This window comes from Flavobacterium sp. Root420 (assembly GCF_001427905.1).
Lineage (GTDB): Bacteria > Bacteroidota > Bacteroidia > Flavobacteriales > Flavobacteriaceae > Flavobacterium.
Genome location: NZ_LMEF01000030.1, coordinates 288,358 through 345,108, shown reverse-complemented (window position 1 = coordinate 345,108; position 56,751 = coordinate 288,358). Strand labels below are relative to the sequence as shown.

Sequence of the window (56,751 nt, the reverse complement as noted above, 5' to 3'; positions counted from 1 at the left end):
ACTTCAACCACCTTTACTCAGGTAATTACAATTCAGGATACAACAGCACCAACCTGGACAACTGCATCGACAGCTTTGAATGTTACTTTACAATGTAGCGATACCGCAGGGCTAAACACAGCTCAGTCACAAGCTCCGGTAGCAACTGATAATTGCGGAGGAACAATTACCTATATCAAAACAAGCGGAGTATTCGTAGCTTCACAATCCTGTATCAATACAGGAACATATACCAATACCTGGGTTGCCAAAGATCTTTGTACTAATACCTCAGCAATATTTTCTCAGGTAATTACGATTGAGGATACAACAGCGCCAACCTGGACAACTGCTGCAAATGATTTAAATATTACTTTACAGTGTAGCGATGCTGCCGGATTAGTAACTGCCCAAAATCAGGCACCTGTCGCCACTGATAATTGCGCAGGAACCGTAACCTATACTAAAACCAGCGGAGTATTTGTGGCCTCACAATCCTGTATCAATACAGGAACATATACCAATACCTGGGTAGCTAAAGATCTTTGTAACAATACTTCAACCACCTTTACTCAGGTAATTACAATTCAGGATACAACAGCGCCAACATGGACAACTGCAGCTACAGCTTTGAATGTTACTTTACAATGTAGCGATGCTGCCGGGTTAGCAACCGCCCAAAATCAGGCACCTGTCGCCACTGATAATTGTGCAGGAACGGTAACCTATACCAAAACCAGCGGAGTATTCGTAGCTTCACAATCCTGTATCAATACAGGAACATACACCAACACTTGGGTTGTCAAAGATATTTGTAACAATACTTCAACCACCTTTACTCAGGTAATTACAATTCAGGATACAACAGCACCAACCTGGACAACTGCTGCAAATGATTTAAATATTACTTTGCAATGTAGCGACGCTTCCGGGTTAGCAACTGCCCAAAATCAGGCACCTGTTGCAACTGATAATTGTGCAGGAACGGTAACCTATACCAAAACCAGCGGAGTATTTGTGGCTTCACAATCCTGTATCAATACAGGAATATACACCAACACCTGGGTAGCCAAAGATATTTGTAACAATACTTCAACCACCTTTACTCAGGTAATTACAATTCAGGATACAACTGCACCAACATGGACAACTGCATCGACAGCTCTGAATGTTACTTTACAGTGCAGCGATACTGCCGGGTTAGCAACTGCCCAAAATCAGGCACCTGTTGCAACTGATAATTGTGCAGGAACTGTAACCTATACCAAAACCAGCGGAGTATTTGTGGCTTTAGCAACTGCCCAAAATCAGGCACCTGTTGCAACTGATAATTGTGCAGGAACTGTAACCTATACCAAAACCAGCGGAGTATTTGTGGCTTCACAATCCTGTATCAATACAGGAATATACACCAACACCTGGGTAGCCAAAGATCTTTGTACTAATACCTCGGCAATATTTTCTCAGGTAATTACAATTCAGGATACAACAGCACCAACATGGACAACTGCTGCAAATGATTTAAATATTACTTTGCAATGTAGCGATACCGTAGGGCTAAGCACAGCTCAGTCACAAGCTCCGGTAGCAACTGATAATTGCGCAGGAACCGTAACCTATACCAAAACAAGCGGAGTATTTGTGGCTTCACAATCCTGTATCAATACAGGAACATATACCAATACCTGGGTAGCTAAAGATCTTTGTAATAATACCTCGGCAATATTTACTCAGGTAATTACAATTCAGGATACAACAGCACCAACCTGGACAACTGCTGCAAATGATTTAAATATTACTTTACAGTGTAGCGATGCTGCCGGATTAGTAACTGCCCAAAATCAGGCACCTGTCGCCACTGATAATTGCGGAGGAACGGTAACCTATACCAAAACGAGTGGAGTATTTGTGGCTTCACAATCCTGTATCAATACAGGAACATATACCAATACCTGGGTTGCCAAAGATCTTTGTACTAATACCTCAGCAATATTTTCTCAGGTAATTACGATTGAGGATACAACAGCGCCAACCTGGACAACTGCTGCAAATGATTTAAATATTACTTTACAGTGTAGCGATGCTGCCGGATTAGTAACTGCCCAAAATCAGGCNATTGAGGATACAACAGCGCCAACCTGGACAACTGCTGCAAATGATTTAAATATTACTTTACAGTGTAGCGATGCTGCCGGATTAGTAACTGCCCAAAATCAGGCGCCCGTTGCAACTGATAATTGTGCAGGAACGGTTACCTACACCAAAACAAGCGGAGTATTTGTGGCTTCACAATTCTGTATCAATACAGGAACATACACCAATACATGGGGAGCCAAAGATCTTTGTAACAATACTTCAACCACCTTTACTCAGGTAATTACGATTGAGGATACAACAGCGCCAACCTGGACAACTGCTGCAAATGATTTAAATATTACTTTACAATGTAGCGATGCTGCCGGATTAGCAACTGCCCAAAATCAGGCACCTGTTGCAACTGATAATTGTGCAGGAACTGTAACCTATACCAAAACCAGCGGAGTATTTGTGGCTTCACAATCCTGTATCAATACAGGAANTACTGCCGGGTTAGCAACTGCCCAAAATCAGGCACCTGTTGCAACTGATAATTGTGCAGGAACTGTAACCTATACCAAAACCAGCGGAGTATTTGTGGCTTCACAATCCTGTATCAATACAGGAATATACACCAACACCTGGGTAGCCAAAGATCTTTGTAACAATACTTCAACCACCTTTACTCAGGTAATTACAATTCAGGATACAACAGCACCAACCTGGACAACTGCATCGACAGCTTTGAATGTTACTTTACAATGTAGCGATGCTGCCGGATTAGTAACTGCCCAAAATCAGACCTACACCAAAACAAGCGGAGTATTTGTGGCTTCACAATTCTGTATCAATACAGGAACATACACCAATACATGGGGAGCCAAAGATCTTTGTAACAATACTTCAACCACCTTTACTCAGGTAATTACAATTCAGGATACAACAGCACCAACCTGGACAACTGCATCGACAGCTTTGAATGTTACTTTACAATGTAGCGATGCTGCCGGATTAGTAACTGCCCAAAATCAGGCACCTGTTGCTACTGATAATTGTGCAGGAACTGTAACCTATACTAAAACCAGCGGAGTATTCGTAGCTTCACAATCCTGTATCAATACAGGAACATACACCAACACCTGGATTGCCAAAGATCTTTGTAATAATACTTCAACCACATTTACTCAGGTAATTACTATTGAGGATACAACAGCTCCAACCTGGACAACTGCTGCAAATGATTTAAATATTACTTTACAGTGTAGCGATACCGCAGGGCTAAACACAGCTCAGTCACAAGCTCCGGTAGCAACTGATAATTGCGGAGGAACGATAACCTATACTAAAACAAGCGGAGTATTCGTAGCTTCACAATCCTGTATCAATACAGGAACATACACCAACACCTGGGTAGCTAAAGATCTTTGTAACAATACCTCAGCGTTATTTACTCAAATAATTACGATTGAGGATACAACAGCGCCAACCTGGACAACTGCTGCAAATGATTTAAATATTACTTTACAGTGTAGCGATACTGCAGGGCTAAACACAGCTCAGTCACAAGCTCCGGTAGCGACTGATAATTGCGGAGGAACGATAACCTATACTAAAACGAGTGGGCAGTTACAACGAGGAAGTTGCGGAAGTACGGGAACTTATACTAATACATGGATTGCAAAAGATCTATGTAGTAATCTCTCAACAATATTTACTCAGGTAATTACAATTCAGGATACCTCAGCTCCAACCTGGATTACACAGGCAGGAACACTAAATATAACTTTACAATGTAGTGATACAGTAGGTCTGCTAGCTGCTCAGGCCCAGGCTCCACAAGCAACTGCAAATTGTACGATTGTCACTTACATTAAAACAAGTGGTCAATTTGTGGCTTCTCAACAATGTGCGAATGAAGGAACTTATACTAATAGCTGGATTGCAAAAGATGATTGTGGTAATATTACAGATGCCTTCATACAAGTAATTACCATTGAAGACACCACTTCTCCAATATTTATTGGGGATCTTCCGCAAAACATTACAGTTTCATGTGATGCCGTTCCTGAACCTGCTACAGTAGAAGTTTCTGACAATTGCAATGGAAATTTACCAATTGTATTTTCTGAAATCAAAAGTGATATTCAAAATGAGTGCAATACCAACTATACTTTAACCCGTAAATGGACCACAAGTGATTGCGGTGGAAACACAGTATCCCATACTCAAATTATAAAAGTAGAAGATACAACTCCTCCAACAGGAACTGCTCCAACCGATGTTGCCAACTTACAAAGTATTGCTGATATTCCGGTTGGAAATCCAACTGATATAACAGACGAAGCAGACAATTGCAGCCAAAATATAAACATTACAGTAAGTGATTCTAATAATGGAGCAAGTGGTTGTGAAGGAAATGCTTATATTCTTACCAGAACATACACTTTAACAGATTGCGCCGGTAATAAAACAGAGTTGACACAAACCTTTACTGTAGAAAATAAAGTTGCTGTATCTGGTGTTGTTTCAAACGTAACTTGTTTTGGAGAAAAAGATGGTTCAATTTTAGTAACCAATAGTCCCGGATCAACAGTTGTTATTACAAATGACAAAAATGAAGTTGTTGGAAATACTAATTTGCCAGCCGGAACTTATACGCTTACAGCAACATCAGCTGTAAATAGTGGCAACCAAACTTGTACAGCTACTGCTACAGTGACGATAACGGAACCTAATTATAGAATTAAAATCTCTGGACAAATAATAAATATCGATACCAATACACCCATTGCAAACGTACCTGTAACACTGATTCCGCAAGGAACAACAACAGGCCCTGTTTTGTTCCGTTTAACGGGAGCAAACGGAATGTATACTTTCTCAGGTATGGCTGCTGGTAGTTATTTAGTTCAGGTTCAGGATGCCAATTTAAATAGTGTTTATCAATTATATCCTGTAGATAGTAATTTATTCTTTACAACTCTTGAAGATTGTAAATTTCAGGTACATAACTTTGAATATGGAAAATCAAATCTTCCAGTATTAGGAGATTATGTTTGGTATGATACAAATGCAAATGGAATTCAGGATGAATGGTTTGATGCCAATAATGATGGTGTTGTTACCAAAAACATTCCGGACAGCGAAGGTGCTATTGTATACAGCCTTTGGGAATGGATCGATTTTAATGGAGACGGAAGTTATGCAGGTCCGCAAAATGTCGGTGAATTAAATGCCGGTGGTTTCGGAAATGCAAAAGGACCAAATGTTATTGTTGATGGTCCAAATGGATATCATGCAGAAGCAATTATAGGAATTCAGGGCTATTGGAGAGACCGACCTGAGACTGCAAATCCTTATGGACAATATAAAGTTAAACTGGTTCGCGATACCAATTTAGAAGCAGTTGCTATTGCTTTAGGAGTTGGTGGTTTAGTAAAAGTATTGCCATCAGTTACTGCCAAAAAAGTACCGTCTAAAACCAATAAAGCACAATTGCATACGGTTTGTACAACAACACCAGATGCAGGATATATAGTAAATGTAACACCCGAAGATTTAGTGCATTTAGATATTGACTTTGGTGTAAATTGTAAAGAATACCAGGATATTGTTGCCAACGACGATAGCGCAGGTCCAATAGCCGGTGTTAATCATACTACAACAAACGTACTGAATGTGTTACCAAATGACACGATTGAAGGTGTGCCTGTAACGGCTTCAGCTATGATTGTAACTACTGTAACACCAAATGAATTTTTACAATTAAATCCTGATGGCTCCGTAGATGTTTTACCAAATGCACCAGTTGGTACATTAACAATGGTTTATCAAATTTGCGAAGCGGATCAAAGTTCAAATTGTGATACTGCAACCATTACTGTTACAATTGTAGCACCGGAAATGACTGTTACAGCAACCCCGATTTGTGTAAATGATGTTCCGTATCTAGATTATGTTGTAACACCTGGAAATTTCACACCGGTAGATGGTGTAACAATAACCTGGGCAGGTACTGGTAACAATGTTATTACTACCATGAACAATTTACCACTAAGTGGTCGCGTATTATGGCCAGGAGCTGTAGTTGATCAGGCTGGAAATGGTGTCGATTGGCCTGGATGGTTATTCCAAAACAATCAATGGGTTCAGGGTGCAGATGGTTTCGAAACCTTACGCCCAACAGCGACTTTAACAATAGCTGTTAATCCATCTCAAACTATAGTAGTAAATTATCCACCCGCTGATCCTTATTGTATTGCCAGACCAACATTTGCGATAGTAGCCAATGATGATACTGCCGGGCCAGTAAATGGCAACAATGGAGGCACAAACGTAATAAATGTTTACACAAATGATACTCTGAATGGTAATGCGCTAAATCCTGCTGATGTTACCTTGACAACTGTAACACCAGACCCAAAAGGAGCTTTGACACTAAATCCTGATGGATCAGTAAATGTAGCTGCTAATACGCCTACCGGCACTTATACATTAACCTATCAAATTTGCGAAAATGCCGACTTTGGAAATTGCGATACCGCTATAGTAAATGTAACTGTAAGCTTTATACCTCCTGTACTTACAGCATTGACTGATACTTATAGTGTTACTTGTAATGGATTTGGAGTTGTTGGAAATATTTTAAGCAATGACAAAATAGATATTGGGCCAGCGTCGATAGACTTATTAAATCTGACCATACTTCCAGGTACTCAAGGTAATCCAGGAATTACAGTTGATGCATTAGGAAATGTAAATGTTGCAAGTACAACACCTCCGGGAACGTACAGTTACGATTATCAAATCTGTCTTAAAAAATTCCCTGAGATTTGCGTTACAAAAAATATCGCTATAGCTGTTCTTCCTACTGTATCAAATCTTACCGGGGAGGCTTGTGCTGACGATTCTACTCTTATTAATTTACTTTCCATATTACCGGAAAATACGCCAACAAACGGAACATGGATCGATACAAATAATAGTAATGCTTTACAAGGAAGTTTTCTAAATGCATTTGGTCTTGCACTAGGTAACTATGTATTTGAATACAAAATAACGGATCAGAATTGTCCAAGAAGTATATTCCTTTCGATGGAAATAAACGATGACTGTAAAGTATTAGCTTGTACAAATGTTTTGATACACAATGCTTTCTCTCCAAATGGTGATGGAATAAATGATGTATTTAAAATTGATGGTATTGATGAGATAACCTGTTATCCTGAAAATACGGTTGAAATTTATAACCGTTGGGGAGTATTAGTTTTTGAAACTTCTAATTACAACAATACAACCAACGCATTCGACGGAACTTCAAGAGGAAGAACGACTATTAAAAAATCTGACGGTCTTCCAACCGGGACCTATTTCTACATTATTAATTATAAATCCTTAGACGGAAACAATGTAATACAATCTAACAAAAGGGATGGTTATCTTTATCTGTCAAAATAAAGACACTTATTATGTATTTCGCTGTAAACACCTACTTTATAGTGAAATACATAATAATTAACAAAAAAAACCTTAAATTTAAAAAAGCGAATGTACTGGTTTTTTTATTTAGAAGTTCCGTTAATAAATCAATAGTAATAATAAATAATAAATATCTACTATGAGAACAAAATTATTTTCCTTCGTCATACTGTTTGTTACAATTGTAGGTTTTGCACAGCAGGACGCACAATTTACACAATACATGTACAATACTATAAATATTAATCCTGCCTATGCAGGTTCTCGTGGAGCTTTAAGCGTTTTTGGCCTATACCGAACACAATGGGTCGGACTAGATGGAGCTCCTGAAACCAGTAGTTTTTCAGTCAATACACCAATTAATAATAGCAATATAGGAATTGGAGCTTCGCTGTTAAATGATAAGATCGGACCAACAAATGAGAATAATATCTCCGTTGATCTTTCTTACACCGTTCAGACATCAGCCAATTTCAAACTTTCTTTTGGTATTAAAGGAACTGCTAATATCTTCAATTTAGATGTAAGCAAACTAAATCCGGAAGATCAGGGAGATCCGCAGTTTCAGGATCTGGACAATAAATTCTCTCCAAATGTAGGAGCCGGGGTTTACTGGCATTCTGATAAGGCTTATATTGGTTTATCTGTTCCTAATTTTATTGAAACCAATCGATATGATGATAATGATGTTGCTATTTATAAAGATAAAATCAATTATTATTTGATGGCCGGTTATGTATTTGATTTGGATAAATACCAATACATAAAATTCAAACCTGCTGTACTTACCAAAATGGTAGAAGGCGCCCCCCTTCAGGTAGATGCATCAGCCAATTTTATGTTTTATGACAAATTTGTAGTCGGTATTGCTTATAGATGGAGCGCTTCACTTAGTGCTATGGTAGGATTTCAGATCACAGACGGACTTTATTTAGGGTATGGTTATGATCGTGAAACCACAAACTTAAATAATTATAATTCGGGATCGCATGAGATATTCCTTCGCTATGAATTCTTCAAAAACAATGGTAAAATGACAACTCCACGTTTCTTCTAAAAACTACGATTATGAAAAATTATATACTTCTTTTCCTAATAATTGTAAATGTTTTTTCATTTGACAGTTATGCACAGCAATCAAGAATAAATGCTGCCGATAAAAAGTACGCCACTTACGCTTATATTGATGCCATAAAGACTTACGAGAAGGTAGCAAACAAAGGATATAAGTCTGAAGACATGTTTAAGAAACTTGGGAATTCATACTACTTCAATTCAAATTTTGAAGGAGCTTCCAAATGGTATGGTGAACTATTTGCCATGAATACTTCTGTCGAACCTGAGTATTATTACAGATACGCACAATCATTAAAATCTACTGGAGAGATTGATAAGGCTAATAAACTTTTGGGGGAGTTTAATGCGAAAAACAAAACAGATAACAGAGGAAAACTTTATGAGGAAAATGTAAATTATCTTGATCAGATTAAAGCTAATTCAGGGAGATATGACATTGAAAATGCCGGAATCAATTCGAAATATTCAGACTACGGAACCTTTGTTCATGACAACAAAATATATTTTACCTCTGCACGCGATACCGGTAATTTCTCTCAACGAAAACATAAATGGACAGGAGAATATTTCACAAATCTGTATATTGTCGATGTAGATTCTTCAAAAGTCAAAAAATTCAAAACCGACCTGAATACTAAATTTCATGAAGCATCACCGGCTTTTACTAAAGATGGAAAAACAGTATATTTTACAAGAAACAATTATGTTGACGGAAAAAAAGGAAAAGATGAAGAAAAAACTACTTTAATTAAAATATACAAAGCTACCCTTGAAAATGGAAAATGGACCAATATTACCGCAGTATCATTTGCCAGCGATAATTACAGTACCGCACATCCGGCACTTAGTCCTGATGAAAAAACCTTATATTTCGCATCTGATATGCCTGGAACGTTAGGCCAATCTGATCTTTACCAAGTAAGTATTAACAGCGACGGTAGTTATGGTACACCTGTAAATATGGGCAAAACCATTAATACGGAAGGAAAGGAAACATTCCCGTTTGTAACCGATGAAAACGAAATCTATTTTGCTTCAGACGGACGTCCGGGACTCGGAGGATTGGATGTTTTTGCAGGAAAAATAGAAAAAGATGGAAGTATAAGTGACATTCAGAATCTTGGAGCCGATATTAATTCACCAAAAGACGATTTTGCTTATAGCATTGATCCTGTTTCCCGAAAAGGATATTTCAGCTCTAATAAAGATGGCGGACAAGGCTCTGATGATATTTATAAGTTTATAGAAAACAAAGCATTAAGATGTGTACAAGAATTAAGCGGTACGATAACCGATTCTGAAACAGCTGTTATTTTACCAGGGGCAAAAGTAAGCTTATATGATAATCAAACCGTATTGAATACCACAATTGCAGACGTTAACGGTCTTTATAAGTTCCCAGTTGATTGTGGCAAAACCTATAATGTGAGAGCTGAAAAAGAAGAATATGAAACTAAAGAAGTTAGCATAACAATTGGAAAACTGTCAGGAAAAACAAGTTTACCAATTGCTTTGACCAAAAATACCTGCAGAGTAACTATTGGAGACGATTTAGGAACCTGTTTCGGAATAAAAATGATTTATTTTGATTTGGATAAATCTAACATTAGAACAGAAGCAGCCATTGATTTAGAAAAAATACTGGTTGTCTTAAATGAAAACCCAGGCATGAAACTTGATATTCGTTCACATACAGATAGTCGCGCAACCTTTAAATACAACGAAGCACTATCTGACAGAAGAGCGAAATCTACCATAGAATGGCTGGTTAAAAATGGTGTCGCTGCCAAAAGATTAACCGGTAAAGGTTATGGCGAAACACAGCTTGTAAATAAATGCGCCGATGATGTACCGTGTACAGAAGCAGAACATCAGGAAAACAGACGAAGTGAATTTATCATTACTGCATTGTAGTTTTAGTTAATTCAGATTTTCATACATTTTAAAGCTGTCTTTTTAGGCAGTTTTTTTTATAAAAAAAACCGCTGTAACCCATAAAGGGCTACAACGATCACTAAAAAACCAACCAGTTTTAAATTATCTTAAATTCTAACAAATATATTAGTATAGTATTTTTTTCCTGTTGCAGGATCTGTCGTAACAGATAATCCGAAGTGGGTAAAGTTACCTTCGATATTTTCTTTGTGTCCGGGACTTTCTAACCAGGCTTTTAAAACAGCCTCAGAAGTTTTATAGTTATAAGCTACATTTTCGCCAACATTTTTAGCACCAAGTACTCCCATAATATTTTCAGATCGTGCCGTAAAATCATTATGATTTACAACGTTATTGGCAATCATGTAAGTATTATGTTCCTGACATTTAAAAGAGATATGATTTATTTTTTGCAATGCATTTAAACCAATTCGTACTCGATAATCGTTTATTAATTGCATGGTTTCCAGCTCCGAATCATTGTAAGTATAATTCGTTATCAGAGCTTCTGTTGTAGTACTACTTTCCGTTCCCTCGGCAGTGTCAGCAGAGCATGAGTTCATTGCAATAAAAATTGCAATGAACAGCATGGTGTGCATAATTTTCGTCTTCATAGTCATCAGCAGTTTACGCAAGCTTAAAGTAAATGTTGGGGCAAATCCTTTAAATTTTTATATTAAAATTAAATTGTTTTTTCTTACACCAAACATATTTAATTTACCGGTAAACTACAAAAATAATCGACGAACTACATGTTAATTTTTAATATAAATGTAATTTTCTTACATCTAAGAAGATAATCGTTCAATTTTCCATGAATAATCAGATTGACTTTGATATCTAATCCTGTCATGTAATCTATTTGGTCTTCCCTGCCAAAATTCTACTTCTAAAGGAGTAACTAAAAATCCTCCCCAGTTTTCAGGTCTCGGAATCTGTTTTCCTTCAAATTCTGCTTCCAGTTTCTTTAAGTTTTCTTCTAAAAAAGTTCGCGACGGAATCACTTCGCTTTGGTTCGAAACAATGGCGCCTAACTTGCTCCCATCCGGACGGGAATCAAAATAACCGTCAGATATGTTCTCAGAAGTTTTCTGTGCAATTCCTTTAATGATTACCTGACGCTCCATTTCGGGCCAAAAAAAAGACAAACAAACGTGCGGATTCGCTTCAATCGCTTTTCCTTTTTCCGAATTGTAATTGGTATAAAAAATAAAGCCTTCTTCAGAGAATTTCTTTAGTAAAACTACACGGGATTTCGGAAAACCATCCAACCCAATTGTTGAAACCGTCATGGCGTTTACTTCACCGCTTGCGCCAAAGTCTTCTACTTCATGAAACCATCGGTTAAAAAGATTAATTGGATCGTCCGGAATATTGCTTTCTAATAATTCGCTCTTCTCGTAAGATTTTCTATAATTGCTTAAATCGTTCATTTTTTTGTTTTTTTTGTTTTTTTTGTTTCAGGTTTCAAGTTTCAAGTTTCAAGTTTTCTAAACAGACTTTTATTTTGCATCTTGAAACATATAACCTCAGAATGTTAGTTTATTAATTTAAAACTCAAAAGAAACACCGTCATTGCCTAAAAGTACATTCGGGAAAATAGTTTCTGCTTCTTCTTTAAAACGTTCTATACCATCATATCTTGTTGAATAGTGTCCTAAAATAAGTTGTTTGGCATTTGCCTTGAGGGCAATTCTCGCGGCTTCTTTGGCTGTGGAATGCAAGGTTTTTTCTGCTAATGGCGCTTCTGATTCTAGAAAGGTAGATTCGTGATATAAGACATCTACATTTTCAATAATCGGAATTATGGCTTCACTATAAGCGGTATCAGAACAAAAAGCATAACTCATTGACGGAATTGGGTCAAAAGACAATTTTGCGTTTTCAATTACGGTTCCGTTATCCAATGTGACATCGCCGCCGCCTTTTATTTTTTGGTAATAGGCTGTATGAATATTATAATGCTGAACGGCTTCTACATTTAATTTTCTGTCTCCGGGTTTTTCCTGAAACAAAAATCCATTGGTGTATACACGATGTTTCAGCGGAATCGTTTTTACAATTACTTTCTGATCTTCAAAAATCACTTCGCTTACCTTAGACTCTAATTCGTGAAAAAACAAACTATAAGTAGTCCAGGATTCTGTCAGTTTTAATTGAAGAAGAATTAATTCTTTTATTCCTTTTGGTCCGTAAACATGTAAATCAGTCGTTCTTCCTAAAAGAGAAAAAGTCGATATTGTTCCAATTAATCCGTACAAATGATCTCCATGCAAATGCGAAATAAAAATGTGATTAATTTTAGAGAATTTAATCTTGTTTTTACGCAATTGAACCTGAGTTCCTTCGCCACAGTCAATCAAAAACAATCTGTTCTTAATTTCTAAAACCTGCGAAGTCGGATTCGTAATCGTTCTGGGAGTTGCGGCATAACAGCCAAGTATCGTAAGCTTCATTTTAATTTTAGATTTTAGATTGTTGATTTTAGATTGGATTGAAAATATTTTAGATTCAGCATTAATCTAAAATCTAAAATCAGAAATCTAAAATTAAAACCCGAGGTCTCTTTCAATTTCCTCCATTTCGATAATATCGTGTGCTTCCAAAAGAGAAGGAACAACCACTAATTTATCGGAAATCGAGTTGAAATCAAGATCAGAAACTACAATTACAAATGACTTTTTTGATTTCTTTTGTTGTTTTGAAAGCGGTAAAAAAAGTTTCAAATCGCTTTCAGACAAATTAGAATCTGCTGATAAATCGATTATAATATTTTGTTTTTCAAAGGTTTTAAACTGTTGCGTCACTTTCTCCAAAAAAGAATTAAAATCTCCCTGGGTGTCTTTAATCGTAACGGTATGTCCTTTTTGATCTACTTTCATTTTACTAAGGTACGAAGTTTTTTTATTTTTGTTTCAGGTTTCAAATTTCAGGTTTCAAGTTGTCAAACTGAACGTTCCAAAACTTGAAACCTGAAACTTGAAACAAATAAAACTTATTGAATTTTAGACGCCAGAAGATAAATAACCGCCATTCTTATCGCCACTCCGTTTTCTACCTGATTCAGGATTACAGAATGATCTGAGTCCGCTACTTCAGAAGTAATCTCTACTCCCCTGTTGATTGGTCCCGGGTGCATGATGACGATTTCTTTTCCAAGAGAATCTAGTAAAGGTTTGTCTACTCCGTATTGTTGGGCGTATTCTCTTGTTGAAGGGAAAAAGTTTACATCCATACGTTCGTTCTGTACACGAAGCATATTGGCAACATCACACCATTCTAATGCTTTTCGTAAATTGGGCTCGACCGTAACTCCAAGCGATTCAATATATCTCGGAATCAGCGTTTTTGGTCCGCAAACTTTTACTTCGGCGCCCTGCATTTTTAAGGCATATATGTTAGATAAGGCAACTCTTGAATGCAGAATATCACCTACAATAACCACTTTTTTTCCGGCAACATCACCCAATTTTTCTCTGATTGAATAACTGTCTAATAAAGCCTGCGTTGGATGTTCGTGCGCACCGTCGCCAGCGTTTACGATACTGGCTTTGACATTTTTAGATAAAAAATAAGCCGCTCCGGGATTGGAGTGGCGCATTACAACCATATCAACTTTCATCGAAAGGATATTGTTTACAGTATCAATAAGTGTTTCTCCTTTTTTAACCGAAGACTGAGCTGCAGAAAAACTAATCACATCTGCCGACAATCTTTTTTGGGCTAACTCGAACGAAAGTTTTGTCCTGGTACTGTTTTCGAAGAAAATGTTAGCAATGGTAATATCTCGTAATGAAGGAACTTTTTTAATTGGTCGGTTAATGACTTCTTTAAAATGATCTGCCGTTTCAAAAATTAGGTTAATATCATTCTCGTTGATGTATTTAATTCCTAATAAATGATTTACGCTTAATTCTTTCATTTTTTATTTCTTTAATTTTTATTTGTCAAATTCCTGAATTTCTGAAACCTTCAGTCTTTCAATGCTTTTTTAAAGAGCAGTTCCTTACTATTGGATCATTCGCTCTACAACCTCGCTGTAATCCTGCAAGTCTCTTCCGTCTTCATCAAAAATATGCTGCCATCTGAAACCCGGAATTTCTATTTTTGTTCTGGCTGATGGACTCCACTTTATTTGAAAGCCGTTGTTTCTTAAAACTTCGGCCACTTTTTTTCCCACTTCCATTGCAACTGCATCATCAGAATTATCTACTTTCTGAAAAGCGATAAACAAACCCGGATCTTTTACTGCAACAGCTCTCGCCAAATCTTGTTGGTGATAAAAACAATAACCGTCAGACCAGACTTCGTTTTCCTGCAATTCTCTTTCTACCTCAACTACTTCATATTCGCCCTCTGTTGTGGTGTAGCCTGCATTGTGGAGCGCAACGATATTTTCATCGCCTAACTCATCAAACGCTTTTATTAATCTTTCCGTATCTGTTGGACTTTTCCATTGTTTACTTTCGGCAAGCAATTTTTGGTATTCTTCTTTTATGGTATCAAAAGCCCACTCTTCTGAAATTTCATCTTCAAATTCGTTGTCTTCAATTTCTTCTATGATGTTCTCCTTGATCTCATCAATAGAAAGAAATCCCATTCTAACCTGATTAAAAATTGATTCGTAAATAAACGCTTTGTTTTCTGTCATTTTGTTGTTTAATCGTTTATTTGTTTTTATTGTTTATTTGTTTTTATTGTTTAACCGGTTAATTGTTAAATCGTTGATTTGTTAAATTGTTTAATCGTTTAGTTTTTGCGATTAAACAATTAACCGATTTACCTATTCAACTAATTAGTTATCAGGTAAACGGCATCTTCGCCTTCATTTTCTTTCCATCTTACTTTTACCTTTTCATCATTAATGGCATCTACCTGACGACCGCGATAATCAGGCTGAATAGGCAGGTTTCTGCTAAATCGTCTGTCGATTAACACTAACAATTCAATTTCTGACGGTCTCCCGAAAGACTGAATTGCGGTTAAAGCAGAACGAATGCTTCGTCCGGTAAACAAAACGTCATCGATAAAAATGACTTTTTTGTTTTCGACTATAAAATTTATTTGTGTTTTATTGGCTTCAAGCGGTTTATCAGTACGACGAAAATCATCTCTAAAAAAAGTGATGTCTAAATATCCCAAAGAAATTTCAGGAGTCTGGTATTCGTTTTCTAATATTTGTTTTAAACGTTCAGCTAAAAAAACGCCTCTTGGCTGAATCCCGACTAAAATAGTATCGGAGAAATCAAGATGTTTTTCGATTAACTGACAAGCCAAACGATGGAGTATGATAGTAACTTCTTTTGAATTAAGTAATACTTTTTGGCTCATAATTAAGTGTGATGTTTGGTTGGGCAAATATACGAAATCAGAATTTATTTGTTGGGGTGTTGAGTGGGGAAATATTTTTTTTGGTTTTGGTGGGAGATTTGGGGATTTAAAATTAAATGTTGTTTTTAGTTTTTCAAAAACAAAAAATTTTCCATAAGAATTTTATTTAATGTTTTACTTTAGTAGAAGTTTTCTAAAAAAACGGCTTATATTAAACACTTAAAGATTAAACTTATGAAGAAAAATTACTCAGAAGATTTTAATGGAGAAGAAAAAATACTAAAATATAAATATAAAATTCTAATAAAAAAAGATGGCTTAAAAGCAAATCAAATTAAGTCAGAATTAGTAAAGAGCCGTTTCTTTCCTCCTTACGAAGATCGTCGTTTAGAAAACCCAATCTATAATTTCATAAATTATTCCTTCGAAAAACATTTTAGTTTTTTAGGTAATTCAAAAGCGTATTTATCCAACTATAAAGAAAGAGAAGGTTCTTTAGAGATTTCTTTTATAATTCTAATTATCTGTAATTATGGAGGAATTAGAGAGACGATGGATTATTTTTCTGAAGATTTAGAAAATTTCTTCAATTCGGATAATCAATTTGATATTTCAATTAATTACGAAGATAGTTCCAAATCAATCACAAAAACTCCAAAAATGAATAACTCAAATATTCTAGTTCTTGAAAAGAAAATTCAAAATCTTAAAAGATTCATGTTTCTTTTGTTGTTTTTTATTGTTTTGATTGGTACATATATGCTAAACCTAAGTGATAAAATTACAGATAATAATGGTATCGAAAAAATTATAGATAAAAAACTGGATGATAACAATTTGAAAATTAAGATTGATTACTTATATACAAATGAAGTTTCAAAAAACAATCAATCTCGTAGATAACAAAACAAGTAAATAATTCCTCTTTATTTAACATAAGAAATTTATGAGTAATATCATATTGTGAAAAATTGCAATTTAAAATAAATTAAGAATTAATGAATCCTGATTTTAGTAAAAATACAATTGACACTTTAGCAAAAAGAGCTGCTTTTATGTGCTCTAATCCTGATTGCAGAGTACTTACTGTTGGTCCAAATTCTGATCCAGAGAAATCTACGAAAATAGGAGAAGCAGCCCACATTTATGGAGCAAGAATTGGTTCTAAACGATATATCGATACAATGACAGATCCAGCAAGAGCAGAAATTGCCATAAACTTATTGATACGGATGAATATAAATATTCTGCTAACATTTTATTTGCTTGGAGAGAACAACATGAAAAATTCATATCTTCTACTTTAGGAAATAGTACAGATCAAATATTGTATAAGGAACAAATTTCTATTCTTAAAGATTTTGATAATTATACTCCCTTAATAAAACGAATTATTATTGACAAACCTGACGGATGGGAACACAGACTTACTGCCGAACTTATGAGGTTTCTAAACGATCCACTTTTCAGAAAACTTAATGATTTAAAAAATGGATTATATTTAAAACCATCTGAAAATGTTGAGCAAGAAAAAGCATTAAATTGGATCCAAGATCGATTAAAAGAACTATCAAGAATTGTTGCTCCTTTGGTTGGCTTATTGGATCGTCTAACAAAAAGTTTGGGGAAACCAGGAGAACCGGGAGATATAAATAAAATTCATCATGTTACTAAATTGATTAAAGAATATCTTGAACATGTTATAGAATTTGAAGAGAGAATTCGATTTGTAAACATTCCTCAAGATTATCAAAAAACAGTAAATTTACTTAAAAATCTAATTGGCTCACAAATATCAAAACTATCTACTATCCCTTCAGATCTTGATGAAATCCTCTCGCTTGCAAATAATCAACAAATAGAAAATGAAATTCCAAAAGAAATAAGAAAAGAATTTGTGATTGAAATATCTGAATATTCACAAAAAGAATTAAATAAAGAATTAAACGGATTGCAAAATAAACAAGATTATGGCTCTAGTAATTCGTCTGGATGTGTTACCACTTTGATAATTGTAATAGGAATAATATTATTTTTATTATTCTAATCTTTAACGCGATAATCTCATAACAACACACAAAACCAATATATTACTTTAAAAAACATTTCTAATTTCCTTATCTTTGATTAAACAGTAAAAACACCAAACATCATGAGAAAAATAATCGTCATAACTATGATTACAATCGATGGCGTAATGCAAGCACCTGGTGGTCCTGGAGAAGATACTTCGGGCGGTTTTGAATATGGAGGCTGGGTGGCGCCTTTTGGAGATGAAGAATATGGCAATGTCATGCAAGAACAAATGAAACCTGCCGATATTCTTTTAGGCAGAAAAACATTTGATATTTTTGAAGATTATTGGCCAAAACATGCAGAAGGATGGCCGGGAATAAATGAAGTTACCAAATATGTTTTGTCGTCAACCAGAAAAAATTCCGATTGGGAAAATACCGAATTTCTTTCCTCTATAGAAGATATCAAAAAACTCAAAAGTTCAGAAGGTGGAGATATTAAAGTTTGGGGAAGCGCAACTCTTGTTCAGCTTTTGCTTCAACATGATTTAGTTGATGAACTTGGACTCCTAATTTATCCTATAATTTTGGGCAAAGGAAAAAAATTGTTTGATGATAGTTCAACTCCGGCAGGATTTACCTTAATGGAAAGTACGACTACGCCAAACGGTGTAATTGCGGTTAGTTATAAACGAGCTGGAGAGGTTAAGACTGGAACAATTGGAGAGTAAAATTTTCCGAAACTATAACTCTATTAATCGTTTTAAGTAAATCTAAGCCATTCAATTATTATGAAGAAAAAAACATTTCTCATCTTTTCTATTTTAACTACAATATTTTTTAGTTCTTGCAAATCAACACCAGATTTGACAGAAAACGAAGTTTACACTATCATAAATGAAATTATAGTCGACGACAGTTTACCAATTTATCAGGCATGCTGGAAATTCAAAAATGTTAAGTTTACTGAGAATTATAAAAAAGAGTTTACTGAAGAAGACTTGGAATTTATTAGTGAACAAAATGAAATTTTCAAGGATTTAAAAATAAAATCGAATAAATTGAAGTGGTACAAAAAAAGGCAAAAGGCATTTGAATTCACCTCAATTGATACAATTTGCGATCAGGGAATTTTATATCACATTTCGTTTCCTCTCATTTCAGCTGATAGAAAGAAAGTAATTATTGAATTTCAAGAAGATTGCAATTGTTTATTAGGTGGACAAGGAGGAAAAGATTTATACGAGAAAAAGAACGGACATTGGATTAGAACAAAAAGTTTTGATCACTGGATAAGTCAAAATAAAAATTCAAAAATTAATTCTAATAGATCTTAAGTCTTAACTTATAATAAATTTAAGATAGTAAATCTCCAAATCATAGAACTTTTCAACCAAATTATATAAAACATTTTTTTGCTGATTGAAGTAATTTTATTCTAACGATAATTAGAATATTAAATTCTATTTAAAACAATTAAAACAGCAAAATCATGCAAAAGAACATTACACGTTTGTTAATGGTATTCGTAATACTATTTTCATTTACAAGTTGCGAAGTTATTGGAGACATTTTTAAAGCCGGAATGGGATTCGGGATATTTATCGTAATCTTTATTGTTGCGATCATTATCTGGATTCTCGCCAAGGTTTTCAGAAAATAAAAAACATAAAAAAAATCCCGATCTTTTTGCGATCGGGATTTCTTTTTATATGCTGGTTGTAATTAATCTAAACACATAGAAAATATAGATTGCTGTACTTAAAAAAGGTGTTTCACTAATTTAAAAAACACAAAACTAATCGCTGTGCAGAACTTATTACAAATTGTACATTTTCTTTCTTAATTCCTGAATTTTTTCATCATCAAGATATTCGTCAAACGTCATGTATCGGTCGATTGCTCCGTTTGGCGTTAACTCCACTACTCTATTACCAACTGTTTGTGCAAACTCGTGGTCATGCGTTGTGAAAATTACAGAACCTTTAAAGTTTTTCAATGAGTTGTTGAAAGCGGTAATTGACTCCAAATCTAAGTGATTCGTTGGTTCGTCCAACATTAAGATGTTAGCGCGCTCCATCATCATTCTCGACAACATACAACGTACTTTTTCTCCTCCTGATAATACACGGCTCGTTTTTAAAGCTTCTTCTCCAGAGAAAATCATTTTCCCTAAGAAACCTCTAATGAAAACCTCATCACGTTCTTCTTCTGTTTTTGCGTATTGACGTAACCAGTCTACCAAAGTCAAATCATTTTCAAAGAAAGAATGATTTTCAGCTGGCAAATAAGCCTGATTTGTTGTGATTCCCCAATCAAAAGTTCCCGCATCAGCTTTTTGGTTTCCGTTTAATATTTCATAGAAAGCGGTTGTAGCACGTGAATCTTTAGAGAAAAGTACGATTTTATCGCCTTTCGCCATATTCAAATGAACACCTTTAAACAAAAGATCGCCTTCGACAGAAGCTTCTAAATTTTCAACATTCAAAATCTGGTCTCCTGCTTCACGATCCTGATCAAAAATAATCGCAGGATAACGACGGCTAGAAGGTTTGATGTCCGAAATATTCAATTTAGAAATCATTTTTTTACGAGAAGTTGCTTGTTTTGACTTTGCAACGTTCGCACTAAAACGACGAATAAATTCTTCAAGTTCTTGTTTCTTTTCTTCTGCTTTTTTGTTTTGCTGTGCACGTTGTTTTGCCGCTAATTGGCTAGACTCGTACCAGAACGTATAGTTTCCTGAATAGTGATTGATTTTTCCGAAATCAATATCAGAAATATGTGTACAAACCGAATCTAAAAAGTGACGGTCGTGAGATACTACAATTACGGTATTTTCATAATTTGCCAGGAAATTCTCTAACCAGGCGATGGTCTCGAAATCCAAGTCGTTGGTAGGCTCATCCATAATAAGCAAATCCGGGTTTCCAAAAAGTGCCTGCGCTAAAAGGACACGAACTTTAATTTTTCCCTCTAAATCGCCCATTAAAGTATAATGGTGTTCCTCGTTGATTCCTAAGTTAGACAACATTGATGCAGCATCAGAATCGGCATTCCAACCGTTCATTTCTTCAAACTGAACCTGAAGCTCTCCAATTCGGTCAGCGTTTTTGTCGTTGTAGTCTAAATAAAGTTCATCCATTTCTTTTTTAACAGCATACAGAACTTTATTTCCCATCAAAACGGTTTCCAAAACGGTATGTTCGTCGAACATATTGTGATTTTGGTTTAAAACCGACATACGTTTTCCCGGTTCTAAATGAATGTGGCCAGAAGTTGGGTCAATGTCGCCCGAAATGATTTTTAGAAAAGTAGATTTTCCAGCACCATTGGCTCCAATAACGCCGTAAATATTTCCGTGAGTGAAAGTAGTATTTACTTCGTCAAACAAAATTCGTTTGCCAAATTGAACTGATAAATTATTGACTGTTAACATGAATGTCTTTTTAATTAATTTTGTGCAAAAGTACGGAAAAAGGTTCTAAGTTGCAAAGGTGCTAAGGTTCTAAGTTTTTTTATTGTGCGCGTATATTTTTTTCACCATATAAGTGATATAAGTTCATTTAAACTAGACTATAATAGTATTGGAGACATCAAGATCATATAAGTTTTATGATTATTTTTAAGCCGGGTTTAATTTTAGAAATAAGAAAAACTTTGCGCCTCTGCGCCTCTGCGAGATCAATTCAACACAAAGCCTTTATAATCCTTATATTACTTATATGGTTTAAAAAAACTACAGTTTGCTCTCTTTCGCCAACGCGACTTCCAGGCTTTCGAAATTAGGCAGCACTTTTGCGATTAAACCTTCTTTGTTGAGAATAAAATGTGTCGGAAAAGCATTCAAATCCAATGTTTCATTCATGTAAATTTTCATATCCGGAATGACAGTATAGGACAATGGTTTTCTGGCTAAAAATACCTTTAATTGTTCCGGAGTATCTTCGGCTAAACTGATAAAAAGAATATCTTTTCTGTCTTTGTATTCTACTGCTAAACGATTTACCTGCGGAAATTCTCTTATACATGGTGTGCAGTGAATGTACCAGCATTTGATTACGATAATTTTCCCTTTCATGGTTTCGTTTGAAACTTCGTTTCCGTTTAAATCTTTAAATGAAAATTTAGGAAAAGCTGTTCCTTCCATTTTGAAGTTTTTATAAGCATCAAATGCTAATTGATTGATCGTGGCTTTTATACTTGAATCAGAATTTTGGTCAATTTTAAACAGTTTATAGTAATAAATTGAATCATCTGATTTTAATCGAATTGGAATAAAATTTCCATTTGCCAATTCATTAAGAAATGATTCTTTTGAAATTTCTTTTGACTGAAGATCAAGTGCCACAAAATCTCTGGAAAGCATAATATTTTTGCTTTGATACGCTGACCATTCGCTGAAGTTTTTCTGAATTTGCATGGGATCGACTTCAGGATTTCCGAATTTAGTTTGGCTGAAACCAAAATTAAAAAATAGAAAAGTGATTATAAAAGAGATCGGTGTCTTCATGAAATTTGAGGCAATAATTTGGAATTCAAAAGTACTCAAAATATAGAAACTTTATGATTACATTTGATTTCGCTTCTACTCTTAAAATCTTTTTTGATGAAAAAAATGTTTTTGCTGCTTTTAATTTTAAATCACTTTTCTGTTTTTTCTCAAACTGAAAAGCTCTCTTATTATATTGAAAAAGATAGTCTTTTAGGCGTAAAAAATCAAGATGGTAAAATTATTATTCCAGCTTCAAATACTATTGTGCCTTCTATTTACGATGGAATTTTACAAGAAGAATTAAAGGAAAATATATTATTTTTTTGGGTTGCCAAAGAAGATTTTAAAGGATATGACCGAAACGGGAATTACCTTTTTGAACCTTATCTTTTTGATGCCGGTGTAGATGATTTTTCTGAAAGTTTAATGAGATTTACGGAAAACAAAAAGTTAGGCTTCGCAGATCGAAACGGAAATAAAATAATTTCGGCTAAATATGATTGGGCTTCCAGTATGGATTTTGGTTTTGCCCAATATTGTCAAGGCTGTTATTTTGACCGATCGAAAGATGATGAACATCCTCCGTTGGTTGGAGGAACCTGGGGCTATATAGATAAAAAGGGATTGGAAATAGTACCGACAGAAAAACGAAATCATCCCAAGGATTTTGAAACCGAAAATCATCAATTTATTCCGTATCAATTTCAATATAATAATCAGGAAAAGCAAATTTTAGATTTTTTTGAAAAACGAAAAGATCAAATTATCAAAATCTACAAAATAGATTGTATTGTAAAAGATTTATATTTTGAGATTGTACAGCAACCTTCAAAATTGGAACCTTACTATACAGTCAAAACTTTTGAAGTTTGTGATCACTATTTTCATGGAGCAAATGAAACTTATGATGACTATAAAATTTTTAAAGTTTCTCAAGATGGAAAAGAATTCTATGTATCTTATATTGATTTAGTAAATCGTAAAAAATATTCTGAATATGTAGAGCGAAAAATTCAGGTTGATAAATGGATTAAGAAAAATTCGAAGAGAACTAAACATTAATCTTTACTTTACTACATATAAAACATTATGGATTATTTCATTAAAGAAAGAGTAAATAACAAAGGAGAATTATGTACAATAGGAATTGATTTCGAACCTGAAAACAACGTTTTATCAGCTTTATTTTCGTCTATTAGAATAGAACAATTTCCTGATTTCATTACTGATATCAGCAATTCAAAAAGTACAGGATATGAACCTTTAAGTTTGCGAATGTACAACGATATTGACTGGGAAGATCAGGCTTGGATAAAAAGTGTTATGCATAGAAACCTGCAAAAAGGAGAAGTTTTTGTTTCTGTTTACAAGATTGGTGAAACAATAATTCCAGAATCTGTTTTGGATAAAATATTGTACAATTATGGTTCTAATATCTTAGATGTATTTCATAAAAACAGTCAGGTACAAGAAAAATACATTGAGTATTATAACCATTATGATAAAGAAAATCATATTTTTAAAGAAAACCTCTTTTGGGTTAAAGCAATGAAAGATTCACTTTTAAAACTCTCGCAAAAAATGATTAACCCTGAATACTGAAATGGAAGAAAGAAAAAACTGGTTGGATGCTGCAGAAAAATTCAGATCTAATAGCAATGCTGTACTTTTATGCCCAAGCTGTAATGAAGGTTATTTACAAATCAGGGACGTCCCATTTGATGAAAACAATATAAGTAAAGGCGGAGAGCGATTTATCGAATGTCCAGTATGTAAGAAATTTGAAATTATTCTATACCGAACAATTCCAGAGAACTGGTTTTATAATAATAAACAAAATTAGAATAAAATGCGTTTACAATCTTCAATTGATATAACATATAATTCTGATATTATTTAAATAAAACTATGATTAAAAACTGGAAAAAGACTAATGAAAACGGGATTTCAATTCCAATTGACATACTTTCCCCTCACCTATCTTATTTTGATAAAATTGAGAAAAGTCTAAAAGAAGAATTTTTAAAAGGAAAAAAGTTTGGAATTGCTTGGGAATACAATGGATTAGAAATATCAATTTTTGATAAAGAAGCAAGCGTTGAAGGTTTTCCAACGGCTAACTTAGAATATGTGATCGCAATATTCAGAAATAGTAAATTATATCCAAGTCCAAACAATGCTGTAATTTTTAACTTAGACGGAAGTTTAAATAAGATTTTACAAATTCCTAAATTTAAATCTGCTATTATCTTAGAGGAAATAGAAAAAAATAACCAAAAAAATCCTCCTCTGGATGACAAACATCTGAGTTTTTACAAGTATACCCGTGATACAAATGACCTGGGTATTGAACTGGATATTCTAGAAATTAATTATGCTTTGGAGTATAGCGAATCGCAAATTTTAGATCCTCGTTCCTTAGAATTAACGAATCTTTTCAAGAGTCGCTTTGACCGCGATTATTATTGAGAAGAAAAATTTCCTTCTGAAAGCGAGTGCCCTAGAGCCCTGATAGGAGCGGTATCCTTTTATGGCAGTCCCGAGGCTTCGGGAGCCATAAAAGATACAAGCGGATAGCAGGAAACAGCTCCTAAAAAAAATTAAAATCCTAACTCTTCTAACTAATTACATTTCATATTTAAAAATAAAAAAACCCGGCAATAAATTGCCGGGCTTATAATGCTCTACCCTAAGTGAAAACCAAATAACAAATCACTTAAATTCGATGCATTTATTCGAAATAAAAACCAGATTAAAAAATAAATAACCAAACTCAATTTTAACTGTCCCAATTTTTTATTTCTAAATTTTCCATTCTTTATAACTAGTTTAAAAAGTTCATTACTTTGAATGATTTTCTATTTCCTGCTTTGTCTGTTACGACAACTATAAACAATTGTTTAGTTGTGAAACTTTGGTTTTGAAGCAGGACTTCTTTATTGTTTTGAGTATTTTTATAACTTACCAATGATTGTCCGATTGTATTAAATACATCAACCTGAGCAATATCTTCGGTTTCATTTGTAACCGATAAAGCATCATTTCTAAAATAAGCTATCGTACTACCTTTTAACTCAATTTTATCAACAGCTAATGTTTTTGCTGTTAACTGCGAAGCAAAATAAGCGGCATACGCTTTAGATAATTCAGATGAATTACCACAAGAAGATGCATCCCAGTTTACAGACCAAGTCATTAAACCTCTTAAAGAAGGATATGGTCCGCCTGGCTGCATAGTGTATGTTCTTCCTGAAAAAGTGGTTCCGGTTCTTAAATAATTCATAGCACTAATTCCTTCTGCCGGAGTTAAATAACCGCTACCTGCTGCACTTGGACAAGCTGGTAATGCAATAAGAACTTTTGAGGCCGGTAAACCATCAAAATGCATTCCTGTTGTACCAATGTTATACCCTTTTATCACCATATCAGTTAGGGCTGTTACCATGTTTGCTTTCTTAGCTGAACCATAATATTGACCATCTAATCCGTTTTCTCCTCCTGTATTATACAATTGTACAGCTAACAAATCCAATTCATTACGCAAGTTTTGAATGATTGGCAGGAAGGAACCAAAAGTATCAGTATAGGTAGAATATCCTCCTTGTACGTATTGTGTTTCCGGAGCTGCAGTTAATAAAAATCCAGGACCATAGTACGCTTTTAATTCTTTGCAGGCATCTACTATGTTTTTTAATCTTGGATAAGCAGAAATACCCACATAAGAAATATCTCTTAAACCACCTGCATTAAAATTCATCGATCCGCCTTCAAAATCCAAATCAACTCCATCAAATTGATACTCATCAATAATTGCTTTTAGACCATTAACAAAAATATTTTTTTGAGTTACATTGTCTAAAACAACATGACCATTTTGACCTCCAATAGAGACAATAACAGGAACGCCGCTATCTCTTAAGGATTTTATATCATTTTTCAACAATTGCTTATTGAAAACACCATTGGTCAAATATCTAGTGTCATTTGTAGTTAATACTGGTGTATAACCATCACGGTTAACTGTTTCTACGAAAGAATAATCAACTACGTTAAACTTACTTCCTACCATTTGAGAAAAATATAAAAACGGAGCAGAAGTATTTTCCCAAGAATGCGCATATCCTAAAATAACTTTAGATGGAAGCGCAATGAATCTATTAGTGCTCACTGGAGCAATTTTAATTGTATTGTTTAATGTAGTTACAGCAGATTTATTATCTGTTGCTTTGATTATAACTGGATAATCCTGATAAGCAGATGGTGTAAAATTATACGTATAGGTATTATTTGCACCTGCTGCCATGTTAAATGTACCCCCATTTATTGTAATACTAACGCCTGAAACTGATCCGTCACTATCAACAGCTGTAACCGAAATTGGCACAACCTGGAAAGAACTTTGGTTTACAGTAGTATTCGATGGTGAATTCCAAGTAATTACAGGCAATGAATTTGGGCAGTTTGCACCTGAACAACTTAATGTAAAACTATATGTTTTTGAATCTGTTGTTCCGTTTGATGCAGTAGCCGTAACAATTAATGTATGACTAAGCGAAAACTGATTTGCTGCCGGTGTCCAAATCGAGGTATAAGTTCCCGAAGAATTGGTAGCACTCAGGCTTTGTCCATCTAAACTAAATACAACAGATGAGATTGTAGTGGCGTCAGTAGCACTTAATCCAACACTTGCAACAAAATTAATTGCTGATCCTAAATTTATAGCAATCGCCGAAGCTGTTGGCGCGGTAATGGTAACCACTGGCTTAGTCACAATCGCCGTTTGTGTATTAAAATTATAAACCGTTGGAGTTGTAGGAACTGCAAAGTTGGTTAAGTTATTTGGATAATAAGTCACTTCACCATTTTCCCATGAATTTAATTTTAAACTTGTGATAGTTGAATATCCTGCTAAAGCTGAATTGTTGTAGCTAAAATTTCCTGAAGCATCTGTGGTTGCAATAATACTTACATAATCGTGAGTATTATCCGTCCAAGGTAAAATTAGTTCAACCTTAGCACCAGAAACCGGAGTTGACCCATTTTTAACTGTTCCGCTAATTAGATTTCCGCTTACTACATTTTGAGTAAAGTTTAATGTTTTATTTGCATTGATGGCAGAATAAACTGTAGTAGCCGGACTGAAACTTAAACCTGTTTTAGCCGCTGTTACAACATAATCTGAACCTGCAACTAAATTAGCAACGCTGTAGTTTCCTGAAGTATCTGAAGTAGCTGTTAGAGTAGTTGTTCCTGAAGTAGCAGAAACCGTTACGCCTGAAACAGCTGTCGTTCCGTTTAAAACTGTTCCACTAACGGTATAATAAACTGGCGTAACTACTTGTGTAAAATTCAGTGTTTTACTAGAAGAAATTGCATTGTAAACCGTTGATGCCGGTGTGAATGTCAATCCTGTTTTAGCAATTGTAACTGTATAATTTGATCCTGAAACCAAATTACCAACACTATAATTTCCTGAAGCATCAGAAGTTGCTGTTAGAGTAGTTGTTCCCGTAACTGCTGAAATCGTCGCGCCAGAAACTGGAGCTGTTCCGTTTAAAACTGTTCCACTAACGGTGTAATAAACAGGACTTACTACTTGTGTAAAATTCAGCGTTTTATTTGAATTGATTGCATTGTAAACTGTTGAAGCTGGTGTAAATGTCAATCCTGTTTTAGCAATAGTTACTGTATAATCTGATCCTGAAACCAAATTAGCAATACTATAATTACCAGAAGCATCTGAAGTAGCTGTTAAAGTTGTTGTTCCTGTTACTGCTGAAATTGTAGCGTCAGAAACTGGAGTTGCTCCGTTTAAAACTGTTCCGCTAACAGTATAAGTTGTCGTAACTGCACCTGTATTAAAATCATAAACAGTTGGATTTGCTGGAACAGCAAAGTTCGTTAGATTGTTTGGTAAATAAACAACATCTCCGTTTTCCCAAGTGTTTAACTTTAAGCTTGTAATTGTTGTATATCCTGCTAAAATAGCATTGTCAAAACTGTATTTTCCCTGTGCATCTGTAATTGCAATTTTACTTTGATACTGATGTGTACTATCTGTCCAGGGCAAAATCAATTCTACTTTTGCACCAGATACTGGAATTGTTCCGTTTTTAACTGTTCCACTAATTTTACTTGCACCAACTATAATAATATCTTGTGTAAAATTTAATGTTTTATTGGCTGTTAAATTCGTATAAACTGTCGAGGCCGGAGTATACGTTTGTCCTGCTAAGGCAGCAGTAACCGTATAATTTCCGCCTGATGGCAAATTAGCAATTGTATAAACGCCACTTGCGTTTGTAGTTGCCGTAAACGTTCCTCCTGTTGAAGTTGCTGTAACTGTAACTCCTGAAACCGGAGTAGTATTACTCAAAATAGTTCCGCTTACTGTATAATATACAATTGGCGCACCCTGAACAAAATTCAGTGTTTTATTCGCATCAATTGCACTATAAACGGTAGAAGTTGGTGTATAGGAGAATCCAGATTTTGCCGCTGTAACTGTGAAGTTAAGTCCGGCAGTTAATCCTGCAACACTATAAACCCCACTTGCATTTGAAACTGCAGTTAAAACAGTTGATCCGGAAGTAGCAGAAACCGTAACTCCTGATACTGGCGTTGTTCCGTCTAATACTGTTCCACTTACAGTATAGGTTGGCTGAGTTCCGTTAATTACAACAGCAGTTTGGTTAACTGTAACATTCGTTAAAGTTACCGGTGTAAAGGTATACGTTGCTTTCAGCGCTGTTAATTTATAAGTTTGCCCAGAAGGTAAATTATTGAATGTAAAATTTCCTGCTGTAGAAACCACTGTTTGCAATACCGCATTGCTTGCATCTCTTAATTCAACCGTAACATCCGGAACTAAAGCTGATCCGTTTTTTACAGAACCTGCAATACTTACCGTTCCCGGAACAACGCTTCCAAAAGAAGTATCAATCTGGTTTAATAATGCATTTGAAACAGAACCTCTGGTATCCTGAGATAATTCCCAAACCATACCACCGGCAAGATTTCTCGATTTAATATATTGTACTTTTAAATCCATTGATTGTTTATCTTCATAACTGATAAACTGTTTTAAAGTCGCATTGTATAGATAAGGAACTTTAGTTGTATTATCAAAATAGCGTACCCATCCCGCAGCTGCTGCAGTTGGCGTAACTAACATGGTATTTGGATCTAAATAAGGATGAGAATTGGTAACCGGATTCCCAACTAAATCACAAATTTCAATACTTCCTGATTTTTCGCAGGCAGCAGGTCCATCCCATGTTCCAACAGGGTTTTGTGGATTTGTACATCCTGAAACGATATCTCTTGGTGCTGAAACAAATAATCCTGGTAAATTAGGATTGGTTCCGTTATTGGCAACGTGATCAAATTTTTTCCCGTAGAAAGGCAATCCCATGATTAATTTATTGGCAGGAAAACCAACAACATTTAAATATTGATTTGTTAATTCGTCTAATGATTCTGATTGAGTTGCTCCGTATAACGGATCATTTGGATTTCCACTTGAATATAAAGGAGCATTAAGGCAGGTTTTATCATACCAGTTTCCACCAAAATCATATCCAAAATAAGTGATATAATCACAATAAGTCGAAATATCTTCTGTCATTCCGTATTGCGCTCTTGTGTTTGGCCCTAAATATTGTTGGGCAACATTTCGTACATTATTTCCGGCAGCTATAGTGACTAATTTATTTGGCATTGCCTGACGCATTGCTTTTAATAAATACACTAAATTTTTGTTGTCATCCGGACTATACTTCTGTGGAGGAATTGGTGCTCCATTAATTACCTCAGTACCGTCTGTACCTCCAGAAAGAGGATATTCCCAATCAATGTCAAATCCATCAATAAATGGGTATTTTATAATAAAATTTGCCATGTCTGCAGCCAAAGCGGCTCTTGCAATGGGACTTGCTGCAATAGGAGAAAGATCCTGACCTTTAGTCCATCCTCCAACAGAAATTAAAATTTTTAAGTGTGGATACTTTTCCTTGAGTTTCATCAAATCATAAAAGTTCCCTTTTACAGGGGCATCCCATGGGATTCCCCCCTCCATATGCTCAAAATCAGCATACGAATCTAAACATAATAACTTTGTATTCTCCGGATGGGCAGGATCAAAAGTTGTCCCATAAAAAGAATAATTCAAATGCGTCAATTTACTTCCATCTATTTTCGGGACATTGAAATCCCGTGCATAGATAGCCCATTGCGCATAATACCCTACTACTTTTTTACCGTGAGCTGGTTGGGCTAACGCAAGTAAGGGAAACAGTAACAAAAAAAGCAATCTGTAATAATGTTTCATAGTTAATTAATATTGGTTAATAGAAAAATAAATATTCCGGTTACCATATGATACATGCCAAAACGTAGCATATAAAAAACAATAACTGGGTTTCAGCCAACTGCAAAGTGGAATTGCAGCCAATTGGAAATTAATTCATATTACTTCTATAAATAAATATTACTATTACCGATTCTACCATAATCACTAGCTAATAGTATTGATTGATATTTATATATAATTTTTAAAAAATTAGTATTAAATACAAGAAGATAAACTTGGGGATTCATCAATCTAAAATTCTATTTTTTGTCATGTTTTGTTTTTATTCTCTTTATTTGGTTTTAAATGTTACTACTCCTTTAATGGTTATTTTTTAAAGCTTTCTATTTTTATGTTGTTTTGAAAAAGATTGAAATTATTCTGACTACCAGATAAATATCTCTACCAGAAATTCCGGTAGAGATAGATAACTACTAAATAATCATGCTAACTAGAACATACTAATTCAAACCAAACTTCAAATTAATTTTTTAAGACTTTCGTATACTGATAATTCAACATCTGCGTGATCTTTGCTATTACATTGCTCTATTAAATTTTTTAAATCATCATTTTTTAATGTTGATTTATTCTCTAAAACAAGTAACAATTCCTGCGATGCATCGGTTAACTTTTTAGACAAAGGCAAAATTGGCTGTACTAAAGGTGCAGTAGCACTCAGTTCAATTAATCCTTTATTCATAGCAATCCATTTGTTGAAAAATGCAATCACTTTTGCTTTATTTTCAGGCGATTTGTTTGCTAAATATTGTGTAACTGCCGCATCAAAAGCTAAAGAGTCTTTCGCATCAGGTGTGCAGGCATCTGCAAACAATGTGAATGGAGAATACATTTGGTATTCTGTTCCGCCTTTATTACGTTTATATCCTTTTAATGGTTCGCAAACATTTGTAAATTCATTTAATGCTTGTGTATTTTGATTGTTTGCAACGTTTCTTAAGATTACTTCTTTATTACGAATATGTGTCAGTCCTAATTCTTCCAGTCTAAATGAAATTGCATCAAGACGTTTACGCATATTTGCGACATCTGTAATATTTTCTGCCGACCAAAGTCGTTCTGCAATTGCAGCTGTTCTTGGCCAGACTCTTGAATCTATTGTTGTCGGTGTTGCAAGCTCTGTCCACATAGTGGCTTCACCTCCTAAGATTCTGGCTCTTTCTTCTGTTGATAAGTCAGCGCCTTTTGGCATTGGGTCATTTAAATAATGACTCTCAACCGGATACATCAAATCAATATAAAATCCATTTGACAATACTGTTTTGTATCCTTTTTTTACGGCATCAACTAATGATTGACCAGCCACAACACCTTCATTCGGTCCTCTCCACGAATGAATAATAGCCTCTTTTGACATGTTTTTTGTCAAAATTTCTTCCCAGCCCATCAATTGTTTACCATGCTTTTTAAGCATCGGCACTAATTGCATGGTAAAATAAGTTTGCAATTCGTGGTTAGTAGCTAAGTTGTTTTTCTTTTTGAACGCCTGGATTTTCGGATTTGCATCCCAGTCTTTCCCTTCATTTTCATCTCCCCCGATATGAAAATAAGCTCCTGGAAATAACGGACAAACTTCATCAAAAAGCTCACTTAATAATTGGTATGTTTTAGGATTTGAAGGATCTAATGTTGGCGAAAAAATACCAGCATTTCTTTCAATTCCATAGGTAGCGATTGCTGTACCTTGTATGTTTTTTTCTGAAGTTCCACCAGTCAGCGTAATCACTTTGCTACCAATTTCCGGGTAAGCCGTAAGTATTGCAGATCCGTGACCCGGAACATCTATTTCCGGAACTATCAAAATACCGCGCTCATCAGCATATTTTACGATATTTTTAATTTCCTCTTGTGTGTAATACATTCCATCCGAAGCTAATTCAATTAGTTTTGGATGTTTTTTCATCTCAATTCTCCAACCCTGATCGTCTACTAAATGCCAGTGAAAAACATTCATTTTCATTGCAGCCAATCCATCAATATTTCTTTTGATAACGTCTACCGGCTGAAAATGTCTTGAAGCATCTATCATCAAACCTCTCCAGGTAAATCTTGGAAAATCTGAAATTTGTGCGTTTGGAAAATAAAATGAGTTATTATTATTTTGCAACAGCTGCAATAACGTTTCAAGACCATGTAACGCTCCTAAATCGCTTGTTGCATTAATTGTAATATTATTTTGTTTGATGTCTAAATGATAACTTTCATCCTCGTACAAACCAATTTTTCCGCTTTTAGTACAGTTAATCTGAAGTTCTGCTGTTGGAACTTCATTTAGCTTTGTAATAAAACCCTGTTCGAAAAAAATACCTGCTCTACCATCTAATCGTCGTAAAAAACGGGTCACACCACCAAAAATTCTTGGATTGGGATTTCCGGTAATATTTACTTTAAAATTTTTGGTTAAAGTAAAATTTCCTTCGCTTAAAGCAACACTTTGAGGCCAGGGCATAAGATTTAATTGCTCTTTTTGAATTTGAGCACTAGAAGTTAAACCCGCTAATAGTAGGACTAATAAATATTTCATTTTATTGTGTTTGAAAGATGCTATCCAGGGATAACAAAAAGATAAAAGAAACAAAACTCAGAATGACTTCTATTGAACCTCACTTTCATTATAAAATCAAACTGAATTTTGAAATTTGATTCGCTAATCGAATCTTAAACTAGTTTTAGTAATCAAAGCGTTTAAAGGCTTCAATCGCTTCGTATTCTGCCAGACCTAATTCATCATATAATATGGCTGTATTTTTATTACGGTCTTCTGCCCTAACCCAAAATTCTCTTGAATCGTTTCCTTGAAACATAACCCTGTCTTTTTGAGACTGGTGATATAAAATAGCATGACGTTTCAATAATACTTCTGATGGAGAAAGCGGAACGGCCATGTCAATTTCGTGAATATCCCATTCGTGCCAGGCTCCTCGGTATAACCATAACCAGCAATCGTCCATGTATTTTTCCGGTTTTAGCTCTTTCATCGCAGCAAAAATGGCATTCAGACAAACTTCATGTGTTCCGTGTGGATCGGCAAGATCTCCGGCAGCAAATACCTGGTGTGGTTTTATTTTGGCGATAATGTCTTTTACAATTGCAATGTCTTCGGGACCTAGCGGATTTTTCTTCACCTGTCCGGTTTCATAAAATGGAAGATCCAGGAAATGGGTATTTTCATCTTTTAGACCGATGTATCTTGTCGCAGCATAAGATTCTCTTCTTCGGATCAGTCCTTTTAATTTTCGAACTTCCAAAGAATCAATCTGGTTTTCTGATTTTTTATTCAAAAATTCAATAACCGATTTGAAATTTATTCCACTGCCTGCTTCGCCGATAAAATCTTTGGCAACTTCAGCAAATTTTAAAGCCTCGTCATCAGTAACCGCTATATTTCCGGAGGTTTGATATACAACATGTACATCGTGACCTTGTTTTATCAATTTTGAAAAAGTTCCTCCCATAGAAATCACATCATCATCAGGATGTGGACTAAAAAGAATCACTCTTTTTTTTGCAGGATTGGCTCTTTCCGGACGATGAGAATCGTCTGTGTTTGGTTTTCCGCCTGGCCATCCTGTGATGGTATGCTGCAACACATTAAACATATTAATGTTCAAATCGTAAGCAGAACCTTCCTGTGCCAAAAGATCAGACATTCCGTTATTGTTATAATCTCTGTCTGTTAATTTTAAAATAGATTGTTTTGTTTTTTGGCATAACCAAACAATCGCTTTGCTTTTTAGTTCTTGTGTCCAGATGCATTCTCCAACTAACCAAGGTGTTTTAAAACGTGTTAATTCTACCGCTGCAGACTGGTCCAAAACGAAAGTTGCATTGGGATGGTTTTGTAAAAATGTAGCAGGAACTTCTGAACTGATATCACCCTGAATAGTTCTTTTGATGATATCGGCTTTGTTTTGTCCCCACGCCATTAATACGATCCTTTTAGATCTCATGATCGTAGAAACTCCCATGGTAATTGCTCTTTTAGGAACGTTATCAATACCATTAAAGTCAGATGAAGCATCTACTCTTGTAATGTGATCCAGTGTAATAATTCTTGTACCAGAGTTAATGTGAGATCCAGGTTCGTTGAAACCTACGTGACCTGTACGTCCGATACCTAATAATTGAAAATCAAGGCCGCCGGCTTGCTTAATATTCATTTCGTAATCGATACAGTATTGATTTAATTCATCAATCGTCACAGTACCATCAGGAATATTTACATTTTCAGGCTTGATATCAATGTGATTAAAAAGATGCTGATGCATGAAATAGTGATAGCTCTGATTGTTCTCTTTTGTCATCGGATAATATTCATCCAGATTAAAAGTGATCACGTTGCTAAAACTTAGTCCTTCTTCTTTGTGCATTCTAACTAATTCCTCATATACTTTTATAGGAGAAGAACCTGTTGCTAAACCTAATACACAAGCTTTGTTTTTTTCTTGTTTAGATCTAATTAACTGAGCGATTTCCTGCGCTACAATTACAGAAGCCTCGGCAGAACTTTTGAAGATCTCATTATGGATTTTTTCAAATCGCGTTTCTTCAAATTTTCCTGCACTTTTATAGCTAATATCAGGTTTTATTTCTAAAGCACTTTTCATTTTTTTCTTTTTTGGTAATTATTAAGTTGGTTTTAAAATGGCATAAGCAACTAATGTTACTTATACCATTTACTAAACCAAACTAAAATTCTTTTAATCTTTATGTTTTCTTAGAAGTTTGCTTTGTTAACATCCCACCAAACTCTGGTTCCTCCATTATCAGGACCACCCAATTTTGAAACTCCGGTAGCAACACCACCAGAATTTCCAGCTTTTTCAGATTGAACAAAATTGATTCTACGTGCACCAAATTCAGTAGTAATTGTACCACCACTATAGTTTTTAAGTACAGGGAAAAGTTTAGGATAACCTGTTCTTCTATAGTCAGACCAAGCTTCTTGTCCTTCCGGGAAACCAGCAATCCATTTTTGAGTAATAATCTTTTGCAATTTAACTTCATTAGTTGCAGCAGCATCCCACGCAACAGTAACATTATTTACAGCAGGCGAATTATTCACAGGGAAATTAGGATCTACATACGCTTTTGCCATTTTTGTATTATCAGCGATATAAGCAGCAGCTCCTGAAGCACCTCTTTGCTCAAATGAAGCTTTTATTCCGGCTTCATATAAATCCTGAGCAGTACCATTCATGTTCCAGCCTCTTAAAGCTCCTTCAGCTCGTAAAAAATAAGCTTCGGCAGTAGTCATTAAAACAATTTCTTTAGATCTGACAACAGCTCCAATTCCTGAAAAATCCTGATGATCTGATTTTGCTGCAATATCAATACCTGTACGAACGCCTTTGTACTGTCCTGGAAATTGAGCTGATGGATCAAAATACGTAGCCATTCTAGGATCCTGATATCCTCCTAAAATTGATTCCATGTCAGCAGACATACGGATATCTAACCATGCACCACTAATTGTAGCAATTGGATTAGTATAAACTGGAGAAACAACTTTAAATAAATCAGCATTTGTCATAAATACACCAAACTTGTGAGCAACTGCTTTTTCAGCTTCTGTTTTTGCCAATGTTGGATTAACTTTAACAACACGCATTGCTAATCTTAGACGCAAAGTATTTGCAAATTTTACCCACGCTTTGTAATCTCCACCGTAAGCAGACATATCAGTTGTTGCAAAAGAAGAAGCTTCTCCTGCATCTACTCTTTTTGTTAATTCTGCAACTGCCAGATCTAATTCAGCAAACATCTGAGTGTAAACTTCCTGCTGTGAATCATATTCAATAGTTGAAGCGGTAGTTCCAAATTTTGAATAAATAATAGGCCCAAAAGTATCTGTAAGTCTATGCATACCTTCTACTTTTAAAATTAAAGACAGGGCATAGAATTGATCGTATTTACCTTTAGATTTTTGGGCAATATCGTAGGCATTAAACATCACATTACTGTATGCGTAATCCCAGATAAATCCATTCCAACCATCAACTAACGAATAAGTTGTATTATTGATACCTCCGGCAAAACCTGTTGGTGTAGCCATATATCCTGACCAGATATCAGAATTTAAGCCTTGTTGTAATTGATAAACCCATTCTGGTGTTAAAACCTGGATATTATTAAACATAGGAGCAAAACCTCCTTTGATATGATTAAAATCCTGCTCAAATAATTCAGGAGTAATACCATTTGGATTGGTATTAATATCTTCAAAATCACCTGTACAACCTACTGCTGCGAGTAATGATATACAGATAGCTGTTTTTTTTATTGTATTTAATTTCATGTTTTTAAAATTAGAATGTTACATTTAAATTAAGACCGATACTTCTTGTAGATGGTAATCCATAAATATCAACACCTTGTAAACCTTCGCCTGTACTTAATGCAATATTTGGGTCAAATGGTGCATCTTTGTAGATAAAGAATAAGTTTCTTGCAATTAAAGAAATGCTTGCATTCTGAATAAATGGTAATTTTTTAGTGCTGAAATTATATCCAATAGAAAGTTCTCTTACACTAACATTAGTTGCGCTGTAAACATACTCTCCCGTGATTCCAGCTCTACCACCTACCTGAGTATAGTAAAGTTGAGCATCCATAGTCGAAACTGCTGTTCCGTCACTAGCTCTAACTGCATTTACACTAACACCACCAGCATTTCTGGCATCACCTGTAGCTTTAGACACTCCAAAAGAATCATTTTGCGCTTGTGTCAAACTCATTACTTCACCTCCAAAACGTCCATCAATTAATACATTAGCGAAGAAAGATCCAAATTTAAAAGAGTTAGAGAAACCTAACATAAAATCAGGATTAGCATTTCCAACCTCTTCAAAATCAGTTTTTTGAATTGTTCCGTCATCATTCAGCAACATTCTTCCCTGAGCATCTTTCTTAAAGTTTATACCTTCAATAACTCCAAATGGTTTTCCTTCAATTAAAGCATATCTGTAGCTATTTACACCTGCTTCAGTTAAATTAACTCTACCTCCCAACTCAATAGGGATTTCTTTAACTTTATTCTTGTTTTGTGAAAAGTTAATGCTTGAATCCCATGAGAATTTGTCTCCTCTAATAATTCCTGCAGTTACCACTGCTTCAAAACCTTTATTTTCGATACTACCTGCATTGATACCGTAAAAATCAACTCCTTGAGAATTTCCTTTTGGCGCAACAACTTGTAAATATTGATTTTTAGTTTCTGAATTGTAGTAAGATAATTCGAATGTAAATCTATTATTAAACATTCTCCATTCCGTACCAAGTTCATATTCTGATTTCAATTCCGGTTTCAGTGATGTTCCTTCTTTTGGAGCAACTTTTGGCTTTGGATCTGTAACACCCGGAGTATAGTAATAAGTTGGAGTAGTAACAAATGGATATACGTCATTACCAACTTCTGCGTAAGTAGCACGAACTTTTCCAAAATTAATCCATTCTGGTAACGTTGTCATTTCACTAATAATAGCAGTTAAACCTACAGATGGATAAAAATAACTTGGGCTAGATGTATTTGCTAATGTTGATGACCAGTCATTTCGAGCGGCAACATCTAAGTATAACATTTCTTTATATCCAAAAGTAGTAGCTGCAAATACAGATTGTACTTCTTTTCTGGAATCGATCGTTTGATAATTTCCTGAATTATTATTGAAGTTTTGTAATGTAAACCAGTTCGCATATTTTAATCCACCACCAATTCCTGAATCCAAAATAGTTTTTTGGTTACCTAATGTATTAGTAACACTCGTACCAATGTTAGCATTGAAAGTAAAATCATCGCTAAACTTTGTATTAATGGTAGCAATTAAATCAGCATAACGTTGTGTGCTTATTGCATTTTCTACATAATATCTACCATTTATGTGAGATATTGTACCTTGAGTTGTTGCGTATATTTTTTTATCAAAAGCACTCTCTGCTCTATTATAGCTATATCTTCCTGCAATACTTAACCAATTATTAGCTTTATAAGTCAAAGACAATGCTCCATTAAAGAAATTATTTTTATCTACAGATTTATTTCTGTTTATACCCCAATATGGGTTTTGCATAATATCTCTGTTTGTCATCCAGTTTTGAGCCATTAAGTTTCTATTTGGATCAAAAACTTCATAATTATCTTTATAATAGTTAAAATCATTTCCTCTTGGCATCAAATAAACTCCTGTCAAAGGATTGAAGTAAAATCCGTTTACTGGTTTGTTTACGATATCCTGAGTTGTATAATTTGCGTTTGCAGCAAAAAGAAGTTTATCATCAAAGAATTTAGCTGTTTGACGAATACCATAATTATTTTTCTTAATACTGTTTCCTGGCATGATACCTGTTCCGGAAGTATTAGAATAAGTAAACGAAGTAGAAGAATTTTCAGCTGCAGTTGAATATCCTAAAGAAGTTATTTGTGTCGTTCCAACATTAAAAAAGTCTTTTACATGATCTTTAGATTTTCCAGCAGGCCCCCATGATTCGTCAGCGCCTGGAGCAGCAATATAATCGCTTTGAAATTTAGGTAAATAAGCTGCTGATTCAAATGTTGTTACAGACGAAGCTGTAAGAGCTGGTTTACCTGATTTTGCTTTTTTTGAAGATAATAAAATTACCCCATTAGCACCTTGGCTACCATATAATACAGAAGCTGCTGCACCTTTTAATACAGTCATTCCTTCATAATCATCTGGATTAATAAGAGAAACAACATCTCCACCATCACGGTTTCCTGTAGCTGTACTACCAAAACTATCATTTGGTTGGCTTGAAGAACCATTATACAACGGAATACCATCAATAACATATAAAGGCTGGTTGTTTGACACAGATGAATTTCCTCTAATTACAACTTTTGTAGACCCTCCGGTACCACTTGAACTTTTAGTTACAGCAACACCTGCAATTTTACCTGCAATAGTATTAATAAGGTTGGCATCTCTTACTCTTGTTAACTCTTCTCCTTTAAGTTCCTGAGCTGCATAAGTCAAAGATTTTCTTGTTTTCTTAATACCTAAAGAAGTTACTACAACTTCATTCAATGCATTAGTAGATGCAGTATTCATTTTCACATTAATTGTAGCAGCATCACCTACAACTATACTTTGAGTTTCAAGACCTACATAGCTAAAAACCAATGTCTGTCCTTTTTGTACTTCAATTGAGTACAAACCATCAAAATCGGTAGTAGCACCTTTTTGACCTCCCTGTACTGCAACAGATGCCCCTGGTAACGGCATCCCGTCAGAATCTGTAATCACACCCTTGACACTTTTTACCTGAGCAAGTGAAACTTGCGCAGTAAAAACAATCATAAAGATTAAGAAAATTTTTTTCATGTTTATTTTTATTTGTTAGTTATGAGGTAAAATTATTCTTAAGGTATTGTTAAAAAAAATAAATTATACAAACAGCTTTATTTTTTAAACAAACGACACAAAACAATCAATAATGCGTTTTTCGAAAACGTTTTCACTTAAAAATATTAAGCTATTTTAAGTTTTTCTTGCTTTTTTCTTTAAAAGAATTGCGTTTTACCAACTAATTGTTTAAAGTTGCATTATATTAAACAATAGTTAAAAAGCTAATCCTATCATTAAGTTGAACGAAATTCAAAAATTAAACTTTGACATAAAACTTCAAAATCACTTTTGGTTTTGGGGCAGTTACTTCACTTTAAACTTTTTACGTTGGGGTGCGTACTTCAATGACTATCCGTACTCTTTTAAATCAAATTTAGTTGAGTTTTCGCTGCACATTCCTTTGGTATATTTTAATCTCTTTGTTTTAGTTCCGCGTTATGTATTGAAACAGAAATACATCACCTACACCTTTTCGTTACTATTAAGTTTATTTGCGATCTATCTACTCAAAACAGCCCTTACCTATTATATTATATCTGAAAATATCTGGCCAGAAGCAAATCGTGAATACCATCCTTTCGAGATCAATCACATTGTGGCCGTTTGTATTGGGGAATTATATGTTTTAGCAATGGCTTCCTCAGTTTATCTGACTTTAACATGGTTGCGGGAGAGGGAAAGAAACAGGTCGTTAAGAGAAAATCAATTCAAAATCAAATTAAAGTATCTTGAAAACCAGATTCAGCCACATTTCTTTTTCAATACTTTAAATAATTTATATGCTTTATCGTTAGAGTCTTCAAACAAGGTTCCTGATGTTATCATTAAATTATCAAATTTGATGGAATATGTTTTATATGATGTAAAAGGAACCAAATTTGTTCCTTTAATAAAAGAAATAGATTATATTCAGAATTATATTGAAATTGAAAAGTTACGCTTTGAAAATGTAGAAGTTACGATCAATTTAGAATCTAATATTGAAGACATTGTTGTACCTCCTTTAATATTTATTTCATTGGTCGAGAACGCTTTTAAACATGGCGGTTTAAACAATCGAAACTTAAAAATTAAGATCAATTGTAAAGTTATCGACAATAAAATGTTAGATTTTGAAATCCTAAATAATTTTGTAATTTCACAAAATCTTAATTCAAAAGGTGGAATTGGATTAACTAATACCAAGAAAAGGTTAAAGTTAATTTATAAAAACAATTTCAGCCTAAAACAAAAAACAAAATTGAACTACTATATAATCCGCTTGCAAATACCTATTTATAATGAAGATTAAATGCGTGTTGGTTGATGATGAGCCATTAGCTATCAAAGTCTTACAAAATTATTTCAATAATTTTACTGATTTTGAGGTTATAGGCACATTTAATAATTCTTTAGAGGCGCTTGATTTTATAAACAGTACCACTGTCGATGCTGTATTTTTGGATATTAATATGCCAATGATGACCGGATTTGAACTCATTAGCCTGATCGAAAACAAAACCAAAGTAATAATTACAACTGCTTTTAGGGAATTTGCTGCCGAAAGTTACGATCTGGACGTTTTAGATTATTTGGTAAAACCTATTCCGCTTCCAAGATTTATAAAGTGTATCAATAAAATTACGACCGAATACAATTTAAAAAACAATATTAAAGTTGAAACCACAAAAGGTGATTCTCATATTTTTATTAAAGTTGATAAAAAAATGATGAAAATTAATATTGAAGAAATTTTATTTGTTGAAGGAATGAAGGAATACATCAAAGTTGTTACTCCTGATAAAACCTATATTACGCATAAATCTTTAACTTCATTATCTGAAGAATTACCCGCAGATCGCTTCCTTCGCATCCATAAATCGTATGTAATCGCCTTAAATAAAGTAAAATCTATTGAAGGAAATCGTGTTCAAATACAATCTTACACTATTCCTATTGGCAGAAACTACAGTAAAGATGTAAAAACCAAAATTCTGGAGTAAAATAGCATTTCATTTTTCATTTTCTAACTAGGTAAAAATTAACACATTGTTGAAAAAATGATGTTGTTGGTTTAAATTTAACATTATTTGTGCCTTTTTATTTTTTTTTAATATACTTAACAAATATATTTACGGTCTTCAAAAAACAATAAATTAAAAAATTAACCTTATTTCAATTATGAGTTCAGAAAATGTGCAAACCAAGTGGGGGCAATTTATCTCATTGATAATCGTCTTCTTCTTTTGGGGTTTTGTTGGATCTGCCAATGATATCTTAATTCCAGTATTCAAAAAAGTATTTACCTTATCTCAGGTACAATCACAGTTAGTTGCATGGGCATTTTATGCTGCTTATTTTGTGGGAGCATTAATCTTTTTTTTAGTTTCACTAAAATCAGATGTTTTACAAAAATTCGGATATAAAAAAACACTATCTGCGGGATTAATTGTCTCTGCATTAGGTTCATTTTTGTTTATTCCGGCAGCTTCTTTTGGAAGTTTCCCTTTCTTTTTATCTGCATTATTTATTGTGGGACTAGGGTTTTCAATTCAACAAATTGTAGCCAATCCATTAGCGATCAAAATGGGAAATCCTTCTACAGGGGCGCATCGCCTAACTTTGGCAGGAGGTATTAATTCATTTGGAACTACAATTGGAGCTATTTTACTGGGAATTGCTTTATTTGGAATGGGTGACAGTCAAGACAAAAAAAGAGAATTTCAGCCAATTGAAATTGTACAAAATGATTTCATAAAATTAAAAAAAGAATTAACTGAAAATATAAAAGAAATTGCAAATGACAATGTAGATTCAAAAACTATCACTGAATCAGCAACAGCAGCATTGACAGAACAAGTTAATAAAATTGATGCCCAATTACTTGCAATTTCACAAAACTCAAACGCTTCAGTAAAGCCGTTTGTAAAACAATACGAAACGATTGAAAAGGATGTTGCAAAAATTCAGTTACCTCTTGAAGTCGTTAAAACAAAATTAAAATTAGTAAAATTCCCTTTTACTATCTTAGGATTTGCGTTCATTATTGTAGCTATTTTTATGAACTTCTCTAAAATTGAAGATCCGGTAAAAGAGGAAGAAGAAGTTATTAAAGTTGCGCACGAAAAATTCAATATTTTAGACTACCCACAACTATATCTGGGAATGCTGGGTATTTTTATTTATGTTGGAACGGAAGTTACAATCATCAGTAATTTACCTGCGTTATTAAAAACTGCCGAATTCGGAAATGTATTAGAAGATGCTATTGCGCCATTTATTGCGCTTTATTGGGGAAGTTTAATGATTGGACGCTGGAATGGTGGTGTAAACGTTTTCAATACTTCAAACTTAGTAAATACTGCATTAAAATTTATTGTACCAGCTATAGCATTTGGAGTAATCATTGGAGCTAACATTTTTGCTGCCCATGATGTTTCTTCATTCTACATTTATCCAATTTGGATTTTATTATTTATTGCTGTGAGTTTTGTTGGCGGTAAAAATGCCGGTAAAACGTTAATGCTTTTCGGAGCATCAGGTTTATTAATGATGTTAGCTGGATTAGTTTGTCCAGATCCACAAATTGCTAAATTCTTTTTTATCTCTGGAGGTTTATTCTTATCTATCATGTGGCCTTCTATCTTCGATTTAGCGATTGCAGGTTTAGGAAAAAATACAGGAAAAGCATCTTCATTCTTAATTATGATGATTCTTGGTGGAGGAGTTATTCCTTTGGTTCAGGGAAGTATTTGTGATTTAGACCTAACAAGTCCAGGCGGAATTTTCGGAATCACATGGACGCATTTCTCTTATATCGTTCCATTAATTGGATTTGCATACTTAGGATTCTATGGTTTCTATTGCCCTAAAATACTAAAAAGACAAGGAATTAATCACGTTGAAGGCGGTGGCGGAGGTCACTAAACTATAAAATAACAATAAAAAAAAATCCCAAATTCCAATTTTCATCAATTGGATTTGGGATTTTTTAGTTTAATACTTTAAAATTAATTCTGCCTTATTTTGCAGTAATAATATTATTGAGATTCTTTTTAAAAATAGCTTTATTTTGTTCTGATAATGTATAAACAACTTCTTTATCGGCATGAACAATAACTTTCTCTATATTGGCTTTTAAAAGCGCTTTAGGGTCTTTAATCTTTAATGTGCAGGCACCATCAAAAAAACCATCATCTTCAATTATCTTTCTGGCTTCAATCACAGTTCCATCACTCAAAACAGCCGAGACAGTCATTTCCTTATTTAATGTTTTAGAATAAAATCCATCCATTACCAAAAGTAATCGATAAGAGTTTTTCATTTCCGGACCTTTAAACTCATGACGGGTAATGTTATATCGCAACCCTTTGGCGAGTGTCTGAAATTTTACTGTACAATCTAATTCAAAAGTAGCGACATCGCCTGCTTCATTTACTGATTTCAAAACTTTAGCCTGTGCATTTATCTGCAAACCAGACAATAACAACACGAATAATACTATTATTTTTTTCATATGTGGGTTATTTGATGAATAAAAACAATAAAAAAAACGCCACCTTTTACAAGAAAAGATAGCGTTTTATAGAACGTTTAAATCGTATTATTTATTTCCTTTTTCGAAATCAGCAACAAATTGAGCTAATCCTATATCAGTTAATGGGTGTTTCAATAATCCATAAATTGCAGAAAGAGGACCTGTCATAACATCTGCGCCAATTTTAGCACAGTTTACAATGTGCATGGTATGACGCACAGAAGCTGCTAAAATTTGAGTTTCATATCCGTAATTATCATATATCAATCTAATCTCTTCGATTAAATTTAGACCGTCTGTAGAAATGTCATCTAAACGACCAATAAAAGGAGAAACATAAGTTGCTCCCGCTTTCGCAGCTAATAAAGCTTGTCCAGCTGAAAACACAAGTGTTACGTTTGTTTTAATTCCTTTATCTGAAAAATATTTTGCAGCCATTACACCTTCTTTAGTCATAGGTAATTTCACTACGATTTGATCATGTAATTCAGCTAGTTCTTCACCTTCTTTGATCATTCCATCATAATCCAACGCATTTACTTCAGCACTTACATCACCTTCTACAAGGTTACAGATCTCAACATAATGCTTTAAAATGTTGTTTTTTCCGGTAATACCCTCTTTTGCCATCAATGACGGATTCGTTGTTACACCATCTAAAACACCTAATGCTTGTGCTTCTTTAATTTGCGCTAAATTAGCTGTATCAATAAAAAATTTCATATCTATTTTATATTTAATTGTGTGTTTAAAAATTCGGTGCAAAATTACAAAATCAATAGCAATAATAATTTTAAAATCAATTTTAAATTAAACTTGAAAAATGAAAACAGTATTTAAGCCTACAATTTGTAATGATTCATTAACATTTTTTCATAAACTTTATCTGGAAGAGCACGCTTTAATACAATCGAAAATTTCTGCATAAAAACACCAACTTTATAATGCACTTTCGGGCTTTTCTGCTGCATAATTTTAAAAATCGCATCAGCCATTTCATTCGGATTACTTCCTGCATCAACATGTTCGTTCATTGTTGCAAGAGTATCACCATACACTTTTTCATAAGCAGAACCCTGTATAACCGGTGCATGATAACGTCCAGAAGCGATATTGGTAGCAAAATCGCCTGGTGCCACATTTGTAATTTCAATTCCAAAAGACTTCACTTCCATTCGTAAAGCCTCAGTAATCAATTCCAAAGCTCCTTTTGATGCCGAATAAACGCTTCTGTAAGGCAATCCCATATAAGCGGCAATAGAAGTAATATTAATAATCAAACCCGATTTTTGCTCACGCATTTGTGGCAAAACAGCTTTCATCACTTCAATTGGCCCGAAAAAATTGGTTTCAAAATTATTTTTGATTTCTTCCATTGGAATTTCTTCTAATGGACCTGTAATACCAACTCCGGCATTATTTATCACAACATCTAAACGCCCCGAAATCTCGATAACTTTTGCAACAGCTGATTTAATCGATTCTGCATTACGAACATCTAAAGCTATTAACGGAAAAATAGAATTAAGAACCTTTTCAGGATTACGGCTCGTTCCGTAAACAACGAAACCTTTTATATGCAAAAATTCTCCAATAGATTTTCCAATCCCTGAGGATCCTCCGGTAATTAAAACGACTTTACTCATTTTTTAGTTAGATGTTATATGTTAAACATGATTGTCTGTGATTAGAGTTCGATAGGAGATAAACTTTTAACCTCTCACATATAACTTCTAACTTCCGACAGGTCCAAAAATAAAAAAATCCTCCCGAAGGAAGACTACTTTTGTATTAAATCTAAAAAATAAAAAAAATGGCAAGCGACCTACATCGCACCGCTCAACCACGTACCCTTGCTATGTTCCCATCCTGGGGGAGTCTGCAGGAGCTGGTCGTGTAGGACTTGCCGGTGCAAATATACAATCTTTTTATATTTTTGCAAGAGCTTTGTTGCTATAAAAATATCGTCGTATATTGGCTTATTCAAATTTTTAACTATGAAAAAATATAACTTCCTAACTGTCATTTTATTAGGAATCACATTAATTGGATGTGGAGATAAAAATAAAGGTGAAAATTCTTTTTTTACTATTGATGATTCTGCTTTTCCTGCTCATTTTCTGCCACAAGAAGCCGTTTCGATTGCAATTTTAAATCCAAATGCAAAAGAAATTGATAGTGTTGCATACTTCGTTAATGACAAAAAAGTTGGGAGCACAAAAGGTGCTGAGAAATTCAAATTTGAATTAAAAGGTCAAAAACTAGGCTATCAATATTTAAAAGCAACTGTTTATTTTGGATCTGATTCTTCAGATGCAACTAAACGAATTGAGGTAGTTTCTAATGTTGAACCGAAATTATTGAATTTTAAAATCGTCAATACTTATCCTCACGACAAAAAATCTTTTACTGAAGGCTTAGAATTCTACAAAGACACTTTATATGAAAGTACTGGAGAAAAAGGAAATTCATTTTTAAGAAAATACGATTATAAAACTGGGAAAACTTTTAAACAAATAAACCTTGATCCAAAATATTTCGGAGAAGGAATTACTTTCATTAATGGTGAATTGTTTCAATTAACCTGGCAGGAAAAAACAGGTTTTATTTATGACGCCAATACTTTAAAACTTAAAAAAACCTTTACTTACGAAAAAGAGATCGAAGGATGGGGAATGACAAATGACGGTAAATACATTTATCAATCAGACGGCACAGAAAAAATTTGGAAAATGGATCCTGCAACCCAAAAAATGGTCGATTATATTAATGTTTATTCGGGAACTTCAAAAATAAAAGCGGTAAATGAATTAGAATTAATTAACGGAAAATTTTATGTGAATGTATTTCAAAAAGATGCTATTGCAGTAGTAAATCCAGCTTCTGGAGCAGTTGAAGGAATTTTAAATATGTCAAGTTTACGTAAATTAATGAAAGATATTGATTCTGGAGATGTTGTTAATGGAATTGCATACAATCCTAAAACTAAGACCATTTTTGTAACGGGCAAAAATTGGAGCAAAATGTTTGAAATAACAGTTTCAGAATAAATTTCACAATAAATTCCAATAGCTAAAATTCCAAATTCCAACCTAAACACAAATTTCACAGATTTCACGAATTGATTCATGATAATTTGTGAAATTTGTGTTTATAGTATTACTTAAAACACTACGAATGATCACTCTAATTAAAAATATAAAAGAACTCCTTCAGGTTCGGGAAACTTCCATCACAAAAGTTTCAGGAGCTGAAATGGCAATTCTTCCAACTATCAAAAATGCTTTTCTTATTTTAAAAGATAATTTAATTGAAGATTACGGATCAATGGAAAACCTTCCTGAAATCAAAGCCGATAAAATTATTGATGCAACGGGCAGAATCGTTTTGCCAACTTGGTGCGATAGTCACACACACATCGTTTATGCAGGAAATCGTGAACAGGAATTCGTAGACAGAATCAACGGATTTACCTATGAGGAAATCGCTAATCGAGGAGGTGGGATTTTAAATTCGGCTAAAAAACTCAACGAAACTTCTGAAGAAGAAATTTATGAGCAATCCAAACTTCGCTTGGAAGAAGTCATGCATTTAGGAACCGGAGCTGTCGAAATAAAATCAGGCTACGGACTTACCGTTGAAGGAGAATTAAAGATGTTGCGTGTTATTAAAAAACTGGCAGAAAATTATCCAATTGCCATTAAAGCCACTTTTTTAGGCGCACATGCTTTTCCATTACATTACAAAGAAAACAAGCAAGGCTATATTGATGAAATTATCACTAAAATGCTTCCGGAAATTGCTCAAAACAAATTAGCCGATTATATTGATGTATTCTGTGAAACCGGTTATTTTTCTGTAGAAGAAACCGAAAAAATAATGGAAGCCGGAATTCAATTCGGCTTAAAGCCAAAAATTCACGTGAATCAATTCAACTCTATAGGAGGAATTCAGTCCGGAATTAAATTTAAAGCCCTTTCTGTCGATCATCTCGAAATTATGAACCCACAAGATATTGAAGCTTTAAAAGACACCGAAACGATGCCTGTGGCATTGCCTTCGTGTTCTTACTTTTTAAGTATTCCATATACACCTGCACGCGAAATGATAAAAGCAGGTTTACCTCTTGCTTTGGCAACAGATTTCAATCCCGGCTCTACTCCATCCGGAAATATGAATTTTGTGGTTGCAACGGCTTGTATTAAAATGAAAATGACTCCAGAAGAAGCGATAAATGCTGCGACAATAAATGGCGCTTATGCAATGGGACTTTCAGAAACCCACGGAAGTATTACAAAAGGAAAAAAAGCAAATTTAATACTAACCAAACCAATTTCGTCTTATTATCAGATTCCATATGCTTTTGGTAGTAATTTAATTGAAAGTATTTTTCTGGAAGGAGAAATTTTGAACTAATTTTTAAAAATTATTTTTAATAAAAAAAGGTCTGTGAAAAACTTCACAGACCTTTAATGTTTTAGTGGTATTGTTATCCCGCTGGGTAAATTATCTCAAAGTAAAACTAGTTTTAGAAACTAATTCATCATTATCAAAAACATTGATAAAATAAGTTCCTTTTTCGAAATCTTTACCAATTAAATCTTCAGAAACATTTACAGATTTATTTTCATACTGAACAGTAGTTTTAAAACTATAAGTCAAAGTATTGTCTCCAAAAGTTTCTGTTTTTTTATCGCCTAAAACATTGTTTTTACTGTCAATAACCTGTACATAATAGGTTTTATCTCCAGATTTTGCGATTTGATTCTCAGCAATTGTAAAACTAACTTTTAAAACATCAGCACGGCTTGCTTTATCTGTTTCAACTTGTTTACCAGAACCTTTTACTTTGTAAGCAATTGTTTTAGTATTTAAAACTGATAATTTAGAACCTTTTTCAACCGTTTTAGCCAATTCTTCGTTTTGACCAACTAATACTTCATTGTATTTTTTCGACTCTCCTAAAACCACAATTGTACTGTCTCTTTGAACTGTAAGAACACCATTTTGTTTTTTCAATTCATCGTTTTCAGCAACTAAAGTTTTCATTTTACCTTGCATTGCCTGAACCTGAGATCTGTATTTAGATACATCTCCTTTAGATTTATTCAAATCGTCCATCAAAGCGACCACTTTGTCTCTTTCCTGAATTAACTCATCAGACATTGATGTGTTTTCAGCGATAGCAGCATCATAAGTTGATTTCAATTCTTGTAAATCTTTCATAACAGATTCTTTTTCTGTCATGGTTGTTGTAAGCTCTGTTTTAACTACTTCTGTATCAGAAGATAATTTAAAAATATACACTAAGCTACCGATCAATAGGACTGCTAAAACTGCGATTACCGCTTTTAGACTTGAGTTGTTGTTCTTTGGGTTTTCCATATTTAATAATTTTCTTTAAAAACAAATTTAAGAATTAATATATCCTAATAACGTAAGTTAATACAATTATATTATTTTTGAGCAATATTTTTTTTTATGGAGAAATTAATTCCTTTTACTGTTAATGATTTAGCAAAAGTCACAAACCACCGAAGTGGTGAAATAAAGTTTGGAGAGAAGATGATTGTCATTCCGAAAGGTGCTGACAAAATTACTTTTCTAAAAGAAAGTGAGGCTAAATATGTGCTTTTGGGAATTCCTGAAGATATTGGCGTGCGTGCAAATTACGGCAGACCCGGAGCAGCATCGGCATGGCAATGTGCTATAAAAAGTATCGCTAATATTCAGCATAATCGTTTTTGCAAAGGCAGTCAGATTATTATTTTAGGCCAAATAAATGTTGCCGAAGAAATGCGCGATGTTGAAAATCTGGATTTTAATGACATCGACGACCGCTCAAAATTAAGTCAGCTAGTTGAAAAAATTGACAAGGAAGTTTCTCATATTATTTTTACTATTGTCAAAGCAGGAAAAACTCCTATTATTATTGGTGGAGGACATAACAATGCCTATGGAAATATAAAAGGTTCGGCTTTAGCCAAAGGAAAACCTATAAACGCCATTAATTTTGATGCCCATTCTGATTTCAGAATTTTAGAAGGACGTCATAGCGGAAATGGCTTCTCATATGCTTACGAAGAAGGTTTCCTGAAAAAATATTTTATTTTTGGTTTACATGAGAATTATACATCAAAAAGTGTTCTGGATATCATTAAAAAATTAGAAGATCGTGTTCGTTATAATACGTACGACAGCGTAAACATTCGAAAAGAAAAAGAATTCAACAAGGAAATGATTATGGCCTTAGAATTTATCAAAAATGATTCTTTTGGTATTGAAATTGATTTGGATGCCATTCCAAACATTGCCAGCAGCGCCATGACCATTAGTGGGTTTTCAGTAGAAGAATTGCGCCAGTTTGTGTCTTTCTTCGGACAACATAAAAATGCTACTTATTTACATATTTGCGAAGGCGCACCAGATTTAGCTGATTCTCCAAACAACAATTTAATAGGAAAACTAATTGGCTATTTAATAACCGATTTCATTAAGGCAAACAACGAAAAAATTTAATCTTAACTGAAATTTAAATAACTAAAAATTAGTGTATTTCCCAAATAAACCCCAATTCAAATAAACGATTGGCTGAATAAGTCTATCTTTGCACAGAATTTTAGTACTTTAAACTAAAATCTTAATACCTAAGATATGTTATTCGAAGATTTATCACTTTCAAAAAGTATACAAAAAGCCGTATTTGAAGAAGGCTACCTAAACCCTACTCCCATTCAGGAACAATCTATCCCGATCGTTTTATCAGGAAGAGATTTAATTGGATGTGCGCAAACAGGTACAGGGAAAACAGCGGCATTTGCTATTCCAATTATACATCAGTTACATCGAATTGTAGGTTCCACAAAAAAAGCCAAAGTAATTCGTGCCCTTATAGTTACACCAACACGTGAGTTAGCGGTTCAAATTGGACAGAGTTTTGACACTTATGCCAAATATACCAATTTAACACAGTTAACCATTTTTGGTGGAGTTTCTCAAAATCCACAAGTTGACACCTTAAAAAGTGGTGTTGACATTTTGGTCGCAACTCCGGGAAGATTACTGGATTTACAAAAACAGGGATTTCTAGATTTGGACCATTTACATACTTTGGTTTTAGATGAAGCTGATCAGATGCTGGATATGGGATTTATAAACGATGTGAAAAAGATCGTGAAATTAACTCCTAAAAACCGCCAGACTTTATTATTCTCTGCGACGATGCCAATTGCGATTCGTGAACTGGCTGAAATGTTCTTGCAAGATCCGGCAAAAGTAGAAGTCTCACCAGTTTCATCAACGGCTGAAACTGTAGAACAACGTGTTTATTTTGTTGAAAAAACAGAGAAAAGAAATTTATTATATCATTTAATAAAAAACGAAAACTTATCAAATGTGCTTGTTTTTTCAAGAACCAAACATGGTGCTGATAATGTTGTAAAAGCGCTTCGTAAAAAAGATATTCCGGCAGAAGCAATTCACGGTGACAAATCGCAAAATGCAAGACAACGTGTTCTGGATGCCTTTAAAAATAAAGAAGTTGGTGTTCTTGTTGCAACAGATATTGCTGCAAGAGGAATCGATATCGATCAATTGCCATTTGTAATCAACTTTGATTTACCAAATATCCCTGAGACCTACGTTCACCGAATTGGTAGAACCGGACGTGCAGGAAATGGGGGAATTGCGATTTCCTTTTGTGGTAAAGATGAAGAACCTTATTGGAAAGACATTCAAAAACTAATAAAAGTAGATGTAAAAATAATTACTGATCATCCTTATCCGTGGCATTCCGGAAGTCCGGAAGCAGCAGCAGAAAAACCAAAAAATTCTAACCGAAGCGGAGGGGCTCATAAATCAAGAAAATCAAATGCTTCTAAGCAAAACAAAAAACGTTGGTATTAACCAACGTTTTTTGTTTCTTTTATTAAGTAACTGATAATTTTAAATAGTTTAACGGGTTCAAACGGTTTCACTATAATATCATTTATTCCAGCTGAAATTGCTTCATCTGTTATTTCATCTTTATCAAAAGCAGTTAAGGCTACAATTGGAGTCTTTATATCTTGTAAACGAATTCTTTTAGTAGTTTCAAATCCATTCATCAAAGGCATATTTATGTCCATTAAAATTAGATCAAAATTTTCTTTTTCTAAAATTTCCAGAGCCTTAAAACCGTCATCAACTACTTCGCAGACATAATTATTTTTTTCGATAATCTTTTTTGTAACTAGTTGATTAATCAGATTATCCTCAACAATTAAAATTTTATAAACCTCACTGGATGTTAAATCCACCTCTATTTCGTCAATAATCTTTCTTGTTTTTTGAGGATCATGTTCAAATGGAATTACAAATGAAAATGATGTCCCCGCACCAATATCACTTTCCAGATTAATTGTACTTCCAAAAAGCCCCAAAAGCCTTTTTACTATACTTAATCCTAATCCTGTCCCTTGATAGTCCTCTTCTTTTCTTCCTACCTGAACAAATTTTTCAAAAATTTTACTCTGATCTACAACTGCAATTCCAACACCATTATCTATAATATGAAACTCTAAAAAATATTTTTTTTCTTCAACTTTATTAAGTTTTACAATGATTTCTACTTCACCATCTTTCGTGAATTTTAGTGCATTACTAACCAAATTCATGAGTATCTGAGCCAATCTTAATTTATCACCAATCAAATATTCAGGAATGCAGGGATCAATATCGATCTTAATTTTATTATTATTTTTTTGAGAAAGAAAAGAAAGTGAATTTTTTATCATTATTATTTCATCTGAGATATTGAATGTCAGATTTTCAAGAATAACTCTATTTTCTTCAATTTTATTAATCTGCAAAATATCATTTACCAAAGAAAGTAAATATCGGGCCGAAAACTTTAAGGAACTCAGATGCTGGCTTTGCGACAATTCCTTATGTTCTTCCAATAACATATTTGTTATACCAACAACACCATACAAAGGTGTGCGCAATTCATGACTTATAGTCGAAATAAATTGCGTTTTGAGCAGAGAAGCCTCCTCTGCAATTTCCTTCGCTTGTAAAAGCTCTATATTTGCCTTCTTCTTTAACCGAATGTTTTTAATTAAGGTGATAATTAGCAATAAGAAAATTAAAGAAATAATAACAAATAGAACGACAATTATCCTTGATTTTTTAAGACTGCGATATTGCTCAATTTTTTCATTTTCTATTTTATCAATCTCTCTTTTGTACTCATCTAATTCACGATTAAATCCTGCTATAGAAGCTCTTTTGAGCTTCTCTTTATCAGTCAATTCATCCCTGATTTTGCTATATGAGAGCAGATTTTTATATGCTTCTTCCGATTTACCAATCTTGTTTAAAAATTTCGAATACTCTAAATATGCATATATCAAATCTGTTTTTTCATCTTTAGATTCGCCAACAGAAATAGCTTTTAAAAAATACTCATTTGCCTTAACAGCATTATTTTCATTTGCCCAGTACATTCCGTTTAAAAAATTCAAGGCAATATCATTTGATTTCCCCTCTAAATCATTCTGATGTTTATTAATGTAACGTAAGTAAGGCAAACCTTCTTTATAATTTTCAATCTTGAAATACGACCAAACTATGTTAAGGTTTGTTATAGCGATTTCTTTTAAATATTTTTGTTGCTTGCCAAATTTTAATGATTCCTTGTAATAGGTAATTCCGGTGCCATATAATTTTTTTTCGAAAAAGAATAAGTTCCCTAAATTGCTAGTTATCATCATTCTTAAACTAACAATATTAGATCTTTCTGCGTAAGCTAATGCTTTGTTGTAAAAAAAAACTGCCTTATCAACTTCGCCTAAATCATGAAAATTAATTGCAATTATATTGTAATTCCTCGAAATCAAAGTGTCATTTTTTAAATCAAATGCATATTGGAGGGCCATTCCAGACTTCTGTAATGATTTTTCATAATTAGTTTCATCTAAATAATCACAAGCCTTTTGTGTTAAATCTTTAACTTTTGCAAGTGACACAGTATTAGCCTGAGCTGATAACTCATGACAAAATATATTTAGAAAAATAAAAATAAAAAAACAAAATCTATAATGAGGCATAGGTACTAGTACGTTTATTCAAATATACATTATTATCATAATAAAAAACAGCGTATTATTTTAATAAAATTCAGATTCAATAATCTGTTTATTTTTTAGATTAAGCCTTAAAAACATTAGCATACCTAATAAGAAAATTAAAAAATATGTTAGAATTTTTTTTTTAAAATTCGAAGAAACAGAAAAATTGACTAAAGCACAACAAAAAACAATAAAAGGCAAGAAAACTACTGAGGATAAAGCTGTTATAAAATAAAAAGTAGCAGTTTAATTTTTTGGTATTATTCTGTTAAAACATTAATATAAAAAAGCCGTAACAAATTAAATCTGTTACGGCTTTTTATTTCGAAAGAAGTAAATTAGTTTTCTTCTACAATCTTTAAATTCTCTTCTTTATTATTTTCCCATTGCCCAACTACAGAAGTTGCAAGAGCATTTCCTAAAACATTTGTAGCACTTCTAAACATATCACAAAAGTGATCAATAGGCAAAATTAATGCGATTCCTTCAACCGGAATATCAAACATACCACATGTTGCCGCAACCACCACTAAACTAGCTCTTGGAACACCTGCAATTCCTTTACTGGTTAACATTAAAACCAAAAGCATAACCATCTGGGTGCCTATATCTAAATGAACTCCATAAAATTGCGCGATGAATATACTGGCAAAAGTCATGTACATCATACTTCCATCCAGATTAAAAGAATATCCAAGCGGTAACATAAAAGATACGATTTTATCTTTTACACCAAACTCTTCCAATTCCTCCGTTAATTTTGGAAAAACAGCCTCACTACTTGTTGTTCCAAAAGCAATTGCCAATGGTCCAATAATACGTCTTAATAACTCTGTCATTCTTCCTTTCAGGAAAATATAACCAATTGCTATTAAAATAACCCATAATGTACTGATTCCTATTAAGAACGATCCAAAGAATTTAAAATAGGTAATTACTAATTCCTCAGCATCTCTAACAGCAAATACACCCGCAATGGCTCCAAAAACTCCAATTGGAGCAAAGTTCATTACATAATTTACCATTTTCAAAACAATATGCGACGCTTTATCTAATGCATTAATTACTGGCTTTACAGTACTTCCTAATGAAGCTGCCGCTAATCCAAAAAAGATTGAGAATATTACAATCTGTAAAATCTCATTAGTTGCCATTGCTTCAAAAATACTTTTAGGAACTATATGCTCAACAAAATTCTCAAAAGAAAGTATTTTAGTTTTACCCGTTACTTCTGAGGCTGCTGCCATGTCGACATGATCTAATTTCAAACCCACTCCTGGCTCTAAGATATTCACATAAAACAAACCAATTAATAAGGATATAAAAGAAGCTGTAAAAAACCATCCAAGCGCCTTTCCTCCAATTCTTCCAACCGTTTTTATATCTCCAAGTTTAGCAATTCCAACTACTAAAGTGGTAAATACTAAAGGCGAAATAATCATTTGTACCAATCGTATAAATACGGTAGCCAGCATTTTTATTTTATTGCTAAACGATTGCGCTGCTTCAGGCGAAATATAATTGTGTAATATAATTCCTAAAGTAGCTCCAAGAACCATTGCTATTATAATTTGCCCGGTTAGTCCTGAAAGAAATGATTTTTTTTTGGTTTCTGTAATTTGCTGCATTAATTTGTTTGTTTTAAATTAAAATATTAAGACCCTCACTGCCTTAACTTTTATTAATATGTTTTGTTGATCAAATAAAAATCAGCCAAAACAATCGCCGCCATTGCCTCAACAATTGGCACTGCACGAGGTACTACACACGGATCATGACGGCCTTTACCTGTCATTGGCGTAATATTTCCTTTATTATCTAATGAATCCTGGGTCTGCATGATAGTTGCAACAGGTTTGAAGGCTACTCTAAAGTAGATATCCATACCGTTACTGATTCCACCCTGAATTCCGCCAGAAAGATTTGTTTTTGTAGTTCCGTCAGGATTATATAAGTCATTGTGCTCACTTCCTTTCATTTCAGATCCTGAAAATCCACTTCCGT

General features: G+C 34.0%; 41 protein-coding genes and 1 other RNA gene (1 of these 42 only partly in view). 20 read left to right on the top strand and 22 right to left on the bottom strand.

Going from position 1 to position 56,751, the window contains the following annotated elements:
* The first annotated feature begins 4,923 nt into the window (after positions 1-4,923).
* From ASC72_RS24865 to ASC72_RS18885, 3 genes are all read left to right on the top strand, one after another.
* The gene (locus tag ASC72_RS24865) at positions 4,924-7,512 is read left to right on the top strand and encodes a gliding motility-associated C-terminal domain-containing protein (RefSeq protein WP_371258471.1); all 2,589 of its coding nucleotides are present in this window, start codon (positions 4,924-4,926) and stop codon (positions 7,510-7,512) included.
* Between the two features lie 160 nt (positions 7,513-7,672).
* Positions 7,673-8,590, top strand: a complete 918-nt coding sequence (locus ASC72_RS18890) for a type IX secretion system membrane protein PorP/SprF (protein WP_056194439.1) — start codon at positions 7,673-7,675, stop codon at positions 8,588-8,590.
* 11 nt (positions 8,591-8,601) lie between these two features.
* Positions 8,602-10,524 carry an OmpA family protein gene (locus tag ASC72_RS18885; RefSeq protein ID WP_056194436.1) on the top strand — a complete coding sequence of 641 codons (1,923 nt, stop codon included), beginning with the start codon at positions 8,602-8,604 and terminating at the stop codon, positions 10,522-10,524.
* A 128-nt stretch (positions 10,525-10,652) separates the two neighbouring features.
* Here ASC72_RS18885 and ASC72_RS18880 read toward each other — a convergent pair whose 3' ends face one another.
* The 7 genes from ASC72_RS18880 to pyrR all read right to left on the bottom strand — a co-directional run bounded on the left by ASC72_RS18880 (position 10,653) and on the right by pyrR (position 15,876).
* Entirely contained in the window at positions 10,653-11,159 is a 507-nt protein-coding gene (locus tag ASC72_RS18880; protein WP_056194567.1) for a CAP domain-containing protein, read from the bottom strand.
* 174 nt (positions 11,160-11,333) lie between these two features.
* The gene (gene pdxH / locus ASC72_RS18875; protein ID WP_056194434.1) at positions 11,334-11,978 is read right to left on the bottom strand and encodes a pyridoxamine 5'-phosphate oxidase; all 645 of its coding nucleotides are present in this window, start codon (positions 11,976-11,978) and stop codon (positions 11,334-11,336) included.
* A 117-nt stretch (positions 11,979-12,095) separates the two neighbouring features.
* Positions 12,096-13,001 carry a ribonuclease Z gene (locus tag ASC72_RS18870; RefSeq protein WP_056194430.1) on the bottom strand — a complete coding sequence of 302 codons (906 nt, stop codon included), beginning with the start codon at positions 12,999-13,001 and terminating at the stop codon, positions 12,096-12,098.
* Between the two features lie 93 nt (positions 13,002-13,094).
* Positions 13,095-13,427 carry a hypothetical protein gene (locus ASC72_RS18865; RefSeq protein ID WP_056194426.1) on the bottom strand — a complete coding sequence of 111 codons (333 nt, stop codon included), beginning with the start codon at positions 13,425-13,427 and terminating at the stop codon, positions 13,095-13,097.
* A gap of 113 nt (positions 13,428-13,540) precedes the next feature.
* Complete coding sequence (locus ASC72_RS18860; RefSeq protein WP_007805228.1) at positions 13,541-14,467, bottom strand: aspartate carbamoyltransferase catalytic subunit; 927 nt, start codon at positions 14,465-14,467, stop codon at positions 13,541-13,543.
* An 87-nt stretch (positions 14,468-14,554) separates the two neighbouring features.
* Complete coding sequence (locus ASC72_RS18855; RefSeq protein WP_056194423.1) at positions 14,555-15,196, bottom strand: hypothetical protein; 642 nt, start codon at positions 15,194-15,196, stop codon at positions 14,555-14,557.
* A gap of 140 nt (positions 15,197-15,336) precedes the next feature.
* Complete coding sequence (gene pyrR / locus ASC72_RS18850) at positions 15,337-15,876, bottom strand: bifunctional pyr operon transcriptional regulator/uracil phosphoribosyltransferase PyrR (protein ID WP_056194419.1); 540 nt, start codon at positions 15,874-15,876, stop codon at positions 15,337-15,339.
* 234 nt (positions 15,877-16,110) lie between these two features.
* Here pyrR and ASC72_RS18840 point away from each other — a divergent pair, with 234 nt between their 5' ends.
* The 6 genes from ASC72_RS18840 (at position 16,111) to ASC72_RS24310 (ending at position 19,554) form a co-directional block, all read left to right on the top strand.
* On the top strand, positions 16,111-16,779 hold the full coding sequence (locus ASC72_RS18840) for a hypothetical protein (RefSeq protein WP_056194414.1): 669 nt from the start codon (positions 16,111-16,113) through the stop codon (positions 16,777-16,779).
* A gap of 95 nt (positions 16,780-16,874) precedes the next feature.
* Complete coding sequence (locus ASC72_RS18835) at positions 16,875-17,183, top strand: hypothetical protein (protein ID WP_056194411.1); 309 nt, start codon at positions 16,875-16,877, stop codon at positions 17,181-17,183.
* A gap of 20 nt (positions 17,184-17,203) precedes the next feature.
* Entirely contained in the window at positions 17,204-17,923 is a 720-nt protein-coding gene (locus ASC72_RS18830; protein ID WP_056194408.1) for a hypothetical protein, read from the top strand.
* Positions 17,924-18,028: 105 nt separating this feature from the next.
* Positions 18,029-18,622: a dihydrofolate reductase family protein gene (locus ASC72_RS18825; protein WP_056194405.1), complete on the top strand. Its 594-nt coding sequence runs from the start codon at positions 18,029-18,031 to the stop codon at positions 18,620-18,622.
* Between the two features lie 60 nt (positions 18,623-18,682).
* Complete coding sequence (locus ASC72_RS18820) at positions 18,683-19,228, top strand: hypothetical protein (protein ID WP_056194402.1); 546 nt, start codon at positions 18,683-18,685, stop codon at positions 19,226-19,228.
* Between the two features lie 155 nt (positions 19,229-19,383).
* On the top strand, positions 19,384-19,554 hold the full coding sequence (locus tag ASC72_RS24310) for a hypothetical protein (protein WP_198528523.1): 171 nt from the start codon (positions 19,384-19,386) through the stop codon (positions 19,552-19,554).
* 156 nt (positions 19,555-19,710) lie between these two features.
* On the opposite strand, the gene ASC72_RS18815 is transcribed toward ASC72_RS24310, so the two are convergent.
* Together ASC72_RS18815 and ASC72_RS18810 are read right to left on the bottom strand one after the other, a co-directional pair.
* Positions 19,711-21,330 carry an ABC-F family ATP-binding cassette domain-containing protein gene (locus ASC72_RS18815; protein WP_026984448.1) on the bottom strand — a complete coding sequence of 540 codons (1,620 nt, stop codon included), beginning with the start codon at positions 21,328-21,330 and terminating at the stop codon, positions 19,711-19,713.
* Between the two features lie 300 nt (positions 21,331-21,630).
* Positions 21,631-22,404, bottom strand: coding sequence for a TlpA disulfide reductase family protein (locus ASC72_RS18810; RefSeq protein WP_056194399.1), 774 nt, complete (start codon positions 22,402-22,404; stop codon positions 21,631-21,633).
* A gap of 96 nt (positions 22,405-22,500) precedes the next feature.
* On the opposite strand from ASC72_RS18810, the gene ASC72_RS18805 reads away from it, so the two are divergent.
* The 4 genes from ASC72_RS18805 to ASC72_RS18790 all read left to right on the top strand — a co-directional run bounded on the left by ASC72_RS18805 (position 22,501) and on the right by ASC72_RS18790 (position 24,855).
* Positions 22,501-23,448 carry a WG repeat-containing protein gene (locus ASC72_RS18805; RefSeq protein ID WP_056194396.1) on the top strand — a complete coding sequence of 316 codons (948 nt, stop codon included), beginning with the start codon at positions 22,501-22,503 and terminating at the stop codon, positions 23,446-23,448.
* A 27-nt stretch (positions 23,449-23,475) separates the two neighbouring features.
* On the top strand, positions 23,476-23,988 hold the full coding sequence (locus tag ASC72_RS18800) for a hypothetical protein (RefSeq protein ID WP_056194394.1): 513 nt from the start codon (positions 23,476-23,478) through the stop codon (positions 23,986-23,988).
* Position 23,989: 1 nt separating this feature from the next.
* Positions 23,990-24,229 carry a hypothetical protein gene (locus ASC72_RS18795; RefSeq protein ID WP_056194391.1) on the top strand — a complete coding sequence of 80 codons (240 nt, stop codon included), beginning with the start codon at positions 23,990-23,992 and terminating at the stop codon, positions 24,227-24,229.
* 65 nt (positions 24,230-24,294) lie between these two features.
* Positions 24,295-24,855 carry a hypothetical protein gene (locus ASC72_RS18790; protein WP_056194388.1) on the top strand — a complete coding sequence of 187 codons (561 nt, stop codon included), beginning with the start codon at positions 24,295-24,297 and terminating at the stop codon, positions 24,853-24,855.
* A gap of 355 nt (positions 24,856-25,210) precedes the next feature.
* Here the strand turns inward: ASC72_RS18790 and ASC72_RS23785 are convergent, their stop codons facing one another.
* The 5 genes from ASC72_RS23785 to ASC72_RS18765 all read right to left on the bottom strand — a co-directional run bounded on the left by ASC72_RS23785 (position 25,211) and on the right by ASC72_RS18765 (position 40,098).
* Positions 25,211-30,715, bottom strand: a complete 5,505-nt coding sequence (locus tag ASC72_RS23785) for a DUF2012 domain-containing protein (protein WP_082564362.1) — start codon at positions 30,713-30,715, stop codon at positions 25,211-25,213.
* A 499-nt stretch (positions 30,716-31,214) separates the two neighbouring features.
* Positions 31,215-33,281, bottom strand: a complete 2,067-nt coding sequence (locus tag ASC72_RS18780; protein ID WP_056194385.1) for a beta-N-acetylhexosaminidase — start codon at positions 33,279-33,281, stop codon at positions 31,215-31,217.
* 145 nt (positions 33,282-33,426) lie between these two features.
* Positions 33,427-35,364, bottom strand: coding sequence for a glucosamine-6-phosphate deaminase (gene nagB, locus ASC72_RS18775; protein WP_056194382.1), 1,938 nt, complete (start codon positions 35,362-35,364; stop codon positions 33,427-33,429).
* Between the two features lie 110 nt (positions 35,365-35,474).
* Entirely contained in the window at positions 35,475-37,055 is a 1,581-nt protein-coding gene (locus ASC72_RS18770) for a RagB/SusD family nutrient uptake outer membrane protein (RefSeq protein WP_056194379.1), read from the bottom strand.
* Positions 37,056-37,065: 10 nt separating this feature from the next.
* A complete protein-coding gene (locus ASC72_RS18765) occupies positions 37,066-40,098 on the bottom strand; it encodes a SusC/RagA family TonB-linked outer membrane protein (protein WP_056194376.1) in 3,033 nt (1,010 codons plus the stop codon).
* A 262-nt stretch (positions 40,099-40,360) separates the two neighbouring features.
* Here ASC72_RS18765 and ASC72_RS18760 point away from each other — a divergent pair, with 262 nt between their 5' ends.
* The 3 genes from ASC72_RS18760 (at position 40,361) to ASC72_RS24650 (ending at position 44,028) form a co-directional block, all read left to right on the top strand.
* Complete coding sequence (locus ASC72_RS18760; protein WP_056194373.1) at positions 40,361-41,413, top strand: sensor histidine kinase; 1,053 nt, start codon at positions 40,361-40,363, stop codon at positions 41,411-41,413.
* Positions 41,403-42,104: a LytTR family DNA-binding domain-containing protein gene (locus ASC72_RS18755; protein ID WP_056194370.1), complete on the top strand. Its 702-nt coding sequence runs from the start codon at positions 41,403-41,405 to the stop codon at positions 42,102-42,104. Before ASC72_RS18760 ends, ASC72_RS18755 begins: the two co-directional genes overlap by 11 nt.
* 178 nt (positions 42,105-42,282) lie before the next feature.
* On the top strand, positions 42,283-44,028 hold the full coding sequence (locus tag ASC72_RS24650; protein ID WP_056194367.1) for an MFS transporter: 1,746 nt from the start codon (positions 42,283-42,285) through the stop codon (positions 44,026-44,028).
* Between the two features lie 94 nt (positions 44,029-44,122).
* Here ASC72_RS24650 and ASC72_RS18745 read toward each other — a convergent pair whose 3' ends face one another.
* From ASC72_RS18745 to ffs, 4 genes are all read right to left on the bottom strand, one after another.
* Entirely contained in the window at positions 44,123-44,617 is a 495-nt protein-coding gene (locus tag ASC72_RS18745; RefSeq protein ID WP_056194364.1) for a hypothetical protein, read from the bottom strand.
* Between the two features lie 87 nt (positions 44,618-44,704).
* Entirely contained in the window at positions 44,705-45,361 is a 657-nt protein-coding gene (gene fsa / locus ASC72_RS18740; protein WP_056194360.1) for a fructose-6-phosphate aldolase, read from the bottom strand.
* Between the two features lie 119 nt (positions 45,362-45,480).
* On the bottom strand, positions 45,481-46,284 hold the full coding sequence (locus ASC72_RS18735) for an SDR family oxidoreductase (RefSeq protein WP_056194357.1): 804 nt from the start codon (positions 46,282-46,284) through the stop codon (positions 45,481-45,483).
* A 165-nt stretch (positions 46,285-46,449) separates the two neighbouring features.
* Positions 46,450-46,547, bottom strand: an RNA gene (gene ffs / locus ASC72_RS23770) — signal recognition particle sRNA small type.
* Positions 46,548-46,635: 88 nt separating this feature from the next.
* Between ffs and ASC72_RS18725 the strand changes: the two genes are divergently transcribed.
* Together ASC72_RS18725 and hutI are read left to right on the top strand one after the other, a co-directional pair.
* Positions 46,636-47,688: a glutaminyl-peptide cyclotransferase gene (locus ASC72_RS18725; RefSeq protein ID WP_056194353.1), complete on the top strand. Its 1,053-nt coding sequence runs from the start codon at positions 46,636-46,638 to the stop codon at positions 47,686-47,688.
* Between the two features lie 127 nt (positions 47,689-47,815).
* Positions 47,816-49,054, top strand: a complete 1,239-nt coding sequence (gene hutI, locus ASC72_RS18720; RefSeq protein WP_056194350.1) for an imidazolonepropionase — start codon at positions 47,816-47,818, stop codon at positions 49,052-49,054.
* A gap of 90 nt (positions 49,055-49,144) precedes the next feature.
* On the opposite strand, the gene ASC72_RS18715 is transcribed toward hutI, so the two are convergent.
* Positions 49,145-50,023, bottom strand: a complete 879-nt coding sequence (locus ASC72_RS18715) for a hypothetical protein (RefSeq protein ID WP_056194348.1) — start codon at positions 50,021-50,023, stop codon at positions 49,145-49,147.
* Positions 50,024-50,119: 96 nt separating this feature from the next.
* On the opposite strand from ASC72_RS18715, the gene ASC72_RS18710 reads away from it, so the two are divergent.
* Together ASC72_RS18710 and ASC72_RS18705 are read left to right on the top strand one after the other, a co-directional pair.
* A complete protein-coding gene (locus ASC72_RS18710; protein WP_056194345.1) occupies positions 50,120-51,157 on the top strand; it encodes a formimidoylglutamase in 1,038 nt (345 codons plus the stop codon).
* 135 nt (positions 51,158-51,292) lie between these two features.
* The gene (locus tag ASC72_RS18705; RefSeq protein WP_056194342.1) at positions 51,293-52,543 is read left to right on the top strand and encodes a DEAD/DEAH box helicase; all 1,251 of its coding nucleotides are present in this window, start codon (positions 51,293-51,295) and stop codon (positions 52,541-52,543) included.
* Here ASC72_RS18705 and ASC72_RS18700 read toward each other — a convergent pair.
* The 3 genes from ASC72_RS18700 to aroC form a co-directional block, all read right to left on the bottom strand.
* Entirely contained in the window at positions 52,540-54,726 is a 2,187-nt protein-coding gene (locus ASC72_RS18700; RefSeq protein ID WP_056194338.1) for a response regulator, read from the bottom strand. The two genes, ASC72_RS18705 and ASC72_RS18700, sit on opposite strands and share 4 nt — an antisense overlap.
* A gap of 359 nt (positions 54,727-55,085) precedes the next feature.
* Complete coding sequence (locus ASC72_RS18695; protein ID WP_056194337.1) at positions 55,086-56,375, bottom strand: dicarboxylate/amino acid:cation symporter; 1,290 nt, start codon at positions 56,373-56,375, stop codon at positions 55,086-55,088.
* A 53-nt stretch (positions 56,376-56,428) separates the two neighbouring features.
* Positions 56,429-56,751, bottom strand: partial view of a chorismate synthase gene (gene aroC / locus ASC72_RS18690; RefSeq protein WP_056194335.1) — the 3' portion only. 736 nt of this gene lie beyond the right edge of the window; 323 of the gene's 1,059 nt are visible here — the last part of the coding sequence; its start codon lies beyond the right edge, outside the window — the gene reads right to left on this strand; it ends in the stop codon at positions 56,429-56,431.

What these genes read in the sequence shown, in the direction of transcription:
- ASC72_RS24865 (WP_371258471.1), top strand. Translation starts at nt 4,924, where the DNA reads ATGTATACTTTCTCAGGTATGGCTGCTGGTAGTTATTTAGTTCAGGTT.
- ASC72_RS18890 (WP_056194439.1), top strand. Translation starts at nt 7,673, where the DNA reads ATGAGAACAAAATTATTTTCCTTCGTCATACTGTTTGTTACAATTGTA.
- ASC72_RS18885 (WP_056194436.1), top strand. Translation starts at nt 8,602, where the DNA reads ATGAAAAATTATATACTTCTTTTCCTAATAATTGTAAATGTTTTTTCA.
- ASC72_RS18880 (WP_056194567.1), bottom strand. Translation starts at nt 11,159, where the DNA reads ATGAAGACGAAAATTATGCACACCATGCTGTTCATTGCAATTTTTATT.
- pdxH (WP_056194434.1), bottom strand. Translation starts at nt 11,978, where the DNA reads ATGAACGATTTAAGCAATTATAGAAAATCTTACGAGAAGAGCGAATTA.
- ASC72_RS18870 (WP_056194430.1), bottom strand. Translation starts at nt 13,001, where the DNA reads ATGAAGCTTACGATACTTGGCTGTTATGCCGCAACTCCCAGAACGATT.
- ASC72_RS18865 (WP_056194426.1), bottom strand. Translation starts at nt 13,427, where the DNA reads ATGAAAGTAGATCAAAAAGGACATACCGTTACGATTAAAGACACCCAG.
- ASC72_RS18860 (WP_007805228.1), bottom strand. Translation starts at nt 14,467, where the DNA reads ATGAAAGAATTAAGCGTAAATCATTTATTAGGAATTAAATACATCAAC.
- ASC72_RS18855 (WP_056194423.1), bottom strand. Translation starts at nt 15,196, where the DNA reads ATGACAGAAAACAAAGCGTTTATTTACGAATCAATTTTTAATCAGGTT.
- pyrR (WP_056194419.1), bottom strand. Translation starts at nt 15,876, where the DNA reads ATGAGCCAAAAAGTATTACTTAATTCAAAAGAAGTTACTATCATACTC.
- ASC72_RS18840 (WP_056194414.1), top strand. Translation starts at nt 16,111, where the DNA reads ATGAAGAAAAATTACTCAGAAGATTTTAATGGAGAAGAAAAAATACTA.
- ASC72_RS18835 (WP_056194411.1), top strand. Translation starts at nt 16,875, where the DNA reads ATGAATCCTGATTTTAGTAAAAATACAATTGACACTTTAGCAAAAAGA.
- ASC72_RS18825 (WP_056194405.1), top strand. Translation starts at nt 18,029, where the DNA reads ATGAGAAAAATAATCGTCATAACTATGATTACAATCGATGGCGTAATG.
- ASC72_RS18820 (WP_056194402.1), top strand. Translation starts at nt 18,683, where the DNA reads ATGAAGAAAAAAACATTTCTCATCTTTTCTATTTTAACTACAATATTT.
- ASC72_RS24310 (WP_198528523.1), top strand. Translation starts at nt 19,384, where the DNA reads ATGCAAAAGAACATTACACGTTTGTTAATGGTATTCGTAATACTATTT.
- ASC72_RS18815 (WP_026984448.1), bottom strand. Translation starts at nt 21,330, where the DNA reads ATGTTAACAGTCAATAATTTATCAGTTCAATTTGGCAAACGAATTTTG.
- ASC72_RS18810 (WP_056194399.1), bottom strand. Translation starts at nt 22,404, where the DNA reads ATGAAGACACCGATCTCTTTTATAATCACTTTTCTATTTTTTAATTTT.
- ASC72_RS18805 (WP_056194396.1), top strand. Translation starts at nt 22,501, where the DNA reads ATGAAAAAAATGTTTTTGCTGCTTTTAATTTTAAATCACTTTTCTGTT.
- ASC72_RS18800 (WP_056194394.1), top strand. Translation starts at nt 23,476, where the DNA reads ATGGATTATTTCATTAAAGAAAGAGTAAATAACAAAGGAGAATTATGT.
- ASC72_RS18795 (WP_056194391.1), top strand. Translation starts at nt 23,990, where the DNA reads ATGGAAGAAAGAAAAAACTGGTTGGATGCTGCAGAAAAATTCAGATCT.
- ASC72_RS18790 (WP_056194388.1), top strand. Translation starts at nt 24,295, where the DNA reads ATGATTAAAAACTGGAAAAAGACTAATGAAAACGGGATTTCAATTCCA.
- ASC72_RS23785 (WP_082564362.1), bottom strand. Translation starts at nt 30,715, where the DNA reads ATGAAACATTATTACAGATTGCTTTTTTTGTTACTGTTTCCCTTACTT.
- ASC72_RS18780 (WP_056194385.1), bottom strand. Translation starts at nt 33,281, where the DNA reads ATGAAATATTTATTAGTCCTACTATTAGCGGGTTTAACTTCTAGTGCT.
- nagB (WP_056194382.1), bottom strand. Translation starts at nt 35,364, where the DNA reads ATGAAAAGTGCTTTAGAAATAAAACCTGATATTAGCTATAAAAGTGCA.
- ASC72_RS18770 (WP_056194379.1), bottom strand. Translation starts at nt 37,055, where the DNA reads ATGAAATTAAATACAATAAAAAAAACAGCTATCTGTATATCATTACTC.
- ASC72_RS18765 (WP_056194376.1), bottom strand. Translation starts at nt 40,098, where the DNA reads ATGAAAAAAATTTTCTTAATCTTTATGATTGTTTTTACTGCGCAAGTT.
- ASC72_RS18755 (WP_056194370.1), top strand. Translation starts at nt 41,403, where the DNA reads ATGAAGATTAAATGCGTGTTGGTTGATGATGAGCCATTAGCTATCAAA.
- ASC72_RS24650 (WP_056194367.1), top strand. Translation starts at nt 42,283, where the DNA reads ATGAGTTCAGAAAATGTGCAAACCAAGTGGGGGCAATTTATCTCATTG.
- ASC72_RS18745 (WP_056194364.1), bottom strand. Translation starts at nt 44,617, where the DNA reads ATGAAAAAAATAATAGTATTATTCGTGTTGTTATTGTCTGGTTTGCAG.
- fsa (WP_056194360.1), bottom strand. Translation starts at nt 45,361, where the DNA reads ATGAAATTTTTTATTGATACAGCTAATTTAGCGCAAATTAAAGAAGCA.
- ASC72_RS18735 (WP_056194357.1), bottom strand. Translation starts at nt 46,284, where the DNA reads ATGAGTAAAGTCGTTTTAATTACCGGAGGATCCTCAGGGATTGGAAAA.
- ASC72_RS18725 (WP_056194353.1), top strand. Translation starts at nt 46,636, where the DNA reads ATGAAAAAATATAACTTCCTAACTGTCATTTTATTAGGAATCACATTA.
- hutI (WP_056194350.1), top strand. Translation starts at nt 47,816, where the DNA reads ATGATCACTCTAATTAAAAATATAAAAGAACTCCTTCAGGTTCGGGAA.
- ASC72_RS18715 (WP_056194348.1), bottom strand. Translation starts at nt 50,023, where the DNA reads ATGGAAAACCCAAAGAACAACAACTCAAGTCTAAAAGCGGTAATCGCA.
- ASC72_RS18710 (WP_056194345.1), top strand. Translation starts at nt 50,120, where the DNA reads ATGGAGAAATTAATTCCTTTTACTGTTAATGATTTAGCAAAAGTCACA.
- ASC72_RS18705 (WP_056194342.1), top strand. Translation starts at nt 51,293, where the DNA reads ATGTTATTCGAAGATTTATCACTTTCAAAAAGTATACAAAAAGCCGTA.
- ASC72_RS18700 (WP_056194338.1), bottom strand. Translation starts at nt 54,726, where the DNA reads ATGCCTCATTATAGATTTTGTTTTTTTATTTTTATTTTTCTAAATATA.
- ASC72_RS18695 (WP_056194337.1), bottom strand. Translation starts at nt 56,375, where the DNA reads ATGCAGCAAATTACAGAAACCAAAAAAAAATCATTTCTTTCAGGACTA.